Consider the following 54,664-nt stretch of genomic DNA (forward strand, 5'->3'; position numbering starts at 1 on the left):
CGCGATAAAGAGTAGTCGTAGCGTAAAAGCAACAAAATAGAAGGCGAGCGTGTAGAGCAATCGACACGCTTGCCTTTTTGCATTTATAGATTGCAATATTTACAAGGTTGCAATGTAGAATCATTCCCATGACGATACGACACCTCCGCCATCCGCTGGCACTGCTGTTTGCGGGCAGCCTGGGCACTACCCTGCTCCATCCCATTCCGGCGCGCGCCGATGACGCGCCGCGCTGCACCTATGTCGAAGTGGGCGACATGCCGCTCAAATACGCCGGCCAGTCCCTGGTGCCGGCCGTCGACGGCGTGATCGACGGCGCGCCCGCCGTGATGCTGGTCGATACCGGCGCCTTCGAGACCTCGCTGACCATGAACGCGGTCCTCAAGCGCGACCTGGCCCTGCACATGACGGGGCGCATCGTCCAGGGCGTCGGCGGCTCCTCGCGCCTGTATTACGCCCGCACCGGCGAGTTCGCGATCGGCCCGGTCAAGAGCCCCAGGAAGCAGACCAATCTGCTGGTGATCGGCGAAACCAGCTTCACGCCGGCCTTCGACGCCCTGGTCGGCGCCCCCTTCCTGCTGCAGGCCGACATGGAATTCGACCTGCACGCCAAACGCATGAAGTTCTTCCGTCCGCAAAACTGCAACAGCGACAGCCCCCTCAACTACTGGAAGGAGCCGACGGTTGCCGTGCCTTTCGTGGTCAGCCGCAGCACGAGTCCGAATCCGCACTTCACGGTGCTCGTCAACGGCAAGGAGCTGGACGCCATGATCGACACCGGTGCGCACGCCAGTTTCCTGACGCTGCGCGGCGCCAAGCAGCTCGGCATCGACGTCAAGAGCGCGGACGTCACCCGCCTGCGCGACAGCGGCGGCATCGGCTCGGAACGTGCTTCGAACTGGAGCGCACCGGTGAAATCGGTGCAGATCGGCGGCGAGATCATCAACGACGTCAAGCTCGGGATCGTCGATGTCCAGAGCGAGATGAATACCGAACTGTTCCTGGGCCAGGACTTCCTGCGCACCCACCGCGTGCTGTTCGCGATGAGCCAGCGCAAGGTCTACATCGCCTACCTCGGCGGCGAGATTTTCACCCGCGGCGCCGGGCTCGAACCCTGGATCGTGCAGGAGGCCGACGGCGGCAACGCCGATGCCCAGTATGCCCTGGCCTATATGCTCAACACCGGCCGCGGCGCGCCGCGCGATCCGCAACAGGCCCAGTCCTGGCTCGAGAAGGCCGCCGCCGCCGGCCAGCCCAACGCCACTTTGGCGCTGGGACGCCAGCGCATGCAGGCCAACCGCTTCGGCGAGGCGATTCCACTGCTGCGCGCGGCCCTCGACCAGCTGCCGGCCGAGCGCCTCGGCGCGCTGTGGCTGTTCGACGCGCGCGTGCACGAAGGCCAGTCCGAGCTGGCGAAGACCGAGCTGGCGGCCACCCTGAAGAAGCAGCGCAACGACGACTGGCCGCAGCCGATCGCCGAGTTCTACCTCGGCAAACTGGATGCGAAAGGCTTGCTGGAGACCGCCGCCAAAGACAGGCAGTCCGCGCATGCGCGCACCTGCATGGCGAATGGCTATATGCGCGAATGGCACATGGCGCGCGGCGAGAACGCGCAGGCCGAAGCGCTGATGGCCATCCTGAAGGCCGACTGCGCGCCCGCGCGCCCGGCCGCAAGCGCGCCCGTTCCCGCCGCTGCGCCTTGAAGCCGGCAGCACCACACCCAACAAACCAAGGACACACCATGAAACTGCGCACCGCCGCCGCGGCCCTGGCCCTGCTGCTCCCCGTTTTTTCCCACGCCGCCGGCGACGCCGGCAGCTGCCGCTACGTCCCGGTGGCCAAGCTGCCGATCACGTATACGGATGCCAGCCACCGCGCCATCGTCACGGGCGCCGTCAACGGCAAGCCCGCACGCATGATCGTCGATACCGGCGCCTACCGGACTTCGCTGTTCCGCGCCGGCGCCGAGCGGCTCGGCCTGCCGCTCGACACGACCGGCAAATATTCGCGCGGTATCGGCGGCGCCTCGGTCAACTATGTCGCCCGTGTCGACGATTTCTCGGTCGGCATCGCGCACAGCGGCAAGGCGCCCATCAATGTCATCGGCAATGCGAGCAGGATGGACGGCGACGCGCTGGTCGGCGTCGACTTCCTGCTGCAGACCGACATGGAGCTCGCGCTGGCGGACAACTACCTGCAGTTCTTCCGCGCCAGCGGCTGCGGCGACACCTTCCTTGCCTACTGGGACAGCAACGCCATGGAAATCCCCTTCAGCGGCAAGGAAGAGCGCTCCAACAAGCCCTATGTGACGGTGGAGCTGAACGGCGTGAAGCTGAAGGCGATCCTCGATACCGGCGCGCCGCACAGCAGCGTCACCCGCCGTGCCGCCGAACTGGCCGGCGTCCGCATCGACGATCCGGGCGTGCGCAAGGGCGCCAAGACCGGCGGCATCGGCGACGAGCGGGTCGACACCTGGTTCGCCACCTTCGACAGCTTCAGCATCGGACCGGAGAGCATGAAGCGTGTCGAACTCGCGGTCCACGAGGATGCCTCGGTCGGAGCCCTGCCGGTCGACATGCTGCTCGGCGCCGACTTCCTGCGCACCCACCGCATCCTGTTCGCGATGAGCCAGGACCGCCTGTACATGAGCTACCTGGGCGGCGATCCCTTCCCGCCGCGAAGGGCGCCAAAAGCGCCGTAAGCGCCGCCGCGTTACAATGGTGCCTGTTTTGTTTGCAGGCACCCACCATGTTCACCCCCTCCTCCAACGACGTGCGCCGCTTCTTCTGCGAAGCCTGGCGCAAACGCCGCGCCGGCGAGATCCTGACCCCGATGGACGCCATCGCCGCCGACTGGATCGACCAGCATCCCGAATACCACGACGCCCTGCTGGACGCAGACGATGCCGTCGCGCGCGACTACTCGGTCGAAGGCGGCCAGCCGAATCCCTTCCTGCACCTGTCCATGCACTTGTCGATCGCCGAGCAGATCTCGGTCGACCAACCGCGCGGCATCAAGGCCGCGCACGATGCGCTGGCCGCGCGCATCGGCGAGCATGAGGCCCACCACGAAATCATGGAATGCCTGGGCGAGATGATCTGGACCTCGCAGCGCAGCAGCCTGCCGCCGGATGCCGAAGCCTATATCGACTGCGTGCGCCGCCGGGTGCGCTGATTTCGCAGGGCATATGCACATCGAATTGCCATAAATGAAACTTTCCTCGTAGAATTTATGGATGAATACGACCCTGTGCCGCGCGCTTGCGCGCCTGAGCCTGGGCGCGGCCTGCGCCCTCTTGCCCCTCGCCCACGCCGCCGCTGAACCGGCCAAGTGCCGCTACGCGCCGATCGGCAAGCTGCCGCTCCGCTACAGCGGCCCCAGTCTGGAAATCACGACCCAGGGCATCATCAACGGCACGCCGGCCGAGCTGCTGGTCGACAGCGGCGCTTCCCAGACCTATTTGACGCGCACCGGCACCGAGCGGCGCGGCATCCGCGCCTATGCGACCGGCCGGCGCGCCACCGGCATCGGCGGCATGTCCGCCATCTATGCCTCCATCGTCAACGAATTCATCGTCGGCCCGGTGCGCGCGGGGCGCAGCAACATGCCGGTGCTGGGCAGCTTCGGCTACACGCCTTCCTACGACGGCATCCTCGGCGCCCCCTTCCTGTTCCAGACCGACGTCGAAATCTCGCTGGCGGCCAAGGAGCTGACCTTCTTCGTGCCCGAAAACTGCGGCGCGACCTTTCTCGGTTACTGGGGCGGCGGCATCAGCGCGGTGCCGCTGCGGCGGCATAACCAGAACCACATGAATCCCCAGTTCCTGGTGCGCATCAACGGCAAGGAGCTGGAGGCGATGATCGACAGCGGGGCCGCCGTCAGCTCGATCACCAGCCACGCCGCCAGGCGCCTCGAGATCCCTTTCGACACGCCCGGCGCCGCGCGCGGCGGGGACCTGGTCGGCATCGGCAACTACACGACCTCGCGCTGGTACGTGACGGTCAAGAGCTTCCAGCTCGGCGATGAAACCGTGGAGAACGCCGAGATGGCGGTGGTGGACTCCGGCCTCAATGACGTCGACGTGACGCTCGGCGCCGACTTCCTGCGCGCGCACCGGGTGCTGTTCGCGATGAGCCAGACCAGGCTGTATTTTTCGTACGTGGGCGGCGAGCCCTTCGGCCAGCGCCGCACGCTCGAGCCCTGGGTCGTGGCCGAAGCGGAGAGCGGCAACGCCGATGCCCAAATGACGCTGGCCGAGGCCTATGCAGGAGGAAAGCTGGCGCCGCGCGACGACGCACGCGCCTACGACTGGCTGGAAAAGGCGGCCAAAGGCGGCAGCGCCCACGCCAACCTGCTCACCGGCCGCCATCTGGTGCAGCGCCAGGACTACGCCGCGGCCGCGCCGCGCCTGCGCACCGCGCTCGACAAGCTGCCGGCCGAACGCGACGGCGCCCTGCTGCTCTACGTCGCCCGCGTGGGCAGCGGCCAGGCCGAGCTGGCGAAGTCCGAGCTGGCCGCGACCTTCGCGCGCGGCGACGCCGATGAATGGCCGAAGCCGATCGCCGACTTCTATCTCGGCACGCTCTCCGCCGACAAGCTGCTGGCGCAGGCGGCGGACGACCGCAAGGAGGGTAAGGAACGCCGCTGCGAGGCGCTGTCGGCGATGGGTAACTGGCACCGTGCGCACGCCCAGCCGGACCAGGCGAAAGCGCTGGATGCGCAGCTGAAAACTTCGTGCAGCGAGTAGGGTGGGCACCCCGTGCCCACCCTACCTATTCAAGCTAGCTTGTCGTCAGCCACGCGATAGCGCGGGTCTTCCGGCAAATTCACTTCGATCATGTCGCGCGCGCGCTCCAGCAGCTCGCGGCAGTCGGGGCTCAGGTGGCGCAGGTGCAGGCGCTTGCCCACGCTGCGGTAACGCTCGGCCAGCGCGTCGATGGCCTGGATCGCCGAGTGGTCCGCCACGCGCGCGCGGCGGAACTCGACCACCACGTCCCGCGGGTCTTCCTTCGGTGCGAACAGTTCCTGGAAACCGGCCACCGAGGCAAAGAACAGCGTGCCTTCCAGCTCGTAGACTTTCCAGCCCTGGCCATCCACACTGGTGGCAACGCGAATTTGTTTGGCGTGCTGCCAGGCGAACACCAGCGCCGAGACGATCACGCCCACCACCACCGCCGTCGCCAGGTTGAAGGCCAGGGTCACGCCGGCCACCAGCACCACCACCAGCGCATCGGCGCGCGGCACCTTGCCGAACAGGCGGAACGTGCCCCACTCGAAAGTCTTCTCGCAAACCACGAACATCACCCCGATCAGCGCCGCCAGCGGGATCTGCTCGATCACGCTCGAGCCGAACAGGATGAACGACAGCAGGAACAGCGAGGCCGCGATGCCCGACAGGCGGCTGCGGGCGCCGTTGCCGATGTTGATCATGCTCTGGCCGATCATGGCGCAGCCGCCCATGCCGCCGAACAGCGCGGTGACGATGTTCGCCGCGCCCTGGGCCATGCTTTCGCGGTTCGGCTGGCCGCGCGTGTCCGTGATCTCGTCGATCAGGGTCAGCGTCAGGAGGGTCTCGATCAGGCCGACGCCGGCCAGCACCAGCGAATACGGGAACACGATGCGCAGCGTCTCCAGGTTGAAGGGCACGTCCGGGATGTGGAAGCTCGGCAGGCCGCCGGCGATGGAGCCGAGCTGGCCGACGGTCCTGGTGTCGATGTGCAGGAAGTGCGCCAGCAGCGCCACCGCCAGGATGCCGACCAGCGTCGCCGGCACCGCCTTGGTGAGCTTCGGCGTGACATAAATGATCGCCATCGTCAGCGCCACCAGGCCGAGCATGGTCCACAGCTGCGGTCCGCTCATCCAGCCGCCGCCAACCTTGAAATGCTCGAACTGGGCGACGAAGATCACGATCGCCAGGCCGTTCACAAAACCCAGCATGACCGGATGCGGCACCATGCGGATGAACTTACCGAGCCGCGCCAGCGCGAACAGGATCTGCAATACGCCCATCAGGACGATGGCGGCGAACAGGTATTGCGCGCCATGCTGGACCACCAGCGCCACCATCACCACCGCCAGCGCGCCAGCGGCGCCCGAGATCATGCCGGGACGGCCGCCGAAGGCCGAGGTGATAAATGAAACCAGCACGGCGGCGTACAGGCCGGTCAGCGGCGACACGTGGGCCACCAGCGCAAAGGCGATGGCTTCGGGGACCAGCGCCAGCGCGACGGTCAGGCCGCTCAGCAGGTTGGTCTTGATATGGGAAGGCGATACGGTGGACAAGGCGGGCTCCAGAAAAGCAAAGTCCGCCGGCACGGGCCGGCGGACCTGAGAGACCGCTATTTTAACTCTTGAGACTTATTTGCGGACCACCAGCGGGCCGGGCAGGCTTTGAAGGTAAGCCGCGATGTCGACCATGTCGCGGTCCGACAGCGGCTGGGCCATGCCGGCCATGATCGGGTTGTTACGGCCGTTCATGACCTTGTCGCCGCGCTTGTAGGCGGTCAGCGCGTGCACCAGGTAGTCGGCGTGCTGGCCGGCCAGCTTCGGGTAGCTCGGGTCGATCGGGGTCTTGTAGTCGGCGCCGTGGCAGGACGCGCAGTTGTATTTCTTGGTCAGCTCGGCGCCGCGTGCGGTGTCGCCGCCGGCAAAGGCGGACGCGGACACCGACAGGGCCGCGGCGCAGGACAAAACGAGGATCAGTTTATTCATGGCGTCGCGGGCTCATTTGGTGGGCGTGGCGGCCGACTGCTGCGAATAGTAGGCGGCGATGTCGGCGATGTCCTGGTCCGACAGCACCTTGGCGGTCGGGGTCATCTGCGGATGCTTGCGGTCGCCCTTCTTGTAGGCCTGCAGGGCGGCTTCGATGTATTTGGCGGACTGGCCGCCGATCATCGGCACCTGGTAGACCTCGGGGAAAGCGGTCTTGTATTCGGGGATGCCATGGCAACCGATGCACTGCTCGATCTTGTTCGGCGCTGCCTTGGGATTGGCGACGATGTCGGCAGCGCCAGCGACGCCTGCCGCGCCGGCGGCGGCGGCAAACATCAGTACTGCTAATGATTTTTTCATGATTGGGAATCGTAAGGTTGAATCGGAACCGCAACTGCCCAAAAACTTAGCATTTGTACTACGAAGAGCCGATTCTATCCGAATAACATCTGTCAGTCTACAGAGCAACAATTCTGCGGCGCCCGGGCATCTGACTTATACTCGATGACCATTCCTTATCGATCGCGTAAACGCCCATGCACGCCTCCCAACGCTTCGAAGGCAGCGACACCTATGTCGCCACCGATGACCTGAAACTGGCCGTGAACGCCGCCCTCACCCTGGCCCGCCCGCTGCTGATCAAGGGCGAGCCCGGCACCGGCAAGACCATGCTGGCCGAGGAAGTGGCGGCGGCGCTGAACATGCCGCTGCTGCAATGGCACATCAAGTCGACCACCAAGGCGCAGCAAGGCCTGTACGAATACGACGCCGTCTCGCGCCTGCGCGATTCGCAGCTGGGCGACGAGCGCGTGCGCGACATCCACAACTACATCGTCAAGGGCGTGCTGTGGCAGGCGTTCACGGCGCCCGAGCCGGTGGTGCTGCTGATCGACGAGATCGACAAGGCCGACATCGAATTCCCGAACGACCTGCTGCGTGAACTCGACCGCATGGAATTCCATGTGTACGAGACCCGCGAGATGGTGGTGGCCAGGCACCGCCCGCTGGTCATCATCACCTCGAACAACGAGAAGGAGCTGCCGGACGCCTTCCTGCGCCGCTGCTTCTTCCACTACATCAAATTCCCGGACCGCGGGACGATGGCGGAGATCGTCAAGGTCCACTACCCGAACCTGAAGCAGGACCTGCTGGCGGCCGCGCTCGAAAGCTTCTTCCAGCTGCGCGACGTGGCGGGCCTCAAGAAGAAGCCGTCGACCTCCGAGTTCCTGGACTGGCTCAAGCTGCTGCTGGCCGAGGACATCCCGGTCGAGGCCCTGCGCAGCCAGGATGCGAAGACCATCGTGCCGCCGCTGCACGGCGCCCTGCTGAAGAACGAGCAGGACGTGCACCTGTTCGAGCGCCTGGTGGCGATGGCGAGGCACAACCGATGATCCGCGTCGATCCCGTCACCCTCGAATTCAACGGCGTGCGCCTGGAGCCCCTCGGCCTGCACCACGCCGACGGCCTGCGCACGGCCGCCGCGGACGGCGAGCTGTGGAACCTGCGCATCACCTCGGTGCCGGCGCCGGAAGAGACCGAACGCTACATCCGCAGCGCGCTGGAGATGGACAACCGTGTCGCTTTCGCCGTGATCGACGTCGCCGGCGGTACGGTGATCGGCGCCACCAGCTACCATGACATCATGCCTGCGATCGACCGCGTCGAAATCGGCTGGACCTGGTACGCCAGGAGCCGCCAGCGCAGCCACGTCAACACCAGCTGCAAGCTGCTGCTGCTCTCGCACGCCTTCGATACGCTCGGCTGCGCGGTGGTCGGCCTGCGCACCGATAACTTCAACCACGCCTCGCAGGCGGCGATCGAGCGCCTGGGCGCGAAGAAGGATGGCGTGATCCGCCACCACGCCCTGCGCCGCGACGGCACCGTGCGCGACACCGTCATGTACAGCATCCTGCGCGGCGAATGGCCCGAGATCAAGTCGCAGCTGCACTATCGCTTGAGCCGCCATAGCGAGAGCTGAGCCATGTTGATCGGCTTCTTTTTCGCCCTGCGTGACGCCAAGGTCCCGGTCACGATCAAGGAATTCCTGACGCTGCTGGAAGCGCTGGAGAAGAACGTGATCGCGCCCTCGCTGGATGCGTTCTACTACCTGTCGCGCCTGACGCTGGTGAAGGACGAAGCCCACTTCGACAAGTTCGACAAGGCCTTCGGGCTCTACTTCAAGGGCATCGAGGCGGTGTTCGACGCCAAGGCGGACATCCCGCTCGACTGGCTGATCCAGCGCCTGGAGCGCGAGCTGACGCCCGAGCAGAAGGCCGAGCTGCAGAAGCTGGGCTACGACAAGCTGATGTCGCGCCTGGCCGAGCTGCTGAAGGAGCAGAAAGAACGCCATGAAGGCGGCAGCAAGTGGATCGGCACCGGCGGCACCTCGCCCTTCGGGAATGGCGGCGCCAATCCGGAAGGCATCCGCATCGGCGGCAAGAGCAGGAACCGCACCGCGGTCAAGGTCTGGGAACAGCGCGAATACAAGGACTACGACGGCGAGCGCGAACTGGGCGTCCGCAACATCAAGGTGGCGCTGCGCCGCCTGCGCCGTTTCGCCCGCACCGGGGCGGCCGAGGAACTGGCGCTGGACGACACCATCCGCTCGACCGCCAACAACGCCGGCTGGCTGGACATCAGGATGCAGCCGGAGCGAAAGAACCGCATCAAGGTGCTGATGCTGCTGGACGTCGGCGGCACCATGGACGACCACATCGAACGCACCGAGGAACTGTTCTCGGCGGCGAAGACCGAATTCAAGAACATGGAGTTCTTCTACTTCCACAACTGCGTCTACGACTACCTGTGGAAGAACAACCGCCGCCGCAGCTCCGAGCGCTTCCCGACCTGGGACGTGCTGCGCAAATACCCGCCCGACACCCGCGTGATCTTCGTCGGCGACGCCACCATGAGCCCCTACGAAGTGCTGGCCCCGGGCGGCTCGGTCGAGTACAACAACGAAGAAGCCGGCGCCGAATGGCTGGCGCGCTTCTGCCACGCCTTCCCGAAGTTCGCCTGGCTGAATCCGGAGCCGGAGAGTTTGTGGCAGTACCGGCAGTCGATTGCCGTGATCCGGCAGATCATGAATAACCGGATGTTTCCGGTGACGATAGACGGGTTGGAACGCGCGATGAGCTTATTAAGCAAGTAGGGTGTTCACCCCGTGCCCAGGATTACGCGCGCGTCTGGATCGCGTGCCGCACGATCAACAAACCCACGATATCGATCCACGCATGCACCAGGATCGAAGCAATCAATCCCACATACTCGAACACGAAGCCCAGCACCACGCTGCCGGCAAACACGCTGGCGGCCTGCGCGATCGCGGCGCCGTCCAGCTTGCGGAAGCGGTACACCGGCACGTGCGTCAGCAGGAACAGCAGCGAGACGATCCACACGCCCAATAGCGGCTGCAGCGCCGCTCGGAACAGCACCTCTTCGCCGATGGCGGCGGCGATGCTGATCCACAGCGGATTCAGGCCGCGCAGGTCCAGGCGCGCGTAGCTTTCGACGGTCCTGGCGCTGGAAGCCGAGCTGGCCGTCAGCTTGAACAGCAGCCAGGAGACCAGCGCCGCGATCAAGGCCAGCACCTGGCCGACCAGCAGCTGGGTCAGCGGCCCGGCGGGACGGCTGAAGATCGTCAGCGGCTCCGGCCGGGTGAACCAGATGATGGGGGCGGCGATCAGGCAGAACACCAGGCAGGTCAGCACCTGGGAGCCAAGACGGATGGGGGCGCGGGCGCCGGTCTGGGGCGGCGGCGTTTCGATATGGGGCGTTTGGTTCATCCCGCCATTTTATCGCAGCGCGGATGCCCCGCTCTTCCAGTCTTCCTACACGCAATCGTGCGCGCGGACGGCTCTTGTAGAATCGGCGCGTACATCATGCCATTTTGACAAAAGGAACCTGCATGCCGGATTTGTTGGCGATCCTGGGCAGTCTGTCCTGGCCGGTCGCGATCACGCTGGCCTGGCTGGCCGGCGAATTCGGCCAGCGCTGGACCGGCCTGCCGCGTATCAGCTTTTACGGCCTGGTCGGCTTCCTGCTGGCCGCGCCCCAGCTGGGCGTGCTGCCCTCGCCCGAGCCCGGCACCGCGCTGCTGCTGGCCGACGTCGCCTTCGGCCTGATCCTGTTCGAGCTCGGCTACCGCATCAACCTGCGCTGGCTGCGCACCAATCCCTGGATCGGCGTGTCCGGCCTGGCCGAGGCCCTGCTCACTTTCGTGACCGTGTACTACATCGCCAGGGCCTTCGGCGTGGCCGTGATCAACGCCCAGATGCTGGCTTCGCTCTCGATGGCGACCTCCCCGGCCACGGTGGTCCGCGTGATCAACGAACAGAAGAGCTCGGGCCAGGTGACGGAGCGCGCCCTGCACCTGTGCGCGCTGAACTGCGTGCTGGCGGTATTCGCCTTCAACGTCAGCGTCGGTCTGTGGATCTTCCGCACCTCCGAGGACCTCGGCGATGCGCTCTGGAACAGCCTGGTGGTGCTGGCCGTCTCCGCGTTTTCCGGCGTCGTGTTCGGCCTGGTCGTGCCGGCGGTGCTGCGCGTGCTCGGCAAGCCGGCCCAGGACGCCACCGTCGCCTTTGCGCTGGCGGTGATCCTGCTGGTCTCGGTCACCTATACGCTGGGCCTGTCGCCGGTGGTCGCCACACTCGCCTTCGGCCTGATGGCGCGCCACCGCCGCATCGCCTTCAGCCAGGCGCAGCGCAACTTCGGCGCCCTCGGCGAGCTGCTGACCGTGGTGCTGTTCGTGTTCGCCGCGTCCACCCTGGACTGGCAGAAGATCCTGGCCGGCGGCGCCATGGCGGTGGCGCTGGTGCTGGCGCGCCTGCTGACCAAGCTGCTCGGCGTGATGGCCTTCGCGCACCTGGCCGGCATCTCCTGGCGCAAGGGCGCGCTGACCGGGGTCGCGCTGGCGCCGCTGTCGGTGTTCGTGATCCTGCTGCTCGAGCATGCGCGCCACGCCGGCGTGCAGGTGGTCGACGAGCTGCGCGCGATCGCCGCGGTGACCATGCTGCTCGAATTGTTCGGGCCCATCATCCTGCAGCGCGCCCTGGTGTGGGCACGCGAAGCCCCGGAGCCGCGCCATGCCGCTTGAAGCCTTCGCCACCTCCGATACCCTGAGCTTCGGCGTCGAGCTCGAATTGCAGCTGGTCAGCCTGTCGGATCTCGACCTGACCCCGGCCAGCCCGGACCTGATGCACCTCCTGAAGCGCAAGCCCTTCCCCGGCAACGTGACGCCGGAGATCACCGAGAGCATGATCGAGATTAACTCGAGCGTGCAGACCCGCTACCGCCCGCTGCTGGCCGAGCTGCTGGAAATCCGCGACACCCTGGTCGCGGCCGGCGACATGCTCAACATCGGCATCGCCGGCGGCGGCACCCACCCCTTCCAGCACTGGTCCGAGCAGCGCATCTCCTCCAAGCCGCGCTACCAGGAACTGTCGACCCTGTACGGCTACCTGGCCAAGCAGTTCACGGTGTTCGGCCAGCACGTGCACATCGGCTGCGCCCACGGCGACGACGCCCTCTACCTGCTGCACGCGCTGTCGCGCTACATCCCGCACTTCATCGCGCTCTCAAGCTCCTCGCCCTTCGTGCAGGGCCACGACTCCGGCTTCGACTCGGCGCGCCTGAATTCCGTCAGCGCTTTCCCGCTGAGCGGCCGCGCGCCCTTCGTGCTGGACTGGGACGAGTTCGCCAATGTGTATTTCGCCAAGATGGAGCGCACCCGCATCATCAAGAGCATGAAGGATTTTTACTGGGACCTGCGCCCCAAGCCGGAGTACGGCACCATCGAGCTGCGGGTGTGCGACACCCCGCTGACGGTGGAACGGGCGGCGGCGCTGGCGGCCTACCTGCAGGCGATCTGCCGGCACCTGCTGGAACGTCGCGATGCGCCACCGGTAGAGGATGATTATCTCGTCTACAACTACAACCGCTTCCAGGCCGCCCGTTTCGGCCTCGACGGCGTGATCACGCATCCGAAGACCTACGAACAGCTGCCGCTGCGCGAGGACATCCTCGCCACCCTCGACCTGATGGAGCCGCACGCCCAGGCGCTGGGCAGCGTCGAGGCGCTGCTGCACCTGGCCGAGGCGGCGTCCGGCGGCAGCGACGCCGCCTGGCTGCGCATGCAGTACGCGCGCCAGGGCAGCTGCGAAGGCATGGTGAATGCGGCGATCCAGCGCTTCAGGGGCGAGCGGCGGATGCGCTAGACGGCAGCGCCAGCTCGTCCGCGACCGCGCGGTGCGCAGATTGCGCCAGGGTCCGCCGATCGGCGCCGCCCGCCTCGAACGCGGGCAGGACAGCCAGGCGCGCGTGAACCGGTCCTCCCGACAGGATCGCGACCATGCTCTCGAGCAGCGAGGTGGTCCCGATGTACTCGACCGCGCCGTGGAAGCGCCCTTCGGGGTCGAGATACCTGATCGATACCGGCTGCACCGGGACGCCCGCTTCGATCGCCGCTTCGAACAGGTTGGCGCGAAACGGCAGCACGCGCCCCTGGGCAGCCGAGGTCCCTTCCGGGAACACCACGACGCGCTCGCCATCGCGCAATGCGGCAACCATGACGGCCATCGTCTGGCGCAGGTCGCGCGGGTTGGCGCGCTGGATGAAAATCGTGCCGGCCCATGCGCACAGGGGCCCGACCAGCGGCCAGCGCCTGACTTCCGACTTGGCCACGAAGCGCGACGGGAACAGTGCGTTGATCACGAAGATGTCGATCCAGGACACGTGGTTCGCGACCCACAGGCCCCGGCCCGCGCCGGCGCCGTCCGCCAGCGCCGCGCGCACGCCGAAGATGCGCAGCAGCTGCATCGACCAGCGGCGAATCCGGCGCATGCGCCGCTCTCGCCCCAGCCAGGGAAACAGCAGCGCGCAAATGCCCAGCCCCAGCAGCAGGTGCGCCAGGACCCGTAGCAGGCGCGCGGCCACCCGCAGTGTCATGCCGTGCTCCTGGTCGCATGCAGCCAGACCGCGGCGATCCGGTCGACGTCTTCATAGCCCGGCGCCCCGACTTCTTCGCCGAACACGTCGGGATCGAGCTCCTCGTAGCGCCATGCCGAACAATGGCGGTCGAGCAGGGGCGCGATCTCCGCCAGGAACTCGTCCTGCTGGCCGGCGATGGCCACCCCGGTATACAAGAGCAGGGCGCCGCCAGGACGCAGGCGCGACAGCGCCGCCGCGACGATCGCCAGCGACAAGCCGGCGCCGCGCCGGCCGCCGCCATGCCGGTAGGCGCGCTTGTCCGCATCGAGCAGATAGGGCGGGTTCGAGACGATCAGGTCGAAATCGCCGCCGACGCTGTCGAACAGGTCGCTGTGGTGGGCGCTGACGTTGGCGGCGCCGGCCAGGCCGGCGTTCACCCGCGTCAGCGCCAGCGCGGCTTCGTTGATGTCGAGCGCAAGCACTTCCGCGTCCGGGTAGCGCCGTGCGATGGCAATCGCGGCCGGGCCGGCGCCGCAACCGACGTCGGCGACACGCGACGGTGGCGCCGCCAGCATCGGCAAGCTGCGCTCGATGGCGGCGACGAAACGGTAGGTATCGGGGCCGAAAAAGACGGCGTCGTCGTGCGTGGTCGGGTAGGCCGAATGGAAAACCACCAGATCTCCCAGGGTCGAGGCCCGGACCATGGCTCGCAAGCCGCCGCCCTCGTCGGCCAGCACGCCGGCCTCCCGCATCAGCGCGAGCAGGTCCGGGGCCACCGCCTCCCGCGCGAACGGCCGGCTCCAGCCGAAAACGTCGCACAGGCCGGCCTTCCCCGTCGCTTCATGGCGGGCATTGACGCGCTGGTGCGTCAGCGGCGTGACGGTCGTGAAGCGGTAGCCTGCGGACTTGAGCGCCTGGCCGATCGCGATGAGCGCGCCCGGCGCGCCCGGCGCCGATGTCGATGTCGAGGACATATTCGATTCCCATTCAAAATTCATGTTGGATACGCCGATGCCCCTGGAGCAGCAGCATGGCCGCGATCACCAGCAGCCCGAAGGCGATCACGATCGTCACGACCGGCACCCTGCCCGCCAGCAGCGCGCCGTACACCGCCAGCAGCACCAGCGAGGCCAGGTTTTCGCTGAAGGCCTGCACCGCGATCGAGGCGCCGGGCTTCATCAGCGCGGCGCCTCGCTGCTGCAGCAAGGCGTTCATCGGCACCATCAGGATGCCGCCAACGATGCCGGTCGCGCACAGCGCGCAGCAGGCGGCGCGCAGCCCGGTCACCTGGCCGGTGAGAACGATGGCCAGGCCGAGCGCCATGCCGGCGGGCAGGACCCGCAGCGCTTCGCCCGCGTTGACGAAGCGCGCCGCCAGCAGCGAACCGGCGACCACGCCGGCAGCCAGGCAGCACAGCAGGACCGCGGCGCCGCCCAGGGGCAGCTTCAACACGGTCTCGGCCCACCGGATCACCAGGAACTGCAACACGGCGGCGACGGCCCAGAACAGCGTGGTGACCGCGATCGATACCTGCCCTTGCGGATCGCGCCACAGCGCCGCCAGCTGGCGGCGGAATCGCCGCAAGGGACGCGCACGCGCGACCGCGCCATGCCTGGTGGGCGGAATGGCGGTGGCGCACAAGGCCGCCAGTACGCACAGGACGCCGATCGCCACGCTGGCCTGGCGCGGCACGGTATGCAGGCTTTCCATCCACAAGGGCGCGCCCAGCAGGACGCCGCCGAGCAAGGGCCCGCCCAGCATCGCGGCGACGGTGGCGATTTCGATCCAGGCATTGGCCTGGACCAGCTGCGCGGCCGGGATCAGTTCCGCAAGGATGCCGTATTTGGCCGGACCGTAATACACGCCGGCCAGTCCGATGACGCCGAAGGCCAGCAGCGGGTGGGCGCCCGCGGCGAGCAAGCCGCAGCCGCCCAGCTTGACCAGGTTGACCAGGGCGATCAGGCGGCCTTTCGGCAGCGCGTCCGCGCGCGCGCCGGCGAACGGCGCCAGCAGCACATACGACAGGTACAGCGAAATCCGTAAAGAGGGATCCATCCAGGCGCGCGCGCCGCGCTCGGCCAGCAGCGCCAGGGCGACGATCAGGAGCGCATTGTCGGCAAGCGCGGTGAGCAGCTGGCTCCCGGCCAGTGCGCGCATGGTGGCGGCATGCGGCGGGGACGGCTCGCTCATTGCCCTTCCAGGAACTGCTTCCTGTAGCGGGCCGGCAGGTCGGCAAGGCGCAGCATGACCGGCAGGTCCGCGGTGTTGAAACGCGGATCGAGCGAGGGCGGGCCGAGCACCCTGGCGCCGCAGCGCAGATAGCCCTTGATCAGCGGCGGCAGATCGCGCATGCCGATCGCGCCGCCTGTCTCGCCGTCCAGCGGCAGCGGCTGGCGAGGGAGGAGCTGCCACTCGGGCGCGGCGAGGTATGCCTCGCTGACCTTGTTCCAGACCCGGCGCGCCTGCATGCCGCCGTCGGCGACGCCGATGCTGGCGCAGCCGAACATGGTGTCGAGCCCGTGTTCCAGCATGTAGGCGCCCAGCGCGCTCCACAGCGCCATGATCACGCCGCCCGAACGCCACTCGGCGTCGACGCAGGCGCGCCCCAGTTCAACCGCCGTCGGCGCCAGGGCACGAAGCGGCGCGAGATCGAATTCGCTGTCCGAATAGTAGCCGCCTGCGCGCCGCGCGCCATCGGGGTTCAGCACACGATAGGTGCCGACCAGCTGCGGCGCCAGCATGTCGTCGGGATCGATCACATGCACCAGCAAATGATCGCAATAGTCGTCGAAGCGGTCGGCATCGCAGCCCGCAGGCGTACCGGGCGGCGGCGCCAGCCGGGCGCCCATTTCGCCGGCGAAGATGGCGTGGCGCAGGCGCTGGGCCGCGCGCACCTCGGCCTCGTCGCCGGCCCAGCTGGTGGCGAATTGCCAGGCGCTGCGCACCGGCGGGGAGATGGCCGGGCTCTGGCTTGCCGGCGCTAGAAATGAAAGGTCCACGCAGGGCTCAATTCGAAGAAGGATAAAGGTCGATCAGGCGGTTTTGCCTGGCATTCAGCCGGATCAATTCGGCGAGTCCGATGGGCCGTGCGCCGCGCTTGCGGTTGGCGGCGCCGATCTCGAACAGCAGCCGCTGCTTGGCGAAGATCATGCGCAGGCCCGCAAGCAGGCCGGTGCCGGGGTCCCAGGCCTGGATCGCTTCCGAGCCGGCGCCGTTGACTTCCATGATGGAAAAGCCGCGCCCGGCCTGCAGTTCGGCGAGGTCGTCGAAGCGGACGTCGAAGCGGCCGAAATGAAAGTCCGGCATTTCGCGTGCGATGCTGTCGATCGCCGCCGCCAGCGCATCGGTGATCAGCGCCGCGCCGTCGCGGTACAGGCCGCCGACGCGGGTCGAGCCGATCGTTGCCAGGCGCACGGTTTGGCCGGCGGCCGGAACGCTGTCGAGGTCGAGCGGGCAGCGATGGGCTTGCGAACGCAGAAGACGTTGCAGGCGGCGGTCGCGGCGTATCAGCGCACCCAGGGTGGCATGGCCATCGCCTTTGACCCGTGGGTAATGGCGCAGTGTCAAACCAATCAGGCGTCCGGCGCCGCTGTGCGGATCGCGCGCATAAAACAGGCCGGCTTCATGTTCCTGCGGCAGATAGGCCTGGAGAACCAGCACCTCGCCTGCGGGAAAGCCGGCCATATAGTTGCGCAGCGCATTCATGTCCGCCAGCTTGCGCACGCCGTAGCCGCACAGGCCGAGGTCCGGTTTTGCGACCAGAGGAAATGCGATGCCCGCATTTGCAAGGGCGGACGCCATGCCGGCCTCGGTCAGGCCGCCGACGACACGCAGCCCGAGATAGGGCGCGGTGGCGGCGCGCCCGAGCGGCCCCATCTGCTCGAAGTACTCGATCTTGCCCTCGCCGACGAGCCCGCCGGCGGTGATGTTGGGATTGGCCGCGGAGGGCAAGGTCAATCCGCCATGCCGCAGTCCGAGCCAGAACCACTGTACCGCCAGCGGAACGCAGATCAGCCACTTCGGCAGCTTTTCAAGTGCGCTGCGCTCGGCGGCCGTCTGATCTGCTTGCGTTCCTGACATTGGCGGCATACTTACCTGAGATTAAATGATTAAGTAAGTATTTGATGAAGACCTGCGCCGCTCTGTACGGAAGCGCACATTGAATCGAAGAAATCGCTACTGCATCAGCGCCGCCTGGACGCGGGTTATAAGCGCTGAAGTATCGGCGATGGCAAGCCGAAATCAATCGTATTTACACCGCTTACTATAGGAATACCGCGCGGATAAAAAAAATAGCTTCAAGGCAGAGACGCGTACCAATCGGCATAAGGCGTGTTGGCGGCGAGGCGCCGGTTGAAGTCCGGTGCGCCATCGTTCCACCACACCGGACCGCGCTCGCCCAGCCCGCGCTTGGCCTCATCGACCGCGGCGCGGGCCTGGCGCTCCGCTTCCGCGTCGCCGGCCTTCTTCGCGATGCCGACCTGGCGGCGCGCCTTCATCAGTTTGTCGACCATTGCCTGCTTTACTTCGGGGGCGAGCGCGGGATTGGTGGTGCGCCACAGGCGGCCGTCGACCACGAAGTAGCGGCCGTCCGGCGTGACTGGATATTGTCGGGAGGGTGACATGCGATTACTCTAGCATGTCGATTCTGCCGCACCCCGTTCGTCGTACTACCAGAGGAATATCCTCTGCCACCAACGATAAGGAGCACACCATGTCCACGAATAGCGTCGAACTGCATCGCGTCCTGAAATCGAACGCCGACCGCGTCTACCGCGCCTTCACCACCGCCGGCGCCTTCGCCAAGTGGCTGCCGCCGCACGGCTTCATCGGCACCGTCCACGAGATGGACGTCCGGGTCGGCGGCCGCTACCGCATGTCCTTTACCAATTTCACCACCGGCCATGGCCATGCCTTCGGCGGCGAATACCTGGAACTGGAACCGGGCCAGCGCCTGCGCTACTCCGCCGAATTCGACGACCCGAACCTGCCCGGCCGCATGCAGACCACGGTGACGCTGCGTGAGGTGTTCTGCGGAGTGGAGGTCAAGATCAGGCAGGAAGGCATTCCAGCCGCGATTCCGGCGGAGGCCTGCTACCTGGGCTGGCAGGAGTCGCTTGAGCTGCTGACGAAACTGGTCGAGGCCGAGATCAGGGATTGATGGTCAAGGATCGGTGCGCAAACGCGGGGCGTCCGCCGGCGTTTCGTTCCGCTCGCGCAAACCATAATCGCGCAGCACCTCCGCCACGCGCAGCCGGTAATCGCGGAACACGCCCTGCCGGCCGCGCACCTGCGCTTCGCGGTGCGGGGCCAGGTTACGCCAGTTCTTGACGGCTTCTTCGTCGCGCCAGAACGAGAGCGACAGCAGCCTGCCCGGCCGGCTCAGGGATTCGAAGCGCTCCACCGAGATGAAGCCGTCCATGCCTTCCAGTTCGGCGCGCAGCGCGGCCGCCGTATCGAGGTATTCCTGACGGTGCGCCGGATCCGGCTCGACTTCGAAGATCACGGCCATCATCGCAGCGGCTCCGGCTGGAAAGTCCCTTCGACCAGTTCGGTAAAGCTTCGTTCCTCGCGCAGGATGAAGCGCTGCTCTTGCGCGAAGGCGAAGTTGGCGCGCGCCTCCTCATCGCGCTTCAGGCGTGCGCGATAGGCTTCGTAGGCGGCCAGGCTGTCGAAACCGACCAGGCCCCAGGCCTCGTAGTTCGTGCCCTCGTGGGGCAGGAAGTAGCCGAGCAGGCGGCCGCCCAGGCGCGGGATGATGCGGCCACCTGGCCGGCCAGCTCGGCACGCTACTCCTCGACCGCTTCCAGCAACTGGGCTGGGCCAGGCGCGTGCCGGACTCGCGCGTGCTGGCTTTTACGCCCGACGGCGAGGCTGCCTTGCGCGCCTGGCTGGGCTGACGCCTTTCCGCCTCAAGGCGCCAGCGCCGGCGCCTTGAACGCGCCAGGACGCAAAATGCGCGACAACAGCGGCCGCTTGCCAGGGACCGGCATGCGGCTGTCGACCAGGTCTTCCCATTTCACACGCAGCTGCTCGCAGGTGGCGCGCAGCACCGGTTCGGCGTCCGGCAGGCGCGCCAGGGCGTCGAGGTGGCGTTCGATCACGGCGGCTAGTTTCACGCAGGGGCCTTGGTCGTCCCCTGTCGCGCCGGAGCGCTGCGTGCTGCGCAGCGTGTATTGGGACATCAGGTGCAGCAGGGCCGCGACCAGCAGTGCGTGGCGGGTGCCCGGCGTGCCGGCTACGGGGGTGTCGTCCAGGTAATCGTCGTCCATGGCGCCTCCTTATCTTCATGAGAATGATTCTCATTTAGATTATGAAGGCAGTTTGCCGCCTGTGCAAGCGGAATCAGGACGTCCTGGCGATGCCCATCGTTCCGGTTCGCTCGAGCGCAACCAGGAAAGCATCGGCCAGGGTGGCCTTGGTCGTCACGTTCTGCAGGTCGACCCCGAGATGGACGATGGTCTGGGCGATCTGCGGGCGGATCCCGCTGATGATGCAGTCGGCGCCCATCAGGCGCGCGGCGGCGATGGTCTTCATGAGATGCTGCGCAACCAGGGTATCGACGGTCGGCACGCCGGTGATGTCGATGATCGCGATCGTGGCCCCGGAATCGACGATTTTCTGGAGGACGTTTTCCATCACGACCTGCGCCCGCATGCTGTCGAGGGTGCCGATGAGCGGCAGGGCCAGCACGCCGTCCCACAACTGGATGACCGGCGTGGAAAGCTCGAGCAGTTCCTGCTGCTGGCGCACGACGATCTGGTCGCGGCCGCGCTGGAATACTTCGACCGTGTAGAGGCCGAGCTTGTCCAGCATCTGGCTGAGCGCCCAGAATGCGGCCGCCAGCACGGCAGGCCGGTCCGCGAAGCCGGCGCGCAGGACGGCAAAGATCGGCTGCTTGACCGAGAACACGAAGGTGGCGGTTTCGCTGGGCGTGGAGCCTGCTTTTGCACGCGAGGACGACACGTCGTCCAGGACGACGCGCATGCCGCTCCAGCCTCGGCTGTCGATGTCGCCGGCGCTGTCGTCGCGCAGGGCGGCTGCGAATGCGCCAAGAAAATCATCGCATTGGCTGCGCTGCTCTTCTTTTCTGACTCGCCTGCTGCCGAGCACGCCCTTGTCGAGTTGCGCTTCCCACTCCGCCCGGATGGCGCCGCGGTGCTCCTGAACCAGTTCGGCGATCGCGGGGAAATAGCTTGTGTCGGTCATTGTTGCTCCTTGTCGGGTCCAGCTCGATACTTATAAGCCGACCAAGGAGGCATCGGTTTCGGGGTGCATAACCGATCGACTATAGCACTCTTGCGATATGAGGTGCGGCAAGTTTCTGACACTTTCTGGCTGCCGTAGCGGATAATGCCGGAAATGCCTGAGCCTTTCCCCTTAGAGTTCGCTCCACTCCATCATCTGCTGACGGTAAGTGTCCGCAGTGAACTCGACGTCATTGCTTCGCGCTTGCGCGCACGCCAGATCACGAACTTGTGCGCCTTCGGCCATCACGAGCAGACACGTATCGCCACCGCGGTGTCCGAACTTGCCAGGAATGCCCTGGTCTACGCTGCCGGGGGCAAGGTGCGTTTCTTCATCGGGCGCCTGGGTTCGCGCCAGGCGCTGGTGGTCACCATCGACGACCAGGGCGCAGGCATTGCCACGCTCGACCGCATCCTGGGGGAAGACGGCGCCTCGCATGGTGTCAAAAGCGGCGGCATCCCGGCCGCGCGCCGCCTGATGGACCGTTGCGATATCGACAGCGGCAGCCACGGCACCCATATCGTGCTGGTAAAAGCCTTTGCGGCCCAGGCGCCGGTGCTGGATGCGGGCGCCATCGACACGGCCTTGTCGCAGCTGGGGGAGTTGCCGAGCAATGTCGCGCTGTCGGAAGCCCATCAGCAGAACCGCGAGCTGACCGACGCGCTGGCTGCCTTGCAGGCCAAGCAGGCCGAACTGCTGGAAATGTCCGCCCGCCTCGAAGCCACCAATCGCCAGGTCGAGGCCTTGAACGTGCTCCTGAACGAAAAGGCGCAGTCGCTGGTATCGGCCGACCGCCGCAAGGACGAGTTCCTTTCCATTCTCAGCCATGAATTGCGCAGCCCGCTCTCGGCGGTATCGATGGCGGCGCACTTGCTCGAAAGCAGTCCCGACAACCCCAGCCAGGGCGTCAGGCTCGGCCAGCTCATCAAGCGCCAGACCGGCCACATGAGCCGCATGGTCGAGGACTTGCTGGACGTCTCGCGTGTCAGCCGCGGCCTGGTGTCGATCAGCCGCGCCCCGGTGGGCATGCGCGAGGTGGTCGACGCGGCGTTCGAGCAGCACGCGCCGGCGGCGCGTGCCAAGGGACATACCGTCAGCCAGCCGGATGCCTTGCAGGATTGGACCGTCGAGGGCGACCGTACGCGCCTGGTCCAGATCGTCGCCAACCTGCTCGGCAATGCCATCCGCTATACGCCCGATGGCGGCAGGATCGAGCTGAGCATGCAGTCGGACGACGGCTGGCTGCTGATGCGCGTGTCCGACAACGGCATTGGCATTCCGCCGGACCTGATGCCCCATCTCTTCGATTTGTACACCCAGGCGGAACGCTCATCGGACAGCAAGAATAGCGGACTCGGACTGGGCCTGGCGCTGGTAAAAAGCCTGGTCGAGGCGCATGGCGGGAGCGTGAGCGCCAGCAGCGGCGGCCATGGCAGCCAGTTCGAGGTACGCCTGAAGCTGGCCGGGCAGCAGCCCTAAAGCCGCGTCTCGCGCGCCGCCCGCAGGAATTCATCCAGCACCGGCGTACAATCCAGCAGCTCCGTCCCCTTCGCCCGGTGGAACTCCGGATGCCACTGCAGCCCCATCACGAACGGCGCCCTTTGGTAGCGGATCGCTTCGATGATCCCATCCGGGTCCGACATCGCCTCGACGTGGATGTCGCGCCCCAGGTCCTTGACGGCCTGGTGGTGGATGGAGTTCACGATCGGGCGCTTCTGGTCCGGGAACATCTTCCCGAGCGAAGAACCTTGCGGAAACACGATGGCGTGGCGGTGGGCGTCGTAGTCTTCGTGGACGTGGGCCTGGGCCTCGGGCACGTTGGTGGCCACGTCCTGGTAGAGGGTGCCGCCGAAGGCGACGTTGATCAGCTGGCAACCGCGGCAGATGCCCAGCACCGGCTTGCCGGCGTCGACGAATTCGTGCAGCAGTTCCAGCTCGTACACGTCGCGCGCGCGGTCGCCGTTCCATTCGGGGCGCGTGGGCGCTTCCGCATAGGTCATCGGCGAGACGTCCGCCCCGCCCTGCAGCACCAGCCCGTCCAGGTGGCGTGCGTAATGGCGCATGGTGATGTTGGAGGGATGCAGCAGGCCGCCGGTGTTCACGGTCGGCACCATGAAGACCAGCACGTCGCGCGACATCACCCATTGCGCGATCGACTCCTCGAGGTATTGCAGGTTCTTGCTGCGCAGGCCGGTCGAGCCGGGCTCCGGATGGAAGATGCGGGCCGAGACCCCGATGCGCAGCGTGCGCCGCATGAAGTCGCGGCTGAAGCGGTCGCTGAGGGCGCGCCAGCGCGAACGCAGCACGCGGCCGGCCAGGTTCAGGGGGGTGTCGCCCTGCCGCAGGTAGCGCGAGCCGCCCCCGGTGGCGCGCCGGTCCGGCACGCGCGGCGGGCCGGCAGTTTCATGATTTTCATTGTCCTCTGCCATGAAATAACTATAGCCCTGCCATAGGCGCGCACGATTCGCCGCATTGGCACATTCTGCAGATTCTGACGATTCAGTGCTTGCAAACTTCCGCACGACAGGCAAAAATACTGTATTTCCATACAGTGTTGCGCCAGCCACTCTTCCCAAAACGCGCGTAAGCACCGACACTGGCGCCTTTTGCCACGTCGCTGTGCGTCCTTATTGCCGCGCGACAAGATAGAATGCGCAGGCATTCGATTACACAAATTCAGCATGGCCACCAAGAAAACCGCAACCGACTACAGCGAATCATCCATCCGGGTCCTCAAGGGACTGGAGCCCGTCAAGCAGCGCCCGGGCATGTACACGCGCACCGAAAACCCGCTGCACATCATCCAGGAAGTGATCGACAACGCCTCGGACGAGGCGCTCGGCGGCCACTGCAAGAACATCGCCGTGACGATGAACCCGGACGGCTCGATCACGGTCGAAGACGACGGCCGCGGCATCCCGGTCGGCATCCACCCCGAGGAAGGCGTCTCGACCGTCGAGATCGTGTTTACGCGCCTGCATGCGGGCGGCAAGTTCGACAAGGGTTCGGGCGGCGCCTATGCCTTCTCGGGCGGCCTGCACGGCGTCGGCGTGTCGGTCACCAACGCGCTGTCGAAGCGCCTGGAGATCACCGTCTGGCGCAAGGATGACCAGGGCAACGGCGTGCACCACCTGGCCTTCGAAGCCGGCGACGTGGTCGAGCCCCTGAGCTCCGCTCCACCCGAGCGCGGCGGCAAGAAGAACGGCACCCGCGTCACCGCCTGGCCAGACGGGAAATACTTCGACTCGCCCAACATCCCGATGACCGAGCTGCAGCGCCTGCTGCGCTCGAAAGCCGTGCTGCTGCCGGGCGTGACCGTCACGCTCACCAACGGCAAGACCGGCGACGTGCAAACCTGGCGCTACGACGAAGGCCTGCGCGGCTACCTGACCGAAGCGCTGGCCCAGACCGTGGGCCAGGGCCAGACCGTGATCCCGCTGTTCGAAGGCGCGCAATATGCCGCCGCAGGCGATGAAGGCTTTGCCGAAGGCGAAGGCGCGGCCTGGGTCGTGGCCTGGACCGAGGAAGGCGCCGTGGTGCGCGAATCCTACGTCAACCTGATCCCGACGGTCAGCGGCGGCACCCACGAATCCGGCCTGCGCGACGGCCTGTTCGGCGCCGTGAAGAACTTCGTCGAGATGCACTCGCTGCTGCCCAAGGGCGTCAAGCTGCTGCCGGAAGACGTGTTCGCGCGCGTCTCGTTCGTGCTGTCGGCAAAGGTGCTGGACCCGCAGTTCCAGGGCCAGACCAAGGAGCGCCTGAACTCGCGCGACGCCGTGAAGCTGGTCTCGACGTTTACCAAGCCGCCGCTCGAACTGTGGCTGAACCAGCACGTCGACTACGGCAAGAAGCTGGCCGAGCTGGTGATCAAGCAGGCGCAAAGCCGCCTGCGCTCGCTGCAGAAGGTCGAGAAGAAGAAGTCCTCGGGCGTGGCCGTCCTGCCGGGCAAACTCACCGATTGCGAATCGACCGACATCACCCGCAACGAACTGTTCCTGGTCGAGGGCGACTCGGCGGGCGGTTCCGCGAAGATGGGCCGCGACAAGGAATTCCAGGCCATCCTGCCGCTGCGCGGCAAGGTGCTGAACACCTGGGAAACCGACCGTGACCGCCTGTTCGCCAACAACGAAATCCACGACATCGCGGTGGCGATCGGCGTCGATCCGCACGGCGCGGACGACAATCCCGACCTGTCCGGCCTGCGCTACGGGAAGATCTGCATCCTCTCCGATGCGGACGTCGACGGCTCCCATATTCAGGTACTGCTGCTCACTTTGTTCTTTAAACATTTTCCGGCCCTGTTCCGCAACGGCCACGTCTGCATCGCCCGTCCGCCTTTGTTCCGCGTCGACGTGCCGGCGCGCGGCAAGAAGCCGATCCAGAAGCTGTACGCGCTGGACGGCGGCGAACTGCTGGCGATCGAGGACAAGCTGAAAAAGGAAGGCCTGAAGGAAGGCGTGTGGGGCATCTCCCGCTTCAAGGGCCTGGGCGAGATGAACGCCGAACAGCTGTGGGAAACCACGATGAACCCGGACACCCGCCGCCTGCTGCCGGTGGCCTTCGGCGATTACAACCTGGCCGAATCGTCGGCGCGCTTCAACATGCTGATGGGTAAAGGCGAAGCCGCCGCCCGCCGCGCGTGGCTGGAAGAGCACGGTAACGAAACCGAAGCGGATATTTGATACGCACGTGACGCGGGCACAGGGTGCCCGCCCTACGTAGGGTGGGCGGCCTCCGCCCACGCACGAACGCCGAACGAAACGAACAAACAAAATGACCCAAGCAAGCCTTTTTGAACAAACGACGCCGCCCGGCGATGGCGGCAGCGGCAGCGGCGACGACGCCGAAACGCTCACCCTCTCCACCTTCGCCGAACGCGCCTACCTGGACTACGCGGTCTCGGTCGTGAAAGGCCGCGCGCTGCCGGACGTGTCCGACGGCCAGAAGCCGGTGCAGCGCCGCATCCTGTACGCGATGAGCGAGCTGGGCCTGGGCCCCACCGCGAAGCCGCGCAAATCCGCGGCCGTGGTCGGCGACGTTCTGGGTAAACTGCACCCGCACGGCGACCAGTCCGTGTACGACGCCCTGGTCCGCATGGCCCAGGACTTCTCGCTGCGCTACCCGCTGATCGACGGCCAGGGCAACTTCGGCTCGCGCGACGGCGACGGCGCCGCGGCGATGCGTTACACGGAGGCCCGCCTGACCCCGATCTCGCGCCTGCTGATGGACGAAATCGACATGGGCACGGTCGACTTCCAGCCGAACTACGACGGCTCGGTCCAGGAACCGCGCACCCTGCCGGCGCGCCTGCCGATGCTGCTGCTGAACGGCGCCTCCGGCATCGCGGTCGGCATGGCCACCGAGATCCCTTCGCACAACCTGCGCGAAGTGGCGACGGCGGCGGTGGCGATGATCCGCAATCCGAAAATCACCCATGCCGAGCTGATGACGCTGATCCAGGGACCGGACTATCCGGGCGGCGCCCAGATCATCACCCCGGCCTCGAACATCGCCGACATCTACGCCACCGGCCGCGGCTCGATGAAAGTGCGCGCGCGCTGGAAGATCGAAGAACTGGCGCGCGGCCAGTGGCAGGCGGTGGTCACCGAACTGCCGCCGGGCTGCTCCTCGCAGCGCGTGCTGGAAGAGATCGAGGAACTGACCAACCCGAAGCTCAAGCCCAACAAGAAGACCCTGCTGCCCGAGCAGCTGGCGCTGAAGCAGACCATCCTCGGTTCGCTCGACGCCGTGCGCGACGAATCGGGCCGCGAGGCCCCGGTGCGCCTGGTGTTCGAGCCGAAGTCGAAGAACCAGGACCAGGCCGAGTTCATGCTGATGCTGCTGGCGCATACCTCGCTGGAGAGTTCGGCGCCGATCAACCTGGTGATGATCGGCGGCGACGGCCGTCCGCGCCAGAAGGGCTTGTCCGAGATCCTGCAGGAGTGGATCGACTACCGCTTCGTGACGGTGCGCCGCCGCACCGAGTTCAGGCTCGGCAAGGTCAACGACCGCATCCACATCCTGGAAGGCCGCGAGACGGTCCTGCTGAACATCGACGAAGTCATCGCCATCATCCGCAATTCGGACGAGCCGAAGGCCGCGCTGATCGAGCGCTTCCGCCTGTCGGAGCGCCAGGCCGAGGACATCCTCGAGATCCGCCTGCGCCAGCTGGCGCGCCTGGAAGCGATCAAGATCCAGCAGGAGCTGGCCGAACTGCGCGGCGAAAAGGAAAAGCTCGAGGACCTGCTCGAGAACACGTCCAGCATGAAGCGCCTGGTGATCCGCGAGATCGAAGCCGACGCGAAACAATTCGGCGACGACCGCCGCACCCTGATCGAAGAAGCGCAGAAGGCCGTGCTCGAACAGAAGATCATCGACGAGCCGGTCACCGTGATCGTCTCCGAGAAGGGCTGGGTGCGCGCGCGCACCGGCATCGGCCACGATCCGGCGCAGTTCACCTTCAAGGCCGGCGATTCACTGGGCAAGGTCTTCGAATGCCGCACCGTCGACAACCTGCTGTGCATCGGCGACAACGGCAAGGCATACTCCGTGCCGGTGGCCGCGCTGCCGGGCGCGCGCGGCGACGGCGTCCCGATCACGACCCTGGTCGACCTGTCGGGCGGCGGACGCATCCTGTACTACTTCGCCGGCAATGCGGACACGCGCCTGCTGCTGTCGACTTCCACCGGCTTCGGCTTCATCGCCAAGGCCGGCGACATGGCGACCCGCCTGAAGGGCGGCAAGTCCTTCATCACTCTGGACGAGGGCGCCGTGCCGCTGGCCCCGCGCGTGGTGGCGGACAACGCCGGCGCGATCGCCTGCCTGTCCGAAAAGGGCCGCGTGCTGGTGTTCGGCATCGACGAAATGAAGGTGCTGACCAACGGCGGCCGCGGCGTGACGCTGATGGAGCTGGAGCCGAAGGAAAGCCTGCTGGCCGCGCAGCCGATCAGCCCGAAAGGCCTGAACGTCAACGGCACCTGGGCCGGCGACAAGCCGCGTACCGTGGAGCTGTTCGGAGTCGGGCTGGAGCCGCACTTCGGCAAGCGGGCGCGCAAGGGCAAGCCGCTGTCGGCGAAGCTGAAGGCGAAGGATCTGGCGATGCGCGTGCTGGGCGAGGCCTGATAAGCGCTAGCGTGTCAACGTCGTCCTCGCGAAGGCGGGGACCAAAGTTGTACGCGCTAACAACACCCATTCAGAACTTGGGTTCCCGCCTGCGCGGGAACGACGATGTGAAAACGGACCCAACCGGGTCCGTTTTCACATTCAATCGCCTGCCACTGAATTACTTGGCAGCGTCCTTATGCGCCTCAGCCATGGCCTTGCCGGTCTTCTCAGCAGCCTTGTTCTGGGCCTTGGCCTTGTCGGCGTTGGCGTCCACGATCTTCTTCTGGGCCTTCTCGTCGGCCTTGATCATGGTCTCGTGCGCGTCGGCGTTGGCTTCGGCGATTTTCTTCTCGGCCTTGGCCGATGCCTTGGCCTTGTCTTCCGGATCCGCCTTGGTCACTTTCTCGTTGGCGTCAGCGATTTTCTTGTCGGCCTTTTGCTGGGCCTTGGCCTTTTTCTCGTTGGCTTTTGCAGTTGCCTTCGAGATCTTTTCGTCCTGCTTGGCGATCTCTTTCGCTTCCTTCTGGTTGGCCTTGGCGATGTCCTTGTCGGCACCGGCGTTGCCGGTCGAGCCAGCGGTCTGGCCAGCCATGCCCGAGGTGCCGGTCGACTGGGTGCCGACCACGGTGGTGCCTGCGGCCGGGGTCACGGCGGTGCCGGTGGCCGGGGTCATGCCGGTGGCGGTGCTGGTGGCAGGAACGCCGGTCGAGCTGGTGCTCTGGGCTTGGGTCTGGGCGTACACCGAGGTGGCGAACAGGCCGGCGATCAGGGTAGCGAGCAGTTTATTCATGGTAATTCTCCTATTCCGTATATGGTGAGACAGCGCGGGTGCGCCATGACTTTTTATTAATTCGAGTTGCCAGAATAGGCGCTCTGCCTGTACTTACTCTGTTCGCCAGCGCACGCAGCGTGAGGAAGCGTTGTTAAAGTTGTGACAAAACTTTTCAGCGGTTCTCGGTATCGCCGCCGGCTGCGCGGTTGGCCGCCTTGCGGTCCGACTTTTCCTTAACTTCCTGGTATTTTTCGCGGCCCGCCTCGGTCGACTGCTTGGTCTTGAGGCGCGATCCCGGCGGCGTCTTGACCCGTTTCGTGTTCGACTTGCGGACTTCCTGCTCCGCCTTGGTGCCGGCCTTGCCTCGTCCGCCGGACGCCCTGGCGTCCGCCGCGGTGCTGTTCGGCGCCGTGGTGTTGGTTGCCTGGGCGTTGACGTTGTCCGCCTTCTGCGGATCGACGCCGACCACCGCGGTGCTCTTGCCGGTGACCTGGCCGGCGCTGTTCACGCCCGCCGCCTGCAGGCCGGTGGCGCCGTGCGCGCTGCCGGTGGTGGCGCTGCCGTCGGTGTGCAGCCCGGTGCCGGAGACGCCGGCCGCGGTCGAGTTATGGCCCGACACCGCCTGGCCGATCGGCGCCGTGTTGGCGCTGCTGCCGGCCTGCTCGCGCGGCTGGGGTTTGGCTTGCGCCTGGGAGTTGACCTGGGCCTGGGCGGAGACCGCCAGCAGGCTGCCGATGAGGATGGCGAGGAGTTTGTTCATGATGATTCCCGTTGCTTTAAGTAAGCAACGAGCATAGGAGCCAGCGTCCCCGCCATCTGTTCGCCTACGCACACTATCTGGTCGGGCGCGCGTACAAGTCGATGATCTCGCTGATCCCGTCCTGGCACACCGGGCAGAACTGCTCGCTGCGGTCGAACATGATGCACTGCATGGCCGGACGGTAATAGCCGCTGGCCTCGTAGTTCGCGCCCTCGAAGGCGCCGATCGCATTGCGGTACTGCGCCTTCGAGAACAGTTCCTTCGTGTGCACCAGGTCTTCGCGGAACAGCGCGCTCATCTCGGATTCCGGACGGTTGGCCGCCCGCAGCGCCGCTCGCCGCTTCTGGTACTCGCGCGAATACGCTTCGTACTCTTCCTTCGGCCATGGCGTCGGCAGCGGCGTGCCGGCCTGCACGTGCTTCTTCCACTTCAGCTTGGCCGGGTCGCGCAGCGCGGTCGCGTTCGGCTCCCAGGGCTCCATGCGCGCGCCGCTAGACTGGTAGGCCACCGGCGAGGTGTAGTACTCGTCGGCCAGGCCGGCGAAATGGTGGCCGAACTCGTGTACGAACAGGTAATTCGCCCAGTCGTTGCTGGCCGCGGCCGTGCTGAACTGGCCGAAGATGCCGCCGCCGCCATAGGTGTCGTTGTTGACCAGGATCTCGATGAACTCGTAGGGCGCGTACTGGGCGATGTCGCGCAGCGCACGGTTGTCCAGGGTCAGCACGTACCGCTCGCTGCCGAAGATGTCGTAGCGCGTTCCCAGTGCCGAGGCGTGGTGCACGCCGGTCGAGGGCCGCGTGATGCCCGATTCCTGGGTCGGCACCGCCATCGCCCAGACATTGAAATCGTTGGCCCGCTCCTTGAACGGGGACACCTCGAACAGGTGCTGAGAGAGCCGCTTCGCGTCCGCTTCGAACTTCGCCATGTCCTTCCGGGTGTAGCCGTCGCCGAGAATCAGCAGGTCGACCTTCTGCGGCGATGGCCCGCTGACGCGGATGGCCATCGGCTTCGCCGGCGCCGGCGGCTGGCTGCGCACGACTTCCTGGGCATCGGTATCGACCTCGACGCTCCAGGCCACCGAGAATGCGTTGCGCTCGTCGCGCTTCAGGATCCGCACGCGCACAGGGCGGTCCGGCTTCGGAAAGCGCACCGATTCGTGGAAGCCGCGGCTCAGCTTGTTCGCTTCCTCGGTCGTCTTCCATTCGCCGAACACGGTCGAAAAATCGCGCGAGTACAGCAGGTCGCCGGTCTTCGCATCCGCCACTTCCAGGCGGTTATTGCCGCGGTTGCTGTTGTCGAAGGGTTGGGACAGATCGCCCGGCCAGGGCAGCGGCTCGATCAGCACGCGTTCGATGGCGTATTGCTCGGTGAGGGTGTTGCCGCTGTGGGTGTAGTCGAGGCGGACGGTGGCGGGTTGCTGGGCATGGGCGGCGCCGGCGCCGATGCTGCAGGCGATGGCAAACAGCGCGGACAGCAGGCGTTTCGAAGCGAGGGACATGATCTTCCTTGCGGCTGAGAATCATCGCATTGTAATCCTGGCCACCTTGTCCCTGTCATTTTCCGCAGGATGACCCGGCATGCTTTTCAAGCAAGAATGGCGGCCATCACCTATCGGAGCACACCATGCCGCGCCACCTTCTTGCTGTCCTGCCCTTCCTGTTCCTCCAGCTCCCGGCTCAGGCGCAAGCGCCGGCCTTCGGCCTGCTCCCCGACAGCGTCTGCACCGCGGCCGGCAAAGCCGTCGACGAAAGAGGTTTCGTGCGCATCGGCGGCATGGAGCAATGGGTGCGCATCAAGGGCAGCAGCTGCGCCAACCCCGTCCTCGTACTGGTCCATGGCGGCCCCGGCAATCCGACCACGCCCTGGGCCGACAATGTTTATAAAGCTTGGGAAAAGGACTTCACCATCGTCCAGTGGGACCAGCGCGGCGCCGGCATGACTTATGGACGCAATCCGCCGGCCGAGGACAGCCTGCTGGTGCTCGAACAATTGCGCGACGATGGGGTCGAGGTGGCGCGCTACGCGGCCCGGCGCTTCGGCAAGCACCGGGTGATCCTGATGGGCGGCTCCTGGTCCTCGGTGCTGGGCATGCACATGGCGAAGTCGAATCCGGCCATGTTCTGCGGCTACGTCAGCACCGCGCAAGTGGTCGGCAACGCGCTCTCGCAGCGCGGCAGCTACGATGCGACCCTGGCGCTGGCGCGCGCGGCCGGCGATGCCGATTCGATCGGGAAGCTGGAAGGCATCGGTCCGCCGCCCTGGACCAACCCGCGCAACCCCGGCATCATCCGCCGCATCATGCGCAAGTACGAGGCGATCAGCACGGCGCCGGCGCCGAAATCCTGGTGGGCGCCGTCGCCGGAGTACGCCACCGCCAAATACGACGCCGACTACACGGCGGGCGAGGATTATTCCTGGTTGCAATTCGTCGGCCTGAAGGGCGACGGCATCGCCTCGAAGATCGACCTTTATCAATTGGGGCCGAAGTTCGAGCTGCCGATCTACATGCTGCAGGGCGAGCAGGACCTGCTGACGATGCCGGAACCGAGCCGGCGCTACTTCGATTTCATTCAGGCGCCGCGCAAGGAATTCGTGCTGGTGCCGCGTGCCGGCCACGATCCGAATCCGCCCATGGTGGAGGCGCAGTACAGGATGTTGAAGAAGATCGGCGACTGCCGCTGAATTCAGGGCTTCGGCTTGGCGGCGTGGGCGCCGTCCTGTTCTTCCACCACGGCTTGCAGCAGCTTGTTCAGGCTCTTCAGGTTGCCATCGAGGTTGTCGTAGGCGGTGGCCATGCGGTCTGCAAGCAGATAAATTTCTTGCGGATTCGCCGTGCCCATCCGCGCCTTGCTGAAGGTGTCCAGCATCCGCGGTGTGTCGAGGAACATCAGCGCGCCGCTTTGGGTGTAGGCGCTTGTGTCGCGAAGGGCGCCGTAGGCAGCTGCATAATTTTCCAGCTGCTCCCGTGGCAGCCAGGTGACGGCCTGGTTCGCAACCGCCGCATCCCAGGCCTCGCGGTGCAAGGTGGGCGTGTCCATGTCCAGACGCATCTTCTCCGCCCACTCCTGCTCGAAACGCTTCATCAGCTCGGCATCGCTGGTCTTGGCGCGTATGCCTGCCAGCAGTTGATCACGTGTCTGGTGAAGTGCCTGCCGCTTCATCTCGTTGTGCGCCAGGGCCGCGCTCACTTCCTTGATGGTCAGGCGCAGTTCGGCATTCATCTTGTCCGACGCTTCATGTGCGAGGTGGCGGTGATGCCAGCTCTGCACGCCATGCTCGAGCGCCAGCGCGGTCAGGATACTAATGACGATCATCACGTACTCGCCGCCGAACTCTTTGAACTTCTTTGCTTTGGGAACTTCGAAATGCATGGCAAGCCAACCCGGAATAGATAACAGAACAACAATCTATCCCAGTATTTTCTTTTATGCAATTACTTGTATTGGTAGATGGGACGCCGGATCAGGATCGGCCGGATGTCGAGGCGCAGCTTGTAGATCGAATAGGCGTCGGTCGAGGCCGACGAGTAGCCGACGCTGTCGGCCGCGCGGGTGAAGCGGAACTCGAAGCCGAGGTCGGGCTGGACGCCGTTCGGGCTGCCGAGGGTGATGCCGATGGCTTCCGGCTGGTCGCTGTCGATCAGCTTGCTCATCAGGTCGACCACCGTGCTGTTGCCGAGGATGTCGGCGGTGAACAGGGGCTCGCGGTAATACGGCCGTGACGGGTCGAGTTTGCCGTCGGCCTTGTCTTCGGAGGGTGTGAATTCGTGGGTGAGGATGTTGAAGCGGTCGCCATTGTCGAGGTAGCTGACACGCACGTTGCTGACGTTGAAGGCGCCTTCGCGCGCGCTGGCGCCGGCCAGGTCGAGCACCAGCGCACCCTTGTAGCCGATCACTTCGACGTCGCGGTTGGGCAGCACCACCATGGCGGTGTCCTCGTCGATGCCCAGGCCCAATTTGTAGCCCTTGGCCAGCATGGCCGGCAGCATGCGCGCGAAGCGGCCGCGCACCAGCAGGTGCTGGTCGATGAAGACGTCGTCGCCGATGAAGCCCAGGCCATCCGTGATTTCCTTGCCGTCCTCGACGCCCAGCTTGAGCGTGGCGAGCACGGCGCGCGGGCGGCCGAACATGGTGCTGCTCATGATGGCGGCACCGGCGCTGGTGCCGGCGATCACGCCGCCGCGCCGGTACATGTCCCACAGGGCGTCGAGCACACGGGTATTGCTGCCGTCTTCGTGGCGCAGGGCGCTGGTGATGCGGCTCTGGTCGCCGCCGGCGAAGAAGGCGCCGCTGGCGGAACGCACCAGTTCGGCCAGCTTGGGATCGTCGGCCGCGGCGTGGTAATCGCTGCCGGCCAGCTTGACGGCCACCGGCACGAAAAAGGCCTTGGCGCCATAGGCATTGAGGCGGTCGACCAGGAACTTGCCGGATTTTTCGGGATAGCCAGCGGCGGAGGCGAACACGGCGATACGCGCCTCCTTGCCGCCAGCCAGCTGCAATATGCGCTCCCAGACCGGGGCGTTACCCGGCCGCAGGTTGCCGCCGATGATGACCAGCGATCCTTTGGCAGGCGTCGCGTTGGAGGATGCCGCACTCCCCGGCGCGGCCAGGGCACACTGGAAGCTGGCGAGCGCCAGCCAGGCGAGGACGACACGGCGTGCAATCCGGAACATGGGTTCCCTTCCCAATCTTGACTGATGGAACAATCCTAAGCCTGATTGTGAAGGACTGTCGCCGTGTTGAGCCGAGTCAGGTCAGATAAATGTTCGGGGAGTAACGCTCCATGATCGTGTCCGGGCATTTCGGCGGCGTGAATCCGAAGCGCGCATACAGGCTATGCGAGTCGGCCGTGTTGAGCGTGAAGCGGCGCAAGCCCTGCAGGCTCGGGTGCTCCATGACGACACGGATCAGCTGCTTGGCATAGCCACGCCCGCGGTATTCCGGAATGACGAACACGTCGCACAGGTTGGCAAAGGTGGCATAGTCCGTGACCACGCGCGCGAAGGCAACCTGGCGGCCGTCGAGGTAGCCGCCGAAGCACAGCGAATTTTCGATCGAGCGCTCGACCACGGTCAGCGAAATGCCCACGGCCCAGGTCGAGTTTTCGCTGAGGTAGCGATAAATCATCGGCACGTCCAAGCGCGTGCGATCCGTACTTACCTGGAAATTTGAGTCGTTGGTAGTGTGCATCATGGGCGGCGTGGATCGGTGACTCTGGTAAAAAAACCAATTCTAGCGCCGTTCGCGGCGAGCGGGCCGATTCATCCAATCGTGCGCCGCCCGCCGCCGCTTACTTCAAGCGCTTAGTGGTTGCTGCGCAGATAACGCTCCGGCAAGGGCAGATGCTCATCCTCTGCACGCCACAGCACGTTCACGACCCACCAGCGCTTGCCGTCATGGTAGAGCTGGATGCTGTTGATGCCGCGCTGGAAAGGCTTGGCATCGCTGGCGGCATGGCGCGATTCATAGGTGCTGAACACGTGCACGATCTGGCCGAAGGTCTCGGTGGTGCGCGCCGCTTCCCTTTCGACGAAGCCCATGGTCGCGAAGGTCTTGCTGTTGCGTGAGATATAGTCTTCGACGCTCATGCCGCGCAGCACGAAGTTATTGTCCGGACGCGCACCCACCGCCATCAGCCGGCCCTCTGGCGCGAACAGCGAACGCATGCGGTCCCAGTCGCGCGGCTTGCCGGCGTCGCCGGAAATCACGTCGTACAGTGCGGCAACGATCCCGTCGACGCTTTGCACGTCGGCGGCGCGGGCCTGGTAGTTCGATGCCGGCGCGGCAGGCGCCGCCGGGGCAGCCGTCTGCGCCCGCGCGCTATAAATGCCGCCGATGGCCACCGCAATCGCCACTGCCGCGAGGGTGAAACGCTTCATGCCTGTCTCCTTATTGTTATTGACAGGCAGATCATCTCGCATTTCCTCGCAGAAGTCATCGCCCCCGCTTTGGGGGATCTTCGCCGTGCACAGTTTATAATCAGGGATCCAAGGAACCCCCTCACACCCTCCTCCATCATGACCGAACAATTCGCCAAAAAAGCGGAGGCCTGGTCGGCCCGCTTCTCCGAACCCGTCTCCGACCTCGTCAAGCGCTACACCGCCTCGGTGTTCTTCGACAAGCGCCTCGCGCTGTTCGACATCCAGGGCTCGCTGGCCCACGCCGAAATGCTGGCTGCGCAAGGCATCATCAGTGCCGCAGACCGCGCCGAGATCGAGCGTGGCATGGCCCAGATCCGCGGCGAAATCGAAGCCGGCCAGTTCGAGTGGCTGCTCGACCTGGAGGACGTACACCTGAACATCGAAAAGCGCCTGACCGAACTGGTCGGCGACGCCGGCAAGCGCCTGCACACCGGCCGTTCCAGGAACGACCAGGTGGCGACTGATATCCGCCTGTACATGCGCGCCGCGATCGACGACATCCTCGCCCTGCTGAAGGGCCTGCGCGGCGCCCTGACCGACCTGGCCGAACAGCACGCGGACACCATCATGCCGGGCTTTACCCACCTGCAGGTGGCGCAGCCGGTGACCTTCGGCCACCATTTGCTGGCCTATGTCGAGATGTTCGGCCGCGATGCCGAGCGCATGCAGGACACGCGCCGCCGCGTGAACCGCCTGCCGCTGGGTGCCGCCGCCCTGGCGGGCACCACCTTCCCGATCGACCGCCTGCGCGTGGCGAAGACCCTGGGCTTCGACGACGTCTGCCACAACTCGCTCGATGCTGTGTCTGATCGCGATTTCGCGATCGAGTTCACGGCGGCCGCATCGGTCTTGATGATGCACATCTCGCGCATGTCGGAAGAGCTGGTGACCTGGATGAGCCCGCGTATCGGCTTCATCGACATCGCCGACCGCTTCTGCACCGGCTCGTCGATCATGCCGCAGAAGAAGAACCCGGACGTGCCGGAACTGGCGCGCGGCAAGACCGGCCGCGTCTACGGCCACCTGATGGGCCTGCTGACCCTGATGAAGGGCCAGCCGCTGGCCTACAACAAGGACAACCAGGAAGACAAGGAGCCGCTGTTCGATACCGTCGACACCGTGCTGGACACCCTGCGCATCTTCACCGACATGGCCGCCGGCATCACCGTGAAGGCCGACAACATGCGCGCCGCCGCCCTGCAGGGCTACGCCACCGCCACCGACCTGGCCGACTACCTGGTCAAGAAGGGCTTGCCCTTCCGCGACGCCCACGAAGCCGTGGCGCATGCGGTGCGCGCCTGCGACGTGGCCGGCTGCGACCTGTCGGAGATGGCGCTGGAGCGCCTCCAGGCATTCTCGCCGCTGATCGGGCAGGACGTGTTTGCCGTGCTGACGCTGGAAGGTTCGGTGGCGGCGCGCGATCATGTGGGCGGCACTGCGCCGAAGCAGGTGCGCAAGGCGATCGAACGCGTGCGCGGGCAGTTGGCCGGCTAAGCCGGCGGCGCACGGCAGTATAAAAGAATCTATGGCCCCCTTCCTTTTGCAAGCTGCTTTTCTTTGGCGATGATGTGAGTAGGCTTGCTCAAATCTATCCGGCGTTGTTGGAGACGAGCTCCGCGCCGCGATGAGAGTCGCGCCTGTCGGTCCTTAAAATACGCGCGGCTTGCGAGAGCCGATTTTTGTGCCGGGGTATCCGTCAGGCCGGTGTGCCGTTCACGTCATCCAGAGTCAGCGGTCGCAACCGGTAGGTGGTACTACAGTAAGCCCAAAGGAAGCCCCCACGCTCCAGCAGGTGTGGGGGCTTCCTTCATTTCAGATGCGGTGTGGCGGGATCTGTGAAGAGGGAGAAAACAAAAACGGCGCTCGAGATCGAGCGCCGTTTCTTTACAGCTGTCGAACTACACGCTTATGCCTTGCGGCGGCGCGCGCCGAACAAGCCGAACAGGCCAAAGCCCAGCAGTGCGAAGGTGCCCGGCTCCGGAACCACGTTCCAGCCGATCGCGTCGTACATCTTCAGGTCCATGGCGCTGATCTCCATGCGCTCGCCGTAGGCGGCGGTCGGGTCCAGGATGCCGATGCCCAGGTTGTCTTTCCAGTGGCTGGCCTGGCGGCCGTCACCGTAGGTCACGCCGGTCGAGAAGGTTGCGAGGGTGGTATCGCAATTGTCGAAGGAGAAGGACTTGGTGCGGTTGTCGGCCGACCAGTCGATGTCCGCGCCAGCGGCCTTGCTGTCGCTCGAGCAGCGGAACAGGTCGGCCGGGGCGATGTAGGTAAATGCCACGTCCGAGTAGTTACCGCTGCGGTTGGCGTCGAGAACATCAACGCCGCTGACGAAGCCGAGCGCGTGGCCGATTTCATGGGTGGCTACGCCAACGAAATCGATGGCGTTGCTGTTGATGCCATTGCTCGGGTCGAAGTCCCAGTTGTACGCGCTGCTGAACGAAACCGCGCCATCGACCAGCGGGTTGTATGCGTCGAGAAGGCCAACGGCACGCGCGTTCGCACTGGTCAGCATAATCGTTTGGTTGTTGGCATTGCAATTGCTGTCGAGGAAGGGCGTGGCGCTGCCGCGGCCGTTCGGGTTGACGCCGGTACCGTTCATGTACACATTCAGGCAACTGTTTTTCGATAGGCCTCCGACAGCGGCCTGGTCGGTGGCGCCCCATGCATCAGCCATCAGCGCATTGCGGTAGTCGTCGTAGCTGACCCGACCTTGGCTAGAACTGGTCGAGCCGAGAATATTAGGGCCAAGGAGCGAAAAACCGATGTTCAGATTAACTTTGACGTCATCGTGCAGGACTGCGCTCCAGTTGTTGGCAGCGGCTTGGAAACCAGCCAGTGCACGTGCGTCCATGGCTGGGTCGTAAGTGAAATTGATGGTCAGCGCTTGAGCGGAACCGCCAAAAGCGAGGGCCAGCAACGGGGCAATCTTGAAGATTTTTTTCAGGTTTTTCATGTCTCGTAGGCTCTTAGGCTTGCGTTGTTGTATGTGATCGATTCTGCAGGATCGACAGTGTTCAATAAGCAAATTTCGGGCCAGAAACTCTAAGCTGTTGTTTCAAATAGGAAAATTATTTACGAGGGAAAATTCTTGATGCATTGTGTAAAGTTGTTCGACAGCAGCACTGCTCCCGCCACGCGAACGCCACCCCTGACGGACCCTACGTAGAATCGTCCACAGGACCTTTGTTTGCGGAGGTTTCGAATGCAGCGCTACAAGAACCGCAGCGGGGAGTCGGGCGTGGTCGCCTACGACATCGACGCCGGCCGGATCGTCGTCCAGTTCAGGAACGGCGAGCGCTATCTCTACACCGAGGACAGCGCCGGCGCCGCCAAGGTCGCCAGGATGCAGGAACTGGCCAGGGCCGGCAGCGGCCTGTCCAGCTTCATCAGCCAGCACGTGCACGACAAATACGAGCGCAAGCTGAACCAGGGCCGGCTGGACTGAGCACCGAAAGAAAATCCTGGCCCGCCTGTCGATGATGTAACTTATCGGTTACTTTTAGAGTCATCGAGCTTACACTGCCATTTCCATAACTCATCAGGGTGCAGGACCATGGCCGAGCACCTCACGACCACCATGAAAGTCCAGCGCGCCCGCCTCGACCTGACCCAGGCCGAGCTGGCCGAGCGCGCCGGCGTCACCCGCAAGTCGGTGAATGCGATCGAGACCGGCCACATGGTCCCCTCCACCATCCTCGCGCTGAAACTGGCGAAGGTACTGGGCGTGACGGTGGAAGCGCTGTTCGCTATCGAGGCTCGCCCGGACTGACGTGGCCGTTGAGCCCGTCCTGCTCGCCGTGGTCGGCGATGTAGACGCGCGGCGCCAGGGTCTCGGCTTCGATCGGCAGGCTGCCCGCCGGCCGGTTCCTGTCGCGCTTCGGATAGGGTGTGCCGTCGCGGTGGGTGTAGCTGTCGGTGCTGCCGTCGTACATCAGGTCGATGTCCGGATAGGTGGCCTTGTCTTCCTCGAAACGCGAACCGACCGCCAGGAACAAGGCCGTGCCCCAGCCGCGGTTGACCAGGTGGTGGCCGTTCGGCTTCCCGGCGGGGAAGGCGGCGCAGTCGCCGGCGCGCATCAGGGTCTCGCCCTGGTCGGTGATCAGGGTCAGTTCGCCGGACACGACCATCACGAACTCGTCCTCGTGGGTGTGCCAGTGGCGCTGCGAGGATGCGGCGCCGGGCTGGAGTTCCGTCAGGTTGACGCCAAACTGGGTGATGCCGCCGGCGTCCCCCAGCGCCTGGCGGCTGCGCCCGTTGACGGCCTCGGCGAAGGGATCGGGATAACCGGTGCCGGTCAGCACGGGGATACTGCTCAGGTCTAGCCTCGACATGGACATTCCTCATTGTTGGTTTGGACAAGTGACAGTGTATAGTAGCCAAAAAGCCGAAAGCACCACGCATGTCCACGCAAGCAAACAGCCAGCAGTCCGCCATCCTGCAGTCCCCCAACAAGGTCAAACTGATAGACGCCGTCGCCGGCGCAGGCAAAACCACGACACTTGCGATGGAAGCGCGCCAGGCTCGCGACGACGGCCTCTCCGAGCGCGGCATCCTGGCCCTCTGCTTCTCGCGCGGCGCGCGCCTGCGCTTCCATGAAAAGCTGAAGGAGGAAGTGGGCGAGGACAGCGCCGTCTTCGTGATGACGGTCGAGGATTTCGCGCGCCAGCTGATCGAGGATCTGGCCGAAAAAGGCCGCATCACCAGGCCCGTCGCCCATGCCGACGTCGAAGGCATCCGCGGCGAACTGGTCGCGGCCGCCGCGCGCGTCTGGCAGCGCTACCAGGAACAGGGCGTGCGCAGCGACTTCAATTTCGGCCTCGACGAAAACAACCAGCACCTCGACGACATCGCGCGCCGCCTGGCCCAGCTGAAAGCCGCCCTCGCCACCGCCGACTTCGCGCCGAAGGGCAACGACAGCTTCGCCGACGAGAACGACGACGACGCCGACTACGACGAGAGCGGCGACGGCGAGCTGGCCGGCCAGGCCGACCCGGTCGCGGACATCATCCGCGAATACGAAACGGCGCGCCATCCCTACCCCGACGACTTCCGCTGGCAGGGCCCGAACGACGCGGTGGCCGACCTGGTCTACCTGCTGCAGCGCCAGCCCGCCCTAAGCCAGGAACTGCGCCGCTGGTCGCTCTACCTGGTCGACGAATGGCATGACGTGAACGCGGCCGAATTCGAGCTCCTGCTGCGCCTGCGCCGCGGCGCGCGCCTGGTGGTGGCCGGCGACAAGGACCAGACCATCAACCGCGACCGCGGCGCCGATCCGGTCTACTCCGGCCAGCGCTTCGCGGACGCCTACCGCGCGGACGGCAAGCGCTTCCCGCTGGGGATGTCCTACCGCTTCGGCGCGGACGCCGCCGTGCTGGCCGACGGCCTGACCGGCAATGGCTGCGAAGGCCGCCCGGACCGCGATACCCTCGTGCGCCGCGTGCCCTACGACCCGGCGCAGCCGGGCGCCTGCGGGCAGCTGGTGGCCGACACCATCCGCACCGCGCTTCAAAAGGGCCGCCCCAAGCCAAGCAACCGCGACTTCGCCGTGATGCTGCGCGACGTCGACCAGAGCATAGCGATCGAAACCGCGCTGATGGAAGCGAAGATCCCGTACAAGTGCGACGGCTTCGAGACCTTCCTGCTGCTGCCGGAGATCCTGCTGCTGCGCGGGATCCTGCACTACGTCAGCAACGATTACGCGGCCCTGAAAGGCCATCCCGAGACCTGCGTGCAGATGGTGCTGGCGCTGTCGCGCTATTTCTATCTCACGCGCGATCCGAAGCACTGGAACCTCGACTGGGCCGAGCGCCGCTCGGTGCTGGGCTATGCGCAGGACGAGGTCAAGCGCACGCCGGAAGTCCTGAAGAGCTTCTTCGACGGCGCCCTGCTGCGCGAGACGGAATTCGACAGCGCGCAGGCGCGCCAGTCCAAGAACCTGATCCGGCCGGTGATTGCTTCGATGACGTCGGCGGCGGCGTCTGCGACTGCGCACGAGCTGCTGCTCATGCTGCGCGAGCGGGTCGATTTGCACGACGCCACCAGCCGCGCTTTCGTGAGCCGCGACCGCGTGGCCTCGGCGCGGCGCTCCATCGATGCCTTCCTGCGCTTCGCATCGACGCACGGCCAGGTGCCCGCCGCCGAGTTCCTGTCCCGGCTCACGCAAATGGAAAACGACGTCGCACTGGTGCGCAAGTCGAAAAGCGCCAACAGCATCGGCACCCGGCGCAGCCTGGTGCGCGTGACCACCATCCAGGCGGCCAAGGGACGCGAGTGGCCATACGTGCTGGTGCCCTTCCTGGAGCAGGACGAGTTCATCCGCGGCAGGGATGCAGGTAACGAGGTGCGGCACCTGTATGTGGGATTGACGCGGGTGATGAAGGAGCTGGTTTTGTTCGAGCCGGATGAGGGGTCGGCGGGGAAGCGGCTGGCGTATCTTCGTTAACCCGTGAAGGTAAGCGCTCCCGTAATCGTCGTCCCCGCGGAGGCGGGGACCCAAGTTCTGCTTGCGCTAACGAAGCGCGTCCAGCTTGGCGGGATGACGGTCTTAAGGTCACGGGTTCCCGTTTTCAGCCCCGCTTCTGCACCAGCGTGAGGATGTCATAGCTGGCCACCAGCTCATCGTTCTGGTTGGTGACCTGCACATCCCACGCCACCACGCCCTGCCCGCGGCCCTGTTCGTCGGTGCGGTTGCGGTCCACCTTGCGCTTGCAGGTCAGGCGTGCGCGGATGGTGTCGCCGATCGCCACCGGCGCCACGAAGCGCAGGTTGTCCAGACCGTAGTTGGCCAGCACCGGGCCCGGCGCCGGCGAGACGAACAGGCCCGCCGCCGCCGACAGCACGAAGTAGCCGTGGGCGATGCGCTTGCCGAACTGGGTGTCCTTGGCCGCGATCTCGTCGAAGTGCATGTAGAAGTAGTCGCCCGACACGCCGCCGAAGTTGACGATGTCCGCCTCGCTCACGGTGCGGCGGTGGGTCAGCAGCGAGTGGCCGATTTCCAGGTCTTCGAACCAGCGGCGGAACGGGTGGATATCCGATTCCTTGACCTCGGCGCCGCGCACGTATTCGCCGGTCACCGCCGCCAGCATGGTCGGCGAGCCCTGCACCGCGGCGCGCTGCAGGAAGTGCTTCACGGCGCGGATGCCGCCCAGCTCTTCGCCGCCGCCGGCGCGGCCCGGGCCGCCGTGCTTCAGCTGCGGCAGCGGCGAGCCGTGGCCGGTCGAATCGACGGCCGAGACGCGATCCAGGATGTGCACGCGGCCGTGCGAGGCCGCCGCCACCGGCACCGCGTGCGCGGCGATGGCCGGGTCCTTCGTCACCAGGGTCGTCACCAGGCTGCCCTTGCCGCGCGCGGCCAGGTGCAGGGCTTCGTCGATGTCGCGGTAAGTCATCATGGTGCTGACCGGGCCGAAGGCTTCGACATCGTGCACGGCATCGTTGCTCATCCCATTGCGGCACAGGATCAGGGTCGGCGAGAAGAAGGCGCCGTTGCCGCAGTTTTCGCCCACCGGCTTGAAGCCGTCGCGGGCGCTGAACAGGACCTCGTTGCCGCGCGCGAGCATCTCGACGCGTTCCGACACGTCGCGGTGCTGGTCCATCGAGGCCAGCGCGCCCATGCGCACGCCCTCGACCTTCGGATTGCCGACCACGATTTTCGATAGCCGTGCGCGCAGGCGCTCGCCGACCGCCTCGACGTGCTGCTCGGGCACGATGATGCGGCGGATCGCCGTGCATTTCTGGCCGGCCTTGCCGGTCATCTCGCGCGCGACTTCCTTCACGAACAGGTCGAATTCCTCGTCGTCCGGGCCCACGTCCGGCGCCAGGATGGCGCAGTTGAGCGAATCGGCTTCCGCCGTGAAGGGCACGGCTTCGCGGATCAGGTTCGTGTTGGCGCGCAGCTTGGCGGCGGTGTCGGCCGAGCCGGTGAAGGTGACGGCGTCGAAGCCCGTCATGCGGTCCAGCAGGTCGCCGGTCGAGCCGATCACCAGCTGCAGCGAGCCTTCCGGCACCAGGCCCGATTCCATCATCATCTTCACGGTGGCGTGGGTCAGGTAGCTGGTGGCGGTGGCCGGCTTGACGATGCAGGGCATGGCGGCCAGGAAGCTGGGCGCGAATTTTTCCAGCATGCCCCAGATCGGGAAGTTGAAGGCATTGATGTGCACCGCCACGCCGCCGCGCGGCACCAGGATGTGGGTGCCGGCAAAGCCGCCGCGCTTGCCCAGCGCCATGGCCGGGCCTTCGTGCAGCACGTTCGACGAAGGCAGCTCGCGCCCGCCCATGCTGGCATACGCGAACAGGGTGCCGATGCCGCCTTCGACGTCGACCCAGCTGTCCGGGCGCGTGGCGCCGGTCAGGTGCGAGATCTCGTACAGCTCTTCCTTGCGCTCCATGAGGTACAGGGCCAGGGCTTTCAGGCGCTGGGCGCGCTTCTGGAAGTCCATCTGCATCAGCGCGGGGACGCCCTGCTTGCGGGCGTAAGTGAGCGCTTCGTCGAAGTCGATTTTTTCGGCGTGGGTGTGGTAGATCAGCTGGTTGTCCAGCGCGCTGTGCAGGGGCTGGTGGGCAGCTTCGCCTTGCCAGCGACCGGCGATGAAGCTTTGCAGGGTTGTTGGGGTCATTTGGATTGTCTCCTTCGGTCAGTTTGGTCTAACGTCAGTTTTTCGAATTCGGATGCTTACCTTGGGGGGATGATGCCGGGGGCATCATCCCGCCTTCGCGGGGACGACGTATTTGCGCCGTCGTTCCCGCGCAGGCGGGAACCCAAGTTACAGACATACAGTCAGCTTTTCTTCGGCTTGTGCGGCTCATCGAACACCATCCGCCCACGCCCCGGCTCGACCTCGGTCAGCGCCTCCACCTCACGCAGCGACTTCATCGACCGCAGCGCCAGATCGTGATACTGCCGCGTCCCATAACTCTTCCACGCGATCTCTTCATCGCTCACAGGACGGATCACCTTGGCCGGCGCCCCCAGCACCAGACTGCGCGGCGGGATGGCCATGCCGGCCTTCACGAAGCTTGCTGCGCCGACGATGGACTCCGCGCCGACGACCGCCTTGTCCATCACCACCGCATTCATCCCGACCATGGCGTTGCGGCCGACGCGGCAGCCGTGCAGCACCGCGCCATGGCCGATGTGGCCGTCGGCTTCGACCACGGTGTCATCCTCGGGAAAGCCGTGCATCACGCAGGTGTCCTGGATATTCGCGCCTTCCTCGAGAACCAGGCGGCCGAAGTCGCCGCGCAGCGAGGCCAGCGGGCCGACGTAGCAGCGCGCGCCGACGATCACGTCGCCGATCAGCACCGCGGTCGGGTGCACATAGGCTGTTGGATGGACCACCGGGCGGATGCCGTCGATTTCGTAGACCGGCATTTCAGACCCGCTCGACGATGAGGGCGATCCCTTGCCCAACGCCGATGCACATCGTGCACAGCGCATAGCGGCCGCCCGTGCGGTGCAGCTGGTTCACGGCCGCGGTCACCAGGCGCGCGCCCGAGGCGCCCAGCGGATGGCCCAGCGCGATGGCGCCGCCGTTCGGGTTCACGCGCGGGTCGTCGTCGTCCAGGCCGAGGTCGCGCAGCACCGCCAGGCCCTGCGAGGCGAAGGCTTCGTTCAGTTCGATCACGTCCATCTGGGCGATGGTCAGGCCGGTCATCTGCAGCAGCTTTTTCGTCGCCGGCGCCGGGCCGAAGCCCATGATGCGCGGCTCCAGGCCGACCGTGGTCATGCCGACCACGCGGGCGCGCGGGGTCAGCTTGTACTGGTCGATGGCGGCCGAAGATGCCAGCAGCAGCGCGCAGGCGCCGTCGTTCACGCCCGAGGCGTTGCCGGCGGTGACCGAGCCGTCCGGCGTCACCACGCCCTTCAGCTTGGCCAGGCCTTCGATGCTGACGTCGGGACGCGGATGCTCGTCGGTGTCGAACACGCGCGATTCGCCTTTCTTGCCGAGCAAGGTCACCGGCACGATCTCTTCCTTGAACACGCCGGCAGCGTGCGCGGCGGCCCATTTCTGCTGGCTGCGCAGCGCGAACTTGTCCTGGTCCTCACGGCCGATGTTGAAATCGCGCGCCACATTCTCCGCCGTCTCCGGCATCGAGTCGATGCCGTATTCCGCCTTCATCTTTGGGTTCACGAAGCGCCAGCCGATGGTGGTGTCCTCGATTTTCGCCGTGCGCGAGAAAGCGGTATCCGCCTTGGCCATCACGAAGGGGGCGCGGGTCATGCTCTCGACGCCGCCGGCGATGATCAGGTCGGCCTCGCCGGTCTTGATCGCGCGCGCGGCCAGGCCGACCGCATCCAGGCTGGAGCCGCACAGGCGGTTGATGGTGCTGCCCGGCACCGATGGGGGCAGGCCGGCCAGCAGGCCCGCCATGCGCGCCACGTTGCGGTTGTCCTCGCCGGCCTGGTTGGCGCAGCCGTAGTAGACGTCGTCGACCTTCGCCCAGTCCACGCCTGGGTTACGGGCCATCAGCGCCGCGATCGGCAGCGCGCCCAGGTCGTCCGCGCGCACGCCGGCGAGCGCGCCGCCGAAGCGGCCGAAGGGGGTGCGGATGGCGTCGACGATGAATGCGTCACTCATATTGGAATCTCCTCGGTTTTATTGGTTGCGCTGGTCGACCACGCGCCGGGCCTTGCCCGTCATCGAACGCTCGATGCCTTGTGCAGGCAGCAGGTTCACGCTGGTCGTCACGCCGATATAGGTCTTGATGCGGTGTTTCAGTTCCTGGGACAGGGTCTGCACCTGTTCATCCGAAAACGCGCCCTCGCGCAGTTCGCAGCGCACTTCCAGCTTGTCGAGGTGGCCGTCCTTGCTGACCACCAGCTGGTACTGCGGGGCCAGGGCCGGCATCTGCAGCACCTGTTCTTCGACCTGGCTGGGGAAGACGTTCACGCCGCGGATGATCAGCATGTCGTCCGAACGGCCGGTGATGCGGTCCATGCGGCGCATGGCGCGCGAAGTCGGCGGCAGCAGGCGGGTCAGGTCGCGCGTGCGGTAGCGGACGATGGGCAGCGCCTCTTTCGACAGCGAGGTGAACACCAGCTCGCCCTCTTCGCCGTCGGGCAGCACTTCGCCGGTGTCCGGGTCGATGATCTCGGGATAAAAATGGTCTTCCCAGATCACCGGGCCGTCCTTGCTCTCGATGCACTCGCTGGCCACGCCCGGGCCCATCACTTCGGACAGGCCGTAGATGTCGACCGCGTCGATGCCGGCGCCCTCCTCGATCTCGCGGCGCATGGCGGCGGTCCAGGGCTCGGCGCCGAAGATGCCGACCTTCAGCGACGACGTGGCCGGATCGATGCCCTGGCGCTTGAATTCCTCGACGATGTTCAGCATGTACGAGGGCGTGACCATGATGATCGAAGGCTGGAAGTCCTGGATCAGCTGGACCTGCTTCTCGGTCTGCCCGCCGGACATCGGCACCACGGTGCAGCCCAGGCGCTCGGCGCCGTAGTGGGCGCCCAGGCCGCCGGTGAACAGGCCGTAGCCGTAGGCGATGTGGACCATGTCGCCGGGACGCCCGCCCGCCGCGCGGATCGAGCGCGCCACCAGGTCGGCCCAGGTGTCGATGTCGCGCCTGGTGTAGCCGACCACGGTCGGCTTGCCGGTGGTGCCGCTCGATGCGTGCACGCGCACCACCTGCTCCCTCGGCACCGCGAACAGGCCGAAGGGATAGTTGTCGCGCAGGGTCTTCTTGGTGGTGAAGGGGAACTTCGCCAGGTCGGCCAGCGATGTCAGGTCGTCCGGGTGCACGCCCGCCTCGTCGAAGCTGCGGCGGTAATGGGCCACGTTCTCGTAGGCGTGCCGCAGCGTCTGTTTCAGGCGTTCGAGCTGCAGCGCCTGCAGCTCGTCGCGGCTGGCGCGCTCGATCGGTTCGAGATCGCCGGGTTGAGGAATGCGTTGCACCATGCTCCTGCTCCTTATCAGCTATTACTAAGCTGGGTATTGCTGACTTCCGCCACCATGCCGTTGACACGGTGGGACTTGCCGCGGAAGAGCGCGAGCTTGCGCCCTTCCTGGTTGGTGACGACGATGTCGTAGACGCCGGTCTTGCCGGACAGCGCCTGCTCGACCGCTTCCGCGCTCAGGAGATCGCCCTCGCGGCCCGGCGCCAGGTAATCGATGCTGCAGCCGGCGCCGACGGTGTTGAAGTTGTGCGAGTTGCAGGCGAAGGCGAAGGCGCTGTCGGCCAGCATGAAGATGTAGCCGCCATGGCAGGTGCCGTGGCCGTTCAGCATGTCCTCGCGCACGCGCATGCGCATGCGCGCATAGCCGGGGCGGATTTCATCGAGCGTCATGCCCAGCTTCTGGCTGGCCGGATCGCGTTCGTACATGGTCTTGCCCGCCAGTTCGGCCAGCTGCTGCGCATCAAATTGCATGGAAACGGGCTCCCGATGCATTCGCGGCCAGCTTGCGGCGCAGTAGCGGCGACACGCGGTAGCGGTCCTCGCCGTAAGCCTGGCCCAGGTTGTGCAGCACCGCGGCGATGTGGCGCAGGCCGACCTGGTCCGCCCAGGCCAGCGGGCCGCGCGGATAGTTCACGCCCTTCTGCATCGCGACGTCGACGGCGCGCGCATTGCAGACGCCCTGGTTGACGGCATCCGCCGCCTCGTTGGCCAGCATGGCGACGGTGCGCATCACGGCCATGCCGGGCACGTCGTCCAGGCGCGTCACCGTGAAGCCGGCCGCCTGGAACAGGCCGACCGCGCCCTGCCAGGCTTCCTCGCCGCACTGGTCGGCGCGCGCCAGCGCGATGCGCGGCGACTTGGCCGGGTCCAGCATGAGGTCGAACAGCACCGTGTTCGGATGGTTGTCGTCCGCCGCGCGCTGGGTGGCGCTGCGGCCGTCGGTCAGGTAGATGGCGGCGCCGTGGACATGGAAGGCCGCTTCTTCATGCGTATCGCTGCTGTCGAACATGGACGGCAGACTGGGCACGATGCCGTGCGGCGCCAGGCGCTCGGTGATCGCCGCCAGCATCGGGTCGAAGGCGGGATCCGCGAGGTCGCGCTTGCGCGTGACGCGCAGGTTGTGCGGGCGCTCGGCCAGCGGCTCGGCCTGGACCGCGGGCGCGGCGATTCCCTCGCCGTAGCGGTAGAAACCGCGGCCCGATTTGCGGCCCAGGAAGCCGGCGTTCACCAGTTCCTGCTGCAGCACCGAGGGCGTGAAGCGCGGGTCGTTGAAATAGGCTTTAAAAACCGACTGCGTGACCGAGAAGTTGACGTCGTGGCCGATCAGGTCCATCAGCTCGAAAGGCCCCATGCGGAAACCGCCGCAATCGCGCATCACCGCGTCCAGGGTCGGCGCATCCGCCGCCTGTTCCTGCAGCAGGCGCAGGCCTTCGGCGTAATAGGGACGGGCGACGCGGTTGACGATGAAGCCCGGCGTCGACTTCGCGTGCACCGGGTTCTTGCCCCAGGCTTCGGCGGTGGCGTAGACGGTATCGGCGACGCTTTGTTCGGTGGCGACGCCGCTGATCACTTCGACCAGCGCCATCAGCGGCACCGGATTAAAGAAGTGCATGCCGACCAGGCGCTCCGGGCGCCGCAGCCCTGCTGCGATGGCCGTGACGGAAATCGAGGAAGTGTTGGTGGCCAGGATGCAGTCCGGGCCGACGATGCCTTCCAGTTCGGCGAACAGCGCGCGCTTGACGTCCAGGTCTTCGACGATGGCTTCGACCACCAGCGCGGCATCCTTCAGCGCCGCCGTCGACGCCGCAGGCAGCAGGCGCTCGCGTGCCAGATCCGCTTCGGCGGCGCCCATGCGGCCCTTTTCGACCAGCTTGTCGTAGGACTTGCCGATGCCGGCGATCGCCTTCGTCACCGCTTCGGGGCGGGTGTCGTAGACCAGCACCTGGTGCCCGGCGCTGGCCGCCACCTGGGCGATGCCGGCACCCATGGCGCCGCTGCCGACCACGGCGATGACGCTGCCCTTGTCCAATGCGTGTTCCATTTATTCTCCCTTGAAATGAGGCTGGCGCTTTTCGATGAAGGCGGCCACGCCCTCGCGGTAATCGTGGCTGTAGCCCAGCTCGCGCATCATGCCGGCCTCCAGCTGCAGCTGCTCTTCCAGGGTGTTGGTCCAGCTGGCCAGCATCGCCTTCTTGGTGAAGGCCAGGCCCTTGGTCGGCGCCGCGGCGAAGTGCTCGGCCATCGCCATCGCCTCGATCATCAGGGCTTCGTCCGGCACGCAGCGCCAGATCAGGCCCCACTGCTCGGCCTTCTCGGCCGGCAGCTTGTCGCCCAGCAGGGCCAGGCCCATCGCACGCGCCGGACCGATCAGGCGCGGCAGCGCCCAGGTGCCGCCGGTATCCGGGATCAGGCCCAGCTTGCAGAAGGCTTCGATGAAGCTGGCGGATTTCGCGGCCAGCACGATGTCGCAGGCCAGCGCCAGGTTGGCGCCGGCGCCGGCGGCCACGCCGTTGACGGCGCAGATCACCGGCATCGGCAGGCTGCGCAGGGTCGTGACCAGCGGCGCGTAGAATTTTTCGACCGATTCGCCCAGGTCCACGCCTTTTCCGCCCGGCTCGACGGCGCGGTCGTTCAGGTCCTGGCCCGCGCAAAATCCGCGGCCGGCGCCGGTCAGGACCAGCACGCGGGCGGTTTTATCCGCCTGCAGCTTGTCGAGGGCGTCGCGGACTTCGCCGTGCATGGCCTGGGTGAAGCTGTTCAGGCGGTCGGGGCGGTTGAGGGTGAGGACGGCGATGCCGTCGTTCAGGGTGAATTTGATGGATTCGTAGGTCATGGTGTCTCCTCCTTATTGTTATCCCGTCGTTCCCGCGTAGGCGGGAACCCAAGTTGCGGGCAGATCGTAAAACTTGGATTCCCGCCTTCGCGGGAATGACGGTTTTACGGGCGGTGGTGTTTACTCGTGCACGTCGAAATCAACCACAATCCTGTCCGTCACCGGAAAACTCTGGCAACTCAACACAAACCCGCGCGCCACTTCGTAGTCTTCCAGCGCGTAGTTCACGTCCATCTCCACCTGCCCCTCCAGCACCTTGCAGCGGCAGGTCGAGCACACGCCGCCCTTGCAGGAATAGCGCATGTCGATGCCCGCGCGCAGGCCGGCGTCCAGCAGGGATTCCTTGTCCTTGTCCATCGTGAAGCTGGCGTGGACGCCATCCATCACCACCGTGACGTCGGTCTGGTGGCGCGCTTCCGCCGTCACGGGGCGCGGCTTGCGCTCGCTCTTGCCGGTGCTGGCCGCGAACAGCTCGATGCGGATGCGCTCCTTCGGCATGCCGGCTTCCTGCAGCGCCGCGGAGACGCCGTGCATCATGTCTTCCGGGCCGCAGATGAAGGCATAGTCGACGTTCTCGACGCGCAGCCAGTGCTGGAACAGCTGGCGGCATTTGTCTTCGGTGATGCGGCCGTGGAACAGCTCGATGTCCTGCGGCTCGCGGCTCATGATGTAGACCAGGTTCAGGCGCTCCAGGTACTGGTCCTTCAGGTCGGTCAGCTCGTCGCGGAAGATCACGCTAGATGAGGCGCGGTTCCCGTACAGCAGGGTAAAACGGCTGTTCGGCTCGGCCAGCAGCGTGGTCTTGATGATCGAGAGGATGGGCGTGATGCCGCTGCCGGCCGCGAAGGCCAGGTAGTGGCGATCGCTCTCCGGCTCGAGCGGCAGGTTGAAGCGGCCTTCCGGCGGCATCACGTCGATGGTCACGCCGGGACGGATGCATTCGTTGGCCCAGGTCGAGAACAGGCCGCCGTTCACGCGCTTGATGGCCACGCGCAGGCGATCGTCCTGCACCGCCGAGCAGATCGAATAGGAGCGGCGCACGTCCTCGCCGTCGATCATCGCGCGCAGGGTCAGGTGCTGGCCCTGCTGGTACTGGAACGCGTCTTTCAGATTGGGCGGCACGTCGAAGGTGACGGCGATCGCGTCGCGGGTCTCATGCTTCACCTGGGCGACAGTCAGGGGGTGGAATTTGCTCATCGTCTCAATGACACTTGAAGTAGTCGAATGGTTCTTTGCAGTCGAGGCACTGGTACAGGGCCTTGCATGGCGTCGAGCCGAACTGGCTGGTGAGGCGGGTATGTTGCGAACCGCAGTGCGGGCAGGCGACCTCCGGCTGCCGGATGGCGTGACGTTTCACGCCGTGTTTCAGGCCGCTGATGTCGATCACCTGCTGGCTAGGGGGGGCGATGCCATAGGCTTTCAACGCGGCCTTGCCGGACTCGCTCATCCAGTCGGTGGTCCAGGCCGGCGACAAGCGCGTTTCGATGCGCAGCTTGTCCACGCCGCGCGCATGCAGGGCCGCTGCCACGTCCTCGGCGATCACCTGCATCGCAGGGCAGCCGGAATAGGTCGGGGTGATCGTGACCACGCACTCGCCGGTGGCTTCGTCGAAAGCGACCTCGCGCACGATGCCCAGGTCGACCACCGAGATCACCGGGATCTCGGGATCGGGCACCTCGCCCAGCCAGGCCCAGACTTGTGCGGTGTCGGTCATTACCACTCGACGCCGGGATAGGCGCGCTGCAGGAACTGCATCTCGGCCAGGACGAAGCCGAGGCGCTCGCTGTGCCGGCCCTGCTTGCCGCCGCGCTGCATGTAAGCGTCGGGCGAAGGCATGCGCAATGTGGCTTCCTCGAACACTTCGGCCACGTGCTGCAGGAAGGCCGTGTGCAGGATTTCCGCGGCCGGGGCCACGCCCTGCGCCACCATCGCCAGGTCGACCTCGTCGTAGATGAAGGCTTCGCCGGTATAGGTCCACAGCTCGTCGACGGCGGCCTGCATCCTGGCGTGGCTGATGTCGGTGCCGTCGCCCAGGCGCACCACCAGGTCGCCGCTGCGGCGCAGGTGATAGGTGACTTCCTTGATCGACTTTTCCGCGATCTCGGCGATGCGCTTGTCGCTCGACTTGAGCAGCTCGCGCATCAGGAAGAAGTGCCAGGTATCGAAGAAGAACTGGCGCACCATGACCATCGCGTAGTCGCCGTTCGGCTGCTCGGCCAGCAGCAGGTTGCGGAATTCACGGTTGTCGCGCAGGTAGGCCAGGCGGTCCTCGTCGCGGCCCTGGCCTTCGAGTTCGCCCGCATAGCTCAGCCACATGCGGGTCTGGCCCAGCAGGTCGAGCGCGACGTTGGTGAGCGCCATGTCCTCTTCCAGCGCCGGGCCCTTGCCGCAGAGCTGGGACAGCTGCTGCGACAGGATCAGGGCGTTGTCGCCCTGGCGCAGGAGGTATTCGAACTTTGCCTTGTCCACGGTGATATCCACTGCGGACCTCACAGGTTCTTCACTTCTTCCGGCATCGGGAAGAAGGTCGGGTGGCGGTAGACCTTGCTGTTCGAGGGTTCGAACAGCGCGTCCTTGTCGCTCGGGCTGGAGGCGACGATGTCGGCCGCCTTCACGACCCAGATCGAGACGCCTTCGTTACGGCGCGTGTAGACGTCGCGTGCGTTGTTGATCGCCATCTCGGCATCCGGTGCGTGCAGGCTGCCGACGTGCTTGTGGGCGAGTCCGTGCTGGCTGCGGATGAAGACTTCCCAGAGGGGCCATTCTTTGCTCATTTTATTCGTCTCCGTTAAATCCCTCGTCATTCCCGCGAAGGCGGGAATCCAAGTTTGTTCGCAGGCTGCTTACACAAACTTGGGTCCCCGCCTTCGCGGGGAGTCGTTTCCGGCAATGCCGGGAACGACGGTGTGTTAGGCGGCTTGCTTGTCCGCCTGCTTGTCCGCATACGCCACCAGCGCATCGCGGAACCATTCGCCGTCTTCCCAGGCCTTGACGCGGGTGCGCAGGCGCTCCTTGTTGCAGGGGCCGTTGCCCTTCAGGACGTTCTGGAATTCGCTCCAGTCGATTTCGCCGAAGTCGTAGTGGCCGGTCTCCTCGTTCCATTTCAGGTCCGGATCGGGGACGGTCAGACCCAGGAATTCGGCCTGCGGCACGGTCTGGTCGACCATGCGCTGGCGCAGCTCGTCGTTCGAGAACAGCTTGATCCGCCACTGGCTCGACTGCGCGCTGTTGACCGATTCCGCATCGGAGGGGCCGAACATCATCAGCGAGGGCCACCACCAGCGGTTCAGCGCATCCTGGGCCATCGCCTTCTGCTCGGGCGAGCCCTGGGCCAGCTTCATCATGATGTCGTAGCCCTGGCGCGCGTGGAAGGACTCTTCCTTGCAGACGCGGATCATGGCGCGCGCATACGGGCCGTAGGAGCAGCGGCAGAGCGGGATCTGGTTGATGATCGCCGAGCCGTCGACCAGCCAGCCGATGGCGCCGATGTCGGCCCAGCTCAGGGTCGGGTAATTGAAGATGCTCGAGTACTTGGCCTTGCCGGCATGCAGGGCGTCCAGCAGCTCGTCGCGCGAGACGCCGAGGGTCTCGGCCGCGCTGTACAGGTACAGGCCGTGCCCGGCCTCGTCCTGGATCTTGGCCAGCAGGATCGATTTGCGCTTCAGCGTCGGCGCGCGCGTGACCCAGTTCCCTTCCGGCAGCTGGCCGACGATCTCGGAGTGGGCGTGCTGGGAGATCTGGCGGATCAGGGTCTTGCGGTAAGCCTCGGGCATCCAGTCCTTGGCCTCGATCTTGACGCCGGCGTCGATGCGGGCCTGGAAGGCTTGCTCTTCCGCGCTCATGTCCTCGCGGGTCTGCACCTTCTTGAGGCCGGTTTCTACCAGTTGGGCGTACATGGAAGTCTCCATTTGTGTTCTCACTGAATCCATAATACGATACAGAAAACATGATGTACACAAAAATTTTGAATCATATCGAGATGCAACAAGCTGCCGTATGCACCGTGATTGCGGTAAAGTAACAATATGAAAACCAGCACCGATTGGATCGCCCGCTTCCTCGCCACCGACCCGCCGCGCTCGAAGTCGCTGGTGATGACCATCTTCGGCGATGCCATCGCCCCGCACGGCGCCCGCCTGTGGCTGGGCAGCCTGATCGAACTGGTGGCGCCGATGGGAGCGACCGACCGCCTGGTGCGCACCAGCGTGTTCCGCCTGGCGCAGGAAGGCTGGCTGGTCGCCAGCCGCGAGGGCCGGCGCAGCAGCTATGCCCTGCTGCCGGAGGCGCGTCCGCGTTTCGAACGCGCCAACCGCCGCATCTACGCGCCGCCCGGGCTGGACTGGGACGGCCGCTGGACCGTCGTGATGGCGCCCAACGGCAGCATCGCCGCGCCCCTGCGCGCGGCGGTGCGCAAGGAGCTCGAGTGGGAGGGCTATGCGATGCTGGCGCCCGGCCTGCTGGCCCACCCGGCGGCCGAT

Annotated in this window: 55 protein-coding genes and 1 pseudogene (2 of these 56 only partly in view); 20 read left to right on the top strand and 36 right to left on the bottom strand. The window is 65.8% G+C overall.

Translation table 11 applies throughout. The annotated features are described in order from the left end of the window. The 5 genes from ACFPO9_RS24200 to ACFPO9_RS24220 form a co-directional block, all read left to right on the top strand. Positions 1–15 carry the 3' portion of an RNA pyrophosphohydrolase gene (locus tag ACFPO9_RS24200; RefSeq protein WP_379776026.1) on the top strand. 702 nt of this gene lie to the left of the window's left edge, so only the last 15 of its 717 coding nucleotides appear in the window; its start codon lies beyond the left edge, outside the window; it ends in the stop codon at positions 13–15. Positions 16–128: 113 nt separating this feature from the next. After that, positions 129–1,703, top strand: a complete 1,575-nt coding sequence (locus tag ACFPO9_RS24205; protein WP_379776028.1) for a retroviral-like aspartic protease family protein — start codon at positions 129–131, stop codon at positions 1,701–1,703. Between the two features lie 38 nt (positions 1,704–1,741). Beyond that, positions 1,742–2,701, top strand: coding sequence for an aspartyl protease family protein (locus tag ACFPO9_RS24210; RefSeq protein ID WP_379776030.1), 960 nt, complete (start codon positions 1,742–1,744; stop codon positions 2,699–2,701). A gap of 47 nt (positions 2,702–2,748) precedes the next feature. Further along, positions 2,749–3,174, top strand: a complete 426-nt coding sequence (locus ACFPO9_RS24215) for a DUF1841 family protein (protein WP_379776032.1) — start codon at positions 2,749–2,751, stop codon at positions 3,172–3,174. A gap of 61 nt (positions 3,175–3,235) precedes the next feature. Continuing rightward, the gene (locus ACFPO9_RS24220; protein ID WP_379776034.1) at positions 3,236–4,747 is read left to right on the top strand and encodes an aspartyl protease family protein; all 1,512 of its coding nucleotides are present in this window, start codon (positions 3,236–3,238) and stop codon (positions 4,745–4,747) included. 29 nt (positions 4,748–4,776) lie between these two features. On the opposite strand, the gene ACFPO9_RS24225 is transcribed toward ACFPO9_RS24220, so the two are convergent. From ACFPO9_RS24225 to ACFPO9_RS24235, 3 genes are all read right to left on the bottom strand, one after another. Next, positions 4,777–6,282, bottom strand: coding sequence for a SulP family inorganic anion transporter (locus ACFPO9_RS24225; RefSeq protein ID WP_379776036.1), 1,506 nt, complete (start codon positions 6,280–6,282; stop codon positions 4,777–4,779). Between the two features lie 75 nt (positions 6,283–6,357). Next, positions 6,358–6,711: a c-type cytochrome gene (locus tag ACFPO9_RS24230; protein ID WP_379776038.1), complete on the bottom strand. Its 354-nt coding sequence runs from the start codon at positions 6,709–6,711 to the stop codon at positions 6,358–6,360. Between the two features lie 12 nt (positions 6,712–6,723). Next, positions 6,724–7,071, bottom strand: a complete 348-nt coding sequence (locus ACFPO9_RS24235; RefSeq protein ID WP_379776040.1) for a c-type cytochrome — start codon at positions 7,069–7,071, stop codon at positions 6,724–6,726. A gap of 176 nt (positions 7,072–7,247) precedes the next feature. On the opposite strand from ACFPO9_RS24235, the gene ACFPO9_RS24240 reads away from it, so the two are divergent. Genes ACFPO9_RS24240 through ACFPO9_RS24250 form a run of 3 tightly spaced genes read left to right on the top strand, consistent with a single transcriptional unit; the run spans position 7,248 to position 9,862 of the window. Further along, entirely contained in the window at positions 7,248–8,102 is an 855-nt protein-coding gene (locus ACFPO9_RS24240; RefSeq protein WP_379776042.1) for an AAA family ATPase, read from the top strand. Beyond that, a complete protein-coding gene (locus tag ACFPO9_RS24245; protein WP_379776044.1) occupies positions 8,099–8,689 on the top strand; it encodes a GNAT family N-acetyltransferase in 591 nt (196 codons plus the stop codon). The genes ACFPO9_RS24240 and ACFPO9_RS24245 overlap by 4 nt, the downstream gene beginning before the upstream one ends. Positions 8,690–8,692: 3 nt before the next feature. Next, complete coding sequence (locus ACFPO9_RS24250; protein ID WP_379776047.1) at positions 8,693–9,862, top strand: vWA domain-containing protein; 1,170 nt, start codon at positions 8,693–8,695, stop codon at positions 9,860–9,862. 22 nt (positions 9,863–9,884) lie between these two features. Here the strand turns inward: ACFPO9_RS24250 and ACFPO9_RS24255 are convergent, their stop codons facing one another. Next, entirely contained in the window at positions 9,885–10,496 is a 612-nt protein-coding gene (locus ACFPO9_RS24255; RefSeq protein ID WP_379776050.1) for a CPBP family intramembrane glutamic endopeptidase, read from the bottom strand. A gap of 122 nt (positions 10,497–10,618) precedes the next feature. On the opposite strand from ACFPO9_RS24255, the gene ACFPO9_RS24260 reads away from it, so the two are divergent. After that, the gene (locus tag ACFPO9_RS24260) at positions 10,619–11,809 is read left to right on the top strand and encodes a cation:proton antiporter (RefSeq protein ID WP_379776053.1); all 1,191 of its coding nucleotides are present in this window, start codon (positions 10,619–10,621) and stop codon (positions 11,807–11,809) included. Further along, complete coding sequence (locus ACFPO9_RS24265; RefSeq protein ID WP_379776056.1) at positions 11,799–12,929, top strand: YbdK family carboxylate-amine ligase; 1,131 nt, start codon at positions 11,799–11,801, stop codon at positions 12,927–12,929. The genes ACFPO9_RS24260 and ACFPO9_RS24265 overlap by 11 nt, the downstream gene beginning before the upstream one ends. Here ACFPO9_RS24265 and ACFPO9_RS24270 read toward each other — a convergent pair. From ACFPO9_RS24270 to ACFPO9_RS24295, 6 genes are all read right to left on the bottom strand, one after another. Then, on the bottom strand, positions 12,904–13,659 hold the full coding sequence (locus ACFPO9_RS24270) for a lysophospholipid acyltransferase family protein (protein ID WP_379776059.1): 756 nt from the start codon (positions 13,657–13,659) through the stop codon (positions 12,904–12,906). The two genes, ACFPO9_RS24265 and ACFPO9_RS24270, sit on opposite strands and share 26 nt — an antisense overlap. Further along, positions 13,656–14,615: a methyltransferase gene (locus ACFPO9_RS24275; protein ID WP_379776062.1), complete on the bottom strand. Its 960-nt coding sequence runs from the start codon at positions 14,613–14,615 to the stop codon at positions 13,656–13,658. The genes ACFPO9_RS24270 and ACFPO9_RS24275 overlap by 4 nt, the downstream gene beginning before the upstream one ends. Before the next feature lie 13 nt (positions 14,616–14,628). Further along, positions 14,629–15,831, bottom strand: a complete 1,203-nt coding sequence (gene lplT / locus ACFPO9_RS24280; protein WP_379776065.1) for a lysophospholipid transporter LplT — start codon at positions 15,829–15,831, stop codon at positions 14,629–14,631. Then, positions 15,828–16,640 carry a GNAT family N-acetyltransferase gene (locus ACFPO9_RS24285; protein WP_379776068.1) on the bottom strand — a complete coding sequence of 271 codons (813 nt, stop codon included), beginning with the start codon at positions 16,638–16,640 and terminating at the stop codon, positions 15,828–15,830. Before ACFPO9_RS24285 ends, lplT begins: the two co-directional genes overlap by 4 nt. Before the next feature lie 7 nt (positions 16,641–16,647). Continuing rightward, a complete protein-coding gene (locus ACFPO9_RS24290; RefSeq protein WP_379776071.1) occupies positions 16,648–17,721 on the bottom strand; it encodes an ATP-grasp domain-containing protein in 1,074 nt (357 codons plus the stop codon). Between the two features lie 218 nt (positions 17,722–17,939). Then, entirely contained in the window at positions 17,940–18,266 is a 327-nt protein-coding gene (locus ACFPO9_RS24295) for a hypothetical protein (protein WP_379776073.1), read from the bottom strand. A gap of 89 nt (positions 18,267–18,355) precedes the next feature. Here ACFPO9_RS24295 and ACFPO9_RS24300 point away from each other — a divergent pair, with 89 nt between their 5' ends. Continuing rightward, positions 18,356–18,802 carry an SRPBCC family protein gene (locus ACFPO9_RS24300; protein WP_379776076.1) on the top strand — a complete coding sequence of 149 codons (447 nt, stop codon included), beginning with the start codon at positions 18,356–18,358 and terminating at the stop codon, positions 18,800–18,802. 3 nt (positions 18,803–18,805) lie between these two features. Here ACFPO9_RS24300 and ACFPO9_RS24305 read toward each other — a convergent pair whose 3' ends face one another. The 4 genes and pseudogenes from ACFPO9_RS24305 to ACFPO9_RS24320 all read right to left on the bottom strand — a co-directional run bounded on the left by ACFPO9_RS24305 (position 18,806) and on the right by ACFPO9_RS24320 (position 20,850). Beyond that, positions 18,806–19,156 carry an antibiotic biosynthesis monooxygenase family protein gene (locus ACFPO9_RS24305; protein WP_379776079.1) on the bottom strand — a complete coding sequence of 117 codons (351 nt, stop codon included), beginning with the start codon at positions 19,154–19,156 and terminating at the stop codon, positions 18,806–18,808. Beyond that, positions 19,153–19,407 (bottom strand): annotated as a pseudogene (locus ACFPO9_RS24310) (NIPSNAP family protein); the annotation flags it as partial. The pseudogene ACFPO9_RS24310 and the gene ACFPO9_RS24305, both read right to left, overlap by 4 nt. A gap of 146 nt (positions 19,408–19,553) precedes the next feature. After that, positions 19,554–19,913 (bottom strand): hypothetical protein, encoded by a 360-nt coding sequence (locus ACFPO9_RS24315; protein WP_379776082.1) that lies wholly within the window; start codon positions 19,911–19,913, stop codon positions 19,554–19,556. Positions 19,914–19,986: 73 nt separating this feature from the next. After that, positions 19,987–20,850, bottom strand: coding sequence for an STAS domain-containing protein (locus tag ACFPO9_RS24320; RefSeq protein ID WP_379776085.1), 864 nt, complete (start codon positions 20,848–20,850; stop codon positions 19,987–19,989). A 153-nt stretch (positions 20,851–21,003) separates the two neighbouring features. Between ACFPO9_RS24320 and ACFPO9_RS24325 the strand changes: the two genes are divergently transcribed. After that, complete coding sequence (locus tag ACFPO9_RS24325) at positions 21,004–22,368, top strand: ATP-binding protein (protein WP_379776088.1); 1,365 nt, start codon at positions 21,004–21,006, stop codon at positions 22,366–22,368. Here ACFPO9_RS24325 and ACFPO9_RS24330 read toward each other — a convergent pair. Next, positions 22,365–23,318: a gamma-glutamyl-gamma-aminobutyrate hydrolase family protein gene (locus ACFPO9_RS24330; protein ID WP_379776091.1), complete on the bottom strand. Its 954-nt coding sequence runs from the start codon at positions 23,316–23,318 to the stop codon at positions 22,365–22,367. The two genes, ACFPO9_RS24325 and ACFPO9_RS24330, sit on opposite strands and share 4 nt — an antisense overlap. Positions 23,319–23,570: 252 nt before the next feature. Between ACFPO9_RS24330 and ACFPO9_RS24335 the strand changes: the two genes are divergently transcribed. Together ACFPO9_RS24335 and parC are read left to right on the top strand one after the other, a co-directional pair. Further along, positions 23,571–25,571, top strand: coding sequence for a DNA topoisomerase IV subunit B (locus ACFPO9_RS24335; protein WP_379776094.1), 2,001 nt, complete (start codon positions 23,571–23,573; stop codon positions 25,569–25,571). Positions 25,572–25,662: 91 nt separating this feature from the next. Then, on the top strand, positions 25,663–28,011 hold the full coding sequence (parC, locus tag ACFPO9_RS24340; RefSeq protein ID WP_379776097.1) for a DNA topoisomerase IV subunit A: 2,349 nt from the start codon (positions 25,663–25,665) through the stop codon (positions 28,009–28,011). A 160-nt stretch (positions 28,012–28,171) separates the two neighbouring features. Here the strand turns inward: parC and ACFPO9_RS24345 are convergent, their stop codons facing one another. The 3 genes from ACFPO9_RS24345 to ACFPO9_RS24355 form a co-directional block, all read right to left on the bottom strand. Next, on the bottom strand, positions 28,172–28,783 hold the full coding sequence (locus tag ACFPO9_RS24345; RefSeq protein WP_379776100.1) for a hypothetical protein: 612 nt from the start codon (positions 28,781–28,783) through the stop codon (positions 28,172–28,174). 154 nt (positions 28,784–28,937) lie between these two features. Beyond that, the gene (locus ACFPO9_RS24350; protein WP_379776103.1) at positions 28,938–29,525 is read right to left on the bottom strand and encodes a hypothetical protein; all 588 of its coding nucleotides are present in this window, start codon (positions 29,523–29,525) and stop codon (positions 28,938–28,940) included. 73 nt (positions 29,526–29,598) lie between these two features. After that, positions 29,599–31,023 carry an IgA Peptidase M64 gene (locus ACFPO9_RS24355; RefSeq protein ID WP_379776106.1) on the bottom strand — a complete coding sequence of 475 codons (1,425 nt, stop codon included), beginning with the start codon at positions 31,021–31,023 and terminating at the stop codon, positions 29,599–29,601. 125 nt (positions 31,024–31,148) lie between these two features. On the opposite strand from ACFPO9_RS24355, the gene ACFPO9_RS24360 reads away from it, so the two are divergent. Continuing rightward, positions 31,149–32,207, top strand: a complete 1,059-nt coding sequence (locus ACFPO9_RS24360) for an alpha/beta fold hydrolase (RefSeq protein ID WP_379776109.1) — start codon at positions 31,149–31,151, stop codon at positions 32,205–32,207. 2 nt (positions 32,208–32,209) lie between these two features. Here ACFPO9_RS24360 and ACFPO9_RS24365 read toward each other — a convergent pair whose 3' ends face one another. The 4 genes from ACFPO9_RS24365 to ACFPO9_RS24380 all read right to left on the bottom strand — a co-directional run bounded on the left by ACFPO9_RS24365 (position 32,210) and on the right by ACFPO9_RS24380 (position 35,403). After that, entirely contained in the window at positions 32,210–32,896 is a 687-nt protein-coding gene (locus ACFPO9_RS24365) for a hypothetical protein (RefSeq protein WP_379776112.1), read from the bottom strand. A 62-nt stretch (positions 32,897–32,958) separates the two neighbouring features. Beyond that, the gene (locus ACFPO9_RS24370; protein WP_379776114.1) at positions 32,959–34,197 is read right to left on the bottom strand and encodes a cyanophycinase; all 1,239 of its coding nucleotides are present in this window, start codon (positions 34,195–34,197) and stop codon (positions 32,959–32,961) included. Positions 34,198–34,273: 76 nt separating this feature from the next. Then, positions 34,274–34,714, bottom strand: coding sequence for a GNAT family N-acetyltransferase (locus tag ACFPO9_RS24375; RefSeq protein WP_379776560.1), 441 nt, complete (start codon positions 34,712–34,714; stop codon positions 34,274–34,276). Between the two features lie 113 nt (positions 34,715–34,827). Further along, complete coding sequence (locus tag ACFPO9_RS24380) at positions 34,828–35,403, bottom strand: hypothetical protein (RefSeq protein WP_379776117.1); 576 nt, start codon at positions 35,401–35,403, stop codon at positions 34,828–34,830. 138 nt (positions 35,404–35,541) lie between these two features. Here ACFPO9_RS24380 and argH point away from each other — a divergent pair, with 138 nt between their 5' ends. Next, positions 35,542–36,939 carry an argininosuccinate lyase gene (gene argH, locus ACFPO9_RS24385; RefSeq protein ID WP_379776120.1) on the top strand — a complete coding sequence of 466 codons (1,398 nt, stop codon included), beginning with the start codon at positions 35,542–35,544 and terminating at the stop codon, positions 36,937–36,939. Between the two features lie 412 nt (positions 36,940–37,351). Here the strand turns inward: argH and ACFPO9_RS24390 are convergent, their stop codons facing one another. Next, complete coding sequence (locus ACFPO9_RS24390) at positions 37,352–38,401, bottom strand: NF038122 family metalloprotease (protein WP_379776122.1); 1,050 nt, start codon at positions 38,399–38,401, stop codon at positions 37,352–37,354. A gap of 249 nt (positions 38,402–38,650) precedes the next feature. On the opposite strand from ACFPO9_RS24390, the gene ACFPO9_RS24395 reads away from it, so the two are divergent. Beyond that, positions 38,651–38,893 carry a hypothetical protein gene (locus ACFPO9_RS24395; protein WP_379776124.1) on the top strand — a complete coding sequence of 81 codons (243 nt, stop codon included), beginning with the start codon at positions 38,651–38,653 and terminating at the stop codon, positions 38,891–38,893. Positions 38,894–39,001: 108 nt separating this feature from the next. Beyond that, positions 39,002–39,217, top strand: coding sequence for a helix-turn-helix transcriptional regulator (locus tag ACFPO9_RS24400; protein ID WP_379776127.1), 216 nt, complete (start codon positions 39,002–39,004; stop codon positions 39,215–39,217). On the opposite strand, the gene ACFPO9_RS24405 is transcribed toward ACFPO9_RS24400, so the two are convergent. After that, a complete protein-coding gene (locus ACFPO9_RS24405; protein ID WP_379776129.1) occupies positions 39,195–39,779 on the bottom strand; it encodes a cupin domain-containing protein in 585 nt (194 codons plus the stop codon). The two genes, ACFPO9_RS24400 and ACFPO9_RS24405, sit on opposite strands and share 23 nt — an antisense overlap. Positions 39,780–39,847: 68 nt before the next feature. Between ACFPO9_RS24405 and ACFPO9_RS24410 the strand changes: the two genes are divergently transcribed. Continuing rightward, positions 39,848–41,890: a UvrD-helicase domain-containing protein gene (locus tag ACFPO9_RS24410; protein WP_379776131.1), complete on the top strand. Its 2,043-nt coding sequence runs from the start codon at positions 39,848–39,850 to the stop codon at positions 41,888–41,890. Between the two features lie 124 nt (positions 41,891–42,014). Here ACFPO9_RS24410 and paaZ read toward each other — a convergent pair whose 3' ends face one another. The 12 genes from paaZ to paaA form a co-directional block, all read right to left on the bottom strand. Continuing rightward, positions 42,015–44,063, bottom strand: a complete 2,049-nt coding sequence (paaZ, locus tag ACFPO9_RS24415; RefSeq protein ID WP_379776133.1) for a phenylacetic acid degradation bifunctional protein PaaZ — start codon at positions 44,061–44,063, stop codon at positions 42,015–42,017. Between the two features lie 161 nt (positions 44,064–44,224). After that, positions 44,225–44,818, bottom strand: coding sequence for a phenylacetic acid degradation protein PaaY (gene paaY, locus ACFPO9_RS24420; RefSeq protein WP_379776136.1), 594 nt, complete (start codon positions 44,816–44,818; stop codon positions 44,225–44,227). Between the two features lies 1 nt (position 44,819). Then, positions 44,820–46,025, bottom strand: a complete 1,206-nt coding sequence (pcaF, locus tag ACFPO9_RS24425) for a 3-oxoadipyl-CoA thiolase (protein WP_379776142.1) — start codon at positions 46,023–46,025, stop codon at positions 44,820–44,822. Positions 46,026–46,043: 18 nt separating this feature from the next. Further along, positions 46,044–47,354 (bottom strand): phenylacetate--CoA ligase PaaK, encoded by a 1,311-nt coding sequence (paaK, locus tag ACFPO9_RS24430; RefSeq protein WP_379776145.1) that lies wholly within the window; start codon positions 47,352–47,354, stop codon positions 46,044–46,046. Positions 47,355–47,368: 14 nt separating this feature from the next. Next, positions 47,369–47,824 (bottom strand): hydroxyphenylacetyl-CoA thioesterase PaaI, encoded by a 456-nt coding sequence (gene paaI / locus ACFPO9_RS24435; RefSeq protein ID WP_379776148.1) that lies wholly within the window; start codon positions 47,822–47,824, stop codon positions 47,369–47,371. Continuing rightward, positions 47,814–49,394, bottom strand: coding sequence for a 3-hydroxyacyl-CoA dehydrogenase PaaH (gene paaH / locus ACFPO9_RS24440; protein WP_379776151.1), 1,581 nt, complete (start codon positions 49,392–49,394; stop codon positions 47,814–47,816). Before paaH ends, paaI begins: the two co-directional genes overlap by 11 nt. Beyond that, a complete protein-coding gene (paaG, locus tag ACFPO9_RS24445) occupies positions 49,395–50,186 on the bottom strand; it encodes a 2-(1,2-epoxy-1,2-dihydrophenyl)acetyl-CoA isomerase PaaG (RefSeq protein ID WP_379776153.1) in 792 nt (263 codons plus the stop codon). It lies immediately after the preceding gene. Positions 50,187–50,306: 120 nt separating this feature from the next. Next, on the bottom strand, positions 50,307–51,383 hold the full coding sequence (gene paaE, locus ACFPO9_RS24450) for a 1,2-phenylacetyl-CoA epoxidase subunit PaaE (protein WP_379776156.1): 1,077 nt from the start codon (positions 51,381–51,383) through the stop codon (positions 50,307–50,309). A 4-nt stretch (positions 51,384–51,387) separates the two neighbouring features. Beyond that, the gene (paaD, locus tag ACFPO9_RS24455) at positions 51,388–51,900 is read right to left on the bottom strand and encodes a 1,2-phenylacetyl-CoA epoxidase subunit PaaD (protein ID WP_379776159.1); all 513 of its coding nucleotides are present in this window, start codon (positions 51,898–51,900) and stop codon (positions 51,388–51,390) included. Then, entirely contained in the window at positions 51,900–52,655 is a 756-nt protein-coding gene (gene paaC / locus ACFPO9_RS24460) for a 1,2-phenylacetyl-CoA epoxidase subunit PaaC (RefSeq protein ID WP_379776162.1), read from the bottom strand. Before paaC ends, paaD begins: the two co-directional genes overlap by 1 nt. Before the next feature lie 20 nt (positions 52,656–52,675). After that, positions 52,676–52,960 carry a 1,2-phenylacetyl-CoA epoxidase subunit PaaB gene (gene paaB / locus ACFPO9_RS24465; RefSeq protein WP_047821541.1) on the bottom strand — a complete coding sequence of 95 codons (285 nt, stop codon included), beginning with the start codon at positions 52,958–52,960 and terminating at the stop codon, positions 52,676–52,678. A 135-nt stretch (positions 52,961–53,095) separates the two neighbouring features. Next, positions 53,096–54,082 carry a 1,2-phenylacetyl-CoA epoxidase subunit PaaA gene (gene paaA, locus ACFPO9_RS24470; RefSeq protein ID WP_379776166.1) on the bottom strand — a complete coding sequence of 329 codons (987 nt, stop codon included), beginning with the start codon at positions 54,080–54,082 and terminating at the stop codon, positions 53,096–53,098. 129 nt (positions 54,083–54,211) lie between these two features. On the opposite strand from paaA, the gene paaX reads away from it, so the two are divergent. Next, positions 54,212–54,664, top strand: partial view of a phenylacetic acid degradation operon negative regulatory protein PaaX gene (gene paaX / locus ACFPO9_RS24475; RefSeq protein ID WP_379776169.1) — the beginning only. 468 nt of this gene lie beyond the right edge of the window; 453 of the gene's 921 nt are visible here — the first part of the coding sequence; its start codon is at positions 54,212–54,214; the stop codon falls past the right edge of the window.

The organism is Massilia aerilata, assembly GCF_042656905.1.
Taxonomy (GTDB): Bacteria; Pseudomonadota; Gammaproteobacteria; order Burkholderiales; family Burkholderiaceae_D; genus Telluria; species Telluria aerilata.

Bases quoted from the DNA above. Each gene is read 5' to 3' on its own strand.
- ACFPO9_RS24205 (WP_379776028.1), top strand. From the start codon at position 129: ATGACGATACGACACCTCCGCCATCCGCTGGCACTGCTGTTTGCGGGC.
- ACFPO9_RS24210 (WP_379776030.1), top strand. From the start codon at position 1,742: ATGAAACTGCGCACCGCCGCCGCGGCCCTGGCCCTGCTGCTCCCCGTT.
- ACFPO9_RS24215 (WP_379776032.1), top strand. From the start codon at position 2,749: ATGTTCACCCCCTCCTCCAACGACGTGCGCCGCTTCTTCTGCGAAGCC.
- ACFPO9_RS24220 (WP_379776034.1), top strand. From the start codon at position 3,236: ATGAATACGACCCTGTGCCGCGCGCTTGCGCGCCTGAGCCTGGGCGCG.
- ACFPO9_RS24230 (WP_379776038.1), bottom strand. From the start codon at position 6,711: ATGAATAAACTGATCCTCGTTTTGTCCTGCGCCGCGGCCCTGTCGGTG.
- ACFPO9_RS24235 (WP_379776040.1), bottom strand. From the start codon at position 7,071: ATGAAAAAATCATTAGCAGTACTGATGTTTGCCGCCGCCGCCGGCGCG.
- ACFPO9_RS24240 (WP_379776042.1), top strand. From the start codon at position 7,248: ATGCACGCCTCCCAACGCTTCGAAGGCAGCGACACCTATGTCGCCACC.
- ACFPO9_RS24245 (WP_379776044.1), top strand. From the start codon at position 8,099: ATGATCCGCGTCGATCCCGTCACCCTCGAATTCAACGGCGTGCGCCTG.
- ACFPO9_RS24250 (WP_379776047.1), top strand. From the start codon at position 8,693: ATGTTGATCGGCTTCTTTTTCGCCCTGCGTGACGCCAAGGTCCCGGTC.
- ACFPO9_RS24255 (WP_379776050.1), bottom strand. From the start codon at position 10,496: ATGAACCAAACGCCCCATATCGAAACGCCGCCGCCCCAGACCGGCGCC.
- ACFPO9_RS24260 (WP_379776053.1), top strand. From the start codon at position 10,619: ATGCCGGATTTGTTGGCGATCCTGGGCAGTCTGTCCTGGCCGGTCGCG.
- ACFPO9_RS24265 (WP_379776056.1), top strand. From the start codon at position 11,799: ATGCCGCTTGAAGCCTTCGCCACCTCCGATACCCTGAGCTTCGGCGTC.
- ACFPO9_RS24270 (WP_379776059.1), bottom strand. From the start codon at position 13,659: ATGACACTGCGGGTGGCCGCGCGCCTGCTACGGGTCCTGGCGCACCTG.
- ACFPO9_RS24275 (WP_379776062.1), bottom strand. From the start codon at position 14,615: ATGTCCTCGACATCGACATCGGCGCCGGGCGCGCCGGGCGCGCTCATC.
- lplT (WP_379776065.1), bottom strand. From the start codon at position 15,831: ATGAGCGAGCCGTCCCCGCCGCATGCCGCCACCATGCGCGCACTGGCC.
- ACFPO9_RS24290 (WP_379776071.1), bottom strand. From the start codon at position 17,721: ATGTCAGGAACGCAAGCAGATCAGACGGCCGCCGAGCGCAGCGCACTT.
- ACFPO9_RS24295 (WP_379776073.1), bottom strand. From the start codon at position 18,266: ATGTCACCCTCCCGACAATATCCAGTCACGCCGGACGGCCGCTACTTC.
- ACFPO9_RS24300 (WP_379776076.1), top strand. From the start codon at position 18,356: ATGTCCACGAATAGCGTCGAACTGCATCGCGTCCTGAAATCGAACGCC.
- ACFPO9_RS24305 (WP_379776079.1), bottom strand. From the start codon at position 19,156: ATGATGGCCGTGATCTTCGAAGTCGAGCCGGATCCGGCGCACCGTCAG.
- ACFPO9_RS24315 (WP_379776082.1), bottom strand. From the start codon at position 19,913: ATGGACGACGATTACCTGGACGACACCCCCGTAGCCGGCACGCCGGGC.
- ACFPO9_RS24320 (WP_379776085.1), bottom strand. From the start codon at position 20,850: ATGACCGACACAAGCTATTTCCCCGCGATCGCCGAACTGGTTCAGGAG.
- ACFPO9_RS24325 (WP_379776088.1), top strand. From the start codon at position 21,004: ATGCCTGAGCCTTTCCCCTTAGAGTTCGCTCCACTCCATCATCTGCTG.
- ACFPO9_RS24330 (WP_379776091.1), bottom strand. From the start codon at position 23,318: ATGGCAGAGGACAATGAAAATCATGAAACTGCCGGCCCGCCGCGCGTG.
- ACFPO9_RS24335 (WP_379776094.1), top strand. From the start codon at position 23,571: ATGGCCACCAAGAAAACCGCAACCGACTACAGCGAATCATCCATCCGG.
- parC (WP_379776097.1), top strand. From the start codon at position 25,663: ATGACCCAAGCAAGCCTTTTTGAACAAACGACGCCGCCCGGCGATGGC.
- ACFPO9_RS24345 (WP_379776100.1), bottom strand. From the start codon at position 28,783: ATGAATAAACTGCTCGCTACCCTGATCGCCGGCCTGTTCGCCACCTCG.
- ACFPO9_RS24350 (WP_379776103.1), bottom strand. From the start codon at position 29,525: ATGAACAAACTCCTCGCCATCCTCATCGGCAGCCTGCTGGCGGTCTCC.
- ACFPO9_RS24355 (WP_379776106.1), bottom strand. From the start codon at position 31,023: ATGTCCCTCGCTTCGAAACGCCTGCTGTCCGCGCTGTTTGCCATCGCC.
- ACFPO9_RS24360 (WP_379776109.1), top strand. From the start codon at position 31,149: ATGCCGCGCCACCTTCTTGCTGTCCTGCCCTTCCTGTTCCTCCAGCTC.
- ACFPO9_RS24365 (WP_379776112.1), bottom strand. From the start codon at position 32,896: ATGCATTTCGAAGTTCCCAAAGCAAAGAAGTTCAAAGAGTTCGGCGGC.
- ACFPO9_RS24370 (WP_379776114.1), bottom strand. From the start codon at position 34,197: ATGTTCCGGATTGCACGCCGTGTCGTCCTCGCCTGGCTGGCGCTCGCC.
- ACFPO9_RS24375 (WP_379776560.1), bottom strand. From the start codon at position 34,714: ATGCACACTACCAACGACTCAAATTTCCAGGTAAGTACGGATCGCACG.
- ACFPO9_RS24380 (WP_379776117.1), bottom strand. From the start codon at position 35,403: ATGAAGCGTTTCACCCTCGCGGCAGTGGCGATTGCGGTGGCCATCGGC.
- argH (WP_379776120.1), top strand. From the start codon at position 35,542: ATGACCGAACAATTCGCCAAAAAAGCGGAGGCCTGGTCGGCCCGCTTC.
- ACFPO9_RS24390 (WP_379776122.1), bottom strand. From the start codon at position 38,401: ATGAAAAACCTGAAAAAAATCTTCAAGATTGCCCCGTTGCTGGCCCTC.
- ACFPO9_RS24395 (WP_379776124.1), top strand. From the start codon at position 38,651: ATGCAGCGCTACAAGAACCGCAGCGGGGAGTCGGGCGTGGTCGCCTAC.
- ACFPO9_RS24400 (WP_379776127.1), top strand. From the start codon at position 39,002: ATGGCCGAGCACCTCACGACCACCATGAAAGTCCAGCGCGCCCGCCTC.
- ACFPO9_RS24405 (WP_379776129.1), bottom strand. From the start codon at position 39,779: ATGTCGAGGCTAGACCTGAGCAGTATCCCCGTGCTGACCGGCACCGGT.
- ACFPO9_RS24410 (WP_379776131.1), top strand. From the start codon at position 39,848: ATGTCCACGCAAGCAAACAGCCAGCAGTCCGCCATCCTGCAGTCCCCC.
- paaZ (WP_379776133.1), bottom strand. From the start codon at position 44,063: ATGACCCCAACAACCCTGCAAAGCTTCATCGCCGGTCGCTGGCAAGGC.
- paaY (WP_379776136.1), bottom strand. From the start codon at position 44,818: ATGCCGGTCTACGAAATCGACGGCATCCGCCCGGTGGTCCATCCAACA.
- pcaF (WP_379776142.1), bottom strand. From the start codon at position 46,025: ATGAGTGACGCATTCATCGTCGACGCCATCCGCACCCCCTTCGGCCGC.
- paaK (WP_379776145.1), bottom strand. From the start codon at position 47,354: ATGGTGCAACGCATTCCTCAACCCGGCGATCTCGAACCGATCGAGCGC.
- paaI (WP_379776148.1), bottom strand. From the start codon at position 47,824: ATGCAATTTGATGCGCAGCAGCTGGCCGAACTGGCGGGCAAGACCATG.
- paaH (WP_379776151.1), bottom strand. From the start codon at position 49,394: ATGGAACACGCATTGGACAAGGGCAGCGTCATCGCCGTGGTCGGCAGC.
- paaG (WP_379776153.1), bottom strand. From the start codon at position 50,186: ATGACCTACGAATCCATCAAATTCACCCTGAACGACGGCATCGCCGTC.
- paaE (WP_379776156.1), bottom strand. From the start codon at position 51,383: ATGAGCAAATTCCACCCCCTGACTGTCGCCCAGGTGAAGCATGAGACC.
- paaD (WP_379776159.1), bottom strand. From the start codon at position 51,900: ATGACCGACACCGCACAAGTCTGGGCCTGGCTGGGCGAGGTGCCCGAT.
- paaB (WP_047821541.1), bottom strand. From the start codon at position 52,960: ATGAGCAAAGAATGGCCCCTCTGGGAAGTCTTCATCCGCAGCCAGCAC.
- paaA (WP_379776166.1), bottom strand. From the start codon at position 54,082: ATGTACGCCCAACTGGTAGAAACCGGCCTCAAGAAGGTGCAGACCCGC.